This window comes from Microcoleus sp. T2B6, assembly GCF_036700475.1.
Lineage (GTDB): Bacteria > Cyanobacteriota > Cyanobacteriia > Cyanobacteriales > Microcoleaceae > Microcoleus.
In genome coordinates this window covers 118,907-165,663 of sequence record NZ_JAUBOZ010000002.1, presented here as the reverse complement: position 1 = coordinate 165,663, position 46,757 = coordinate 118,907, and the positions used below count along the sequence as shown (strand labels likewise).

42 protein-coding genes are annotated in these 46,757 nt (G+C 46.6%); 29 read left to right on the top strand and 13 right to left on the bottom strand.

Annotated elements, in window-relative coordinates; all coding sequences use genetic code 11:
* Positions 1 to 194 precede the first annotated feature (194 nt).
* Together QUA00_RS01775 and QUA00_RS01770 are read right to left on the bottom strand one after the other, a co-directional pair.
* Positions 195 to 1,235, bottom strand: a complete 1,041-nt coding sequence (locus QUA00_RS01775) for a glucokinase (protein ID WP_333408497.1) — start codon at positions 1,233 to 1,235, stop codon at positions 195 to 197.
* Positions 1,236 to 1,270: 35 nt separating this feature from the next.
* Complete coding sequence (locus tag QUA00_RS01770; RefSeq protein ID WP_333408510.1) at positions 1,271 to 3,337, bottom strand: amylo-alpha-1,6-glucosidase; 2,067 nt, start codon at positions 3,335 to 3,337, stop codon at positions 1,271 to 1,273.
* A gap of 316 nt (positions 3,338 to 3,653) precedes the next feature.
* Between QUA00_RS01770 and treZ the strand changes: the two genes are divergently transcribed.
* The 4 genes from treZ to QUA00_RS01750 all read left to right on the top strand — a co-directional run bounded on the left by treZ (position 3,654) and on the right by QUA00_RS01750 (position 9,373).
* Positions 3,654 to 5,477, top strand: coding sequence for a malto-oligosyltrehalose trehalohydrolase (treZ, locus tag QUA00_RS01765; RefSeq protein WP_333408496.1), 1,824 nt, complete (start codon positions 3,654 to 3,656; stop codon positions 5,475 to 5,477).
* Positions 5,478 to 5,654: 177 nt separating this feature from the next.
* Positions 5,655 to 8,450, top strand: coding sequence for a malto-oligosyltrehalose synthase (gene treY / locus QUA00_RS01760; protein ID WP_333408509.1), 2,796 nt, complete (start codon positions 5,655 to 5,657; stop codon positions 8,448 to 8,450).
* Between the two features lie 143 nt (positions 8,451 to 8,593).
* Positions 8,594 to 8,842 (top strand): type II toxin -antitoxin system TacA 1-like antitoxin, encoded by a 249-nt coding sequence (locus tag QUA00_RS01755; protein ID WP_333204115.1) that lies wholly within the window; start codon positions 8,594 to 8,596, stop codon positions 8,840 to 8,842.
* A gap of 6 nt (positions 8,843 to 8,848) precedes the next feature.
* A complete protein-coding gene (locus QUA00_RS01750) occupies positions 8,849 to 9,373 on the top strand; it encodes a GNAT family N-acetyltransferase (protein WP_333204113.1) in 525 nt (174 codons plus the stop codon).
* A gap of 79 nt (positions 9,374 to 9,452) precedes the next feature.
* Here QUA00_RS01750 and QUA00_RS01745 read toward each other — a convergent pair whose 3' ends face one another.
* Positions 9,453 to 9,671, bottom strand: coding sequence for a hypothetical protein (locus tag QUA00_RS01745; RefSeq protein ID WP_333408495.1), 219 nt, complete (start codon positions 9,669 to 9,671; stop codon positions 9,453 to 9,455).
* A 167-nt stretch (positions 9,672 to 9,838) separates the two neighbouring features.
* On the opposite strand from QUA00_RS01745, the gene dnaK reads away from it, so the two are divergent.
* Positions 9,839 to 11,755, top strand: a complete 1,917-nt coding sequence (gene dnaK, locus QUA00_RS01740) for a molecular chaperone DnaK (protein WP_333320271.1) — start codon at positions 9,839 to 9,841, stop codon at positions 11,753 to 11,755.
* Between the two features lie 71 nt (positions 11,756 to 11,826).
* Here dnaK and QUA00_RS01735 read toward each other — a convergent pair whose 3' ends face one another.
* The gene (locus QUA00_RS01735; protein ID WP_333408494.1) at positions 11,827 to 13,104 is read right to left on the bottom strand and encodes a transposase; all 1,278 of its coding nucleotides are present in this window, start codon (positions 13,102 to 13,104) and stop codon (positions 11,827 to 11,829) included.
* 401 nt (positions 13,105 to 13,505) lie between these two features.
* On the opposite strand from QUA00_RS01735, the gene QUA00_RS01730 reads away from it, so the two are divergent.
* From QUA00_RS01730 to QUA00_RS01715, 4 genes are all read left to right on the top strand, one after another.
* Entirely contained in the window at positions 13,506 to 14,018 is a 513-nt protein-coding gene (locus tag QUA00_RS01730) for a DUF4112 domain-containing protein (protein WP_333408493.1), read from the top strand.
* A gap of 762 nt (positions 14,019 to 14,780) precedes the next feature.
* Positions 14,781 to 15,389: a PadR family transcriptional regulator gene (locus QUA00_RS01725; RefSeq protein WP_333408492.1), complete on the top strand. Its 609-nt coding sequence runs from the start codon at positions 14,781 to 14,783 to the stop codon at positions 15,387 to 15,389.
* A gap of 267 nt (positions 15,390 to 15,656) precedes the next feature.
* Positions 15,657 to 17,438 carry an efflux RND transporter periplasmic adaptor subunit gene (locus QUA00_RS01720; protein WP_333408491.1) on the top strand — a complete coding sequence of 594 codons (1,782 nt, stop codon included), beginning with the start codon at positions 15,657 to 15,659 and terminating at the stop codon, positions 17,436 to 17,438.
* Positions 17,439 to 17,754: 316 nt separating this feature from the next.
* A complete protein-coding gene (locus QUA00_RS01715; RefSeq protein ID WP_333408490.1) occupies positions 17,755 to 20,958 on the top strand; it encodes an efflux RND transporter permease subunit in 3,204 nt (1,067 codons plus the stop codon).
* Between the two features lie 194 nt (positions 20,959 to 21,152).
* On the opposite strand, the gene QUA00_RS01710 is transcribed toward QUA00_RS01715, so the two are convergent.
* Positions 21,153 to 21,308, bottom strand: coding sequence for a hypothetical protein (locus tag QUA00_RS01710; protein ID WP_333109569.1), 156 nt, complete (start codon positions 21,306 to 21,308; stop codon positions 21,153 to 21,155).
* 88 nt (positions 21,309 to 21,396) lie between these two features.
* On the opposite strand from QUA00_RS01710, the gene QUA00_RS01705 reads away from it, so the two are divergent.
* A complete protein-coding gene (locus QUA00_RS01705; protein WP_333138746.1) occupies positions 21,397 to 21,687 on the top strand; it encodes a hypothetical protein in 291 nt (96 codons plus the stop codon).
* 138 nt (positions 21,688 to 21,825) lie between these two features.
* On the opposite strand, the gene QUA00_RS01700 is transcribed toward QUA00_RS01705, so the two are convergent.
* Both QUA00_RS01700 and QUA00_RS01695 read right to left on the bottom strand, forming a co-directional pair.
* Positions 21,826 to 22,035 (bottom strand): hypothetical protein, encoded by a 210-nt coding sequence (locus tag QUA00_RS01700; protein ID WP_333138743.1) that lies wholly within the window; start codon positions 22,033 to 22,035, stop codon positions 21,826 to 21,828.
* Between the two features lie 111 nt (positions 22,036 to 22,146).
* Complete coding sequence (locus tag QUA00_RS01695) at positions 22,147 to 22,272, bottom strand: hypothetical protein (protein WP_333138741.1); 126 nt, start codon at positions 22,270 to 22,272, stop codon at positions 22,147 to 22,149.
* A 51-nt stretch (positions 22,273 to 22,323) separates the two neighbouring features.
* Here QUA00_RS01695 and QUA00_RS01690 point away from each other — a divergent pair, with 51 nt between their 5' ends.
* A complete protein-coding gene (locus tag QUA00_RS01690; RefSeq protein ID WP_333408489.1) occupies positions 22,324 to 23,715 on the top strand; it encodes an ATP-binding protein in 1,392 nt (463 codons plus the stop codon).
* 20 nt (positions 23,716 to 23,735) lie between these two features.
* Positions 23,736 to 25,406: a tetratricopeptide repeat protein gene (locus QUA00_RS01685; protein WP_333138737.1), complete on the top strand. Its 1,671-nt coding sequence runs from the start codon at positions 23,736 to 23,738 to the stop codon at positions 25,404 to 25,406.
* Positions 25,407 to 25,491: 85 nt separating this feature from the next.
* On the opposite strand, the gene QUA00_RS01680 is transcribed toward QUA00_RS01685, so the two are convergent.
* Together QUA00_RS01680 and QUA00_RS01675 are read right to left on the bottom strand one after the other, a co-directional pair.
* Complete coding sequence (locus tag QUA00_RS01680) at positions 25,492 to 25,821, bottom strand: XisI protein (protein WP_333138735.1); 330 nt, start codon at positions 25,819 to 25,821, stop codon at positions 25,492 to 25,494.
* The gene (locus QUA00_RS01675) at positions 25,809 to 26,225 is read right to left on the bottom strand and encodes a XisH family protein (protein ID WP_333408488.1); all 417 of its coding nucleotides are present in this window, start codon (positions 26,223 to 26,225) and stop codon (positions 25,809 to 25,811) included. Before QUA00_RS01675 ends, QUA00_RS01680 begins: the two co-directional genes overlap by 13 nt.
* Positions 26,226 to 26,573: 348 nt before the next feature.
* On the opposite strand from QUA00_RS01675, the gene QUA00_RS01670 reads away from it, so the two are divergent.
* Entirely contained in the window at positions 26,574 to 27,602 is a 1,029-nt protein-coding gene (locus QUA00_RS01670; protein WP_333308107.1) for a hypothetical protein, read from the top strand.
* A 99-nt stretch (positions 27,603 to 27,701) separates the two neighbouring features.
* Here QUA00_RS01670 and QUA00_RS01665 read toward each other — a convergent pair whose 3' ends face one another.
* The 3 genes from QUA00_RS01665 to QUA00_RS01655 all read right to left on the bottom strand — a co-directional run bounded on the left by QUA00_RS01665 (position 27,702) and on the right by QUA00_RS01655 (position 29,351).
* Positions 27,702 to 27,995, bottom strand: coding sequence for a transporter suffix domain-containing protein (locus tag QUA00_RS01665; protein ID WP_333408487.1), 294 nt, complete (start codon positions 27,993 to 27,995; stop codon positions 27,702 to 27,704).
* A gap of 107 nt (positions 27,996 to 28,102) precedes the next feature.
* Positions 28,103 to 28,921, bottom strand: a complete 819-nt coding sequence (locus QUA00_RS01660; RefSeq protein WP_333408486.1) for a carbohydrate ABC transporter permease — start codon at positions 28,919 to 28,921, stop codon at positions 28,103 to 28,105.
* 232 nt (positions 28,922 to 29,153) lie between these two features.
* Entirely contained in the window at positions 29,154 to 29,351 is a 198-nt protein-coding gene (locus QUA00_RS01655; protein ID WP_333308105.1) for a hypothetical protein, read from the bottom strand.
* A gap of 64 nt (positions 29,352 to 29,415) precedes the next feature.
* On the opposite strand from QUA00_RS01655, the gene QUA00_RS01650 reads away from it, so the two are divergent.
* From QUA00_RS01650 to rdgB, 8 genes are all read left to right on the top strand, one after another.
* Complete coding sequence (locus QUA00_RS01650; RefSeq protein WP_333045307.1) at positions 29,416 to 30,108, top strand: aldehyde oxygenase (deformylating); 693 nt, start codon at positions 29,416 to 29,418, stop codon at positions 30,106 to 30,108.
* Between the two features lie 149 nt (positions 30,109 to 30,257).
* Positions 30,258 to 31,283, top strand: a complete 1,026-nt coding sequence (locus QUA00_RS01645; RefSeq protein ID WP_333138722.1) for a long-chain acyl-[acyl-carrier-protein] reductase — start codon at positions 30,258 to 30,260, stop codon at positions 31,281 to 31,283.
* Positions 31,284 to 31,613: 330 nt separating this feature from the next.
* Positions 31,614 to 32,594, top strand: a complete 981-nt coding sequence (gene accA, locus QUA00_RS01640; RefSeq protein WP_333408485.1) for an acetyl-CoA carboxylase carboxyl transferase subunit alpha — start codon at positions 31,614 to 31,616, stop codon at positions 32,592 to 32,594.
* A gap of 241 nt (positions 32,595 to 32,835) precedes the next feature.
* Entirely contained in the window at positions 32,836 to 33,561 is a 726-nt protein-coding gene (locus tag QUA00_RS01635) for an SDR family oxidoreductase (protein WP_333408484.1), read from the top strand.
* A gap of 110 nt (positions 33,562 to 33,671) precedes the next feature.
* Positions 33,672 to 34,406, top strand: coding sequence for a GTP cyclohydrolase I FolE (gene folE / locus QUA00_RS01630; RefSeq protein ID WP_333138715.1), 735 nt, complete (start codon positions 33,672 to 33,674; stop codon positions 34,404 to 34,406).
* 453 nt (positions 34,407 to 34,859) lie between these two features.
* Positions 34,860 to 36,284: a phosphoglucomutase/phosphomannomutase family protein gene (locus tag QUA00_RS01625; protein WP_333408483.1), complete on the top strand. Its 1,425-nt coding sequence runs from the start codon at positions 34,860 to 34,862 to the stop codon at positions 36,282 to 36,284.
* Between the two features lie 155 nt (positions 36,285 to 36,439).
* Positions 36,440 to 37,060, top strand: coding sequence for a hypothetical protein (locus tag QUA00_RS01620; protein ID WP_333408482.1), 621 nt, complete (start codon positions 36,440 to 36,442; stop codon positions 37,058 to 37,060).
* A 15-nt stretch (positions 37,061 to 37,075) separates the two neighbouring features.
* Positions 37,076 to 37,666, top strand: a complete 591-nt coding sequence (rdgB, locus tag QUA00_RS01615; RefSeq protein ID WP_333408481.1) for an RdgB/HAM1 family non-canonical purine NTP pyrophosphatase — start codon at positions 37,076 to 37,078, stop codon at positions 37,664 to 37,666.
* A gap of 153 nt (positions 37,667 to 37,819) precedes the next feature.
* On the opposite strand, the gene QUA00_RS01610 is transcribed toward rdgB, so the two are convergent.
* Complete coding sequence (locus QUA00_RS01610) at positions 37,820 to 38,158, bottom strand: P-II family nitrogen regulator (protein WP_006633346.1); 339 nt, start codon at positions 38,156 to 38,158, stop codon at positions 37,820 to 37,822.
* A 353-nt stretch (positions 38,159 to 38,511) separates the two neighbouring features.
* Here QUA00_RS01610 and QUA00_RS01605 point away from each other — a divergent pair, with 353 nt between their 5' ends.
* The 8 genes from QUA00_RS01605 to QUA00_RS01570 all read left to right on the top strand — a co-directional run bounded on the left by QUA00_RS01605 (position 38,512) and on the right by QUA00_RS01570 (position 46,582).
* Positions 38,512 to 39,810 carry an MFS transporter gene (locus tag QUA00_RS01605; RefSeq protein ID WP_333408480.1) on the top strand — a complete coding sequence of 433 codons (1,299 nt, stop codon included), beginning with the start codon at positions 38,512 to 38,514 and terminating at the stop codon, positions 39,808 to 39,810.
* Complete coding sequence (locus QUA00_RS01600) at positions 39,807 to 40,016, top strand: hypothetical protein (RefSeq protein WP_333408479.1); 210 nt, start codon at positions 39,807 to 39,809, stop codon at positions 40,014 to 40,016. Before QUA00_RS01605 ends, QUA00_RS01600 begins: the two co-directional genes overlap by 4 nt.
* Positions 40,017 to 40,438: 422 nt before the next feature.
* Positions 40,439 to 42,274, top strand: a complete 1,836-nt coding sequence (gene ilvB / locus QUA00_RS01595) for a biosynthetic-type acetolactate synthase large subunit (RefSeq protein ID WP_333408478.1) — start codon at positions 40,439 to 40,441, stop codon at positions 42,272 to 42,274.
* A 399-nt stretch (positions 42,275 to 42,673) separates the two neighbouring features.
* On the top strand, positions 42,674 to 44,080 hold the full coding sequence (locus tag QUA00_RS01590) for a serine/threonine-protein kinase (RefSeq protein ID WP_333138699.1): 1,407 nt from the start codon (positions 42,674 to 42,676) through the stop codon (positions 44,078 to 44,080).
* 215 nt (positions 44,081 to 44,295) lie between these two features.
* Positions 44,296 to 44,505, top strand: coding sequence for a type II toxin-antitoxin system HicB family antitoxin (locus QUA00_RS01585; RefSeq protein WP_333138697.1), 210 nt, complete (start codon positions 44,296 to 44,298; stop codon positions 44,503 to 44,505).
* Positions 44,506 to 44,561: 56 nt separating this feature from the next.
* The gene (locus QUA00_RS01580) at positions 44,562 to 45,935 is read left to right on the top strand and encodes an FGGY-family carbohydrate kinase (RefSeq protein WP_333408477.1); all 1,374 of its coding nucleotides are present in this window, start codon (positions 44,562 to 44,564) and stop codon (positions 45,933 to 45,935) included.
* A 105-nt stretch (positions 45,936 to 46,040) separates the two neighbouring features.
* Complete coding sequence (locus QUA00_RS01575) at positions 46,041 to 46,385, top strand: hypothetical protein (RefSeq protein ID WP_333107528.1); 345 nt, start codon at positions 46,041 to 46,043, stop codon at positions 46,383 to 46,385.
* Positions 46,382 to 46,582: a hypothetical protein gene (locus QUA00_RS01570; protein ID WP_333051533.1), complete on the top strand. Its 201-nt coding sequence runs from the start codon at positions 46,382 to 46,384 to the stop codon at positions 46,580 to 46,582. Before QUA00_RS01575 ends, QUA00_RS01570 begins: the two co-directional genes overlap by 4 nt.
* Positions 46,583 to 46,757 lie beyond the last annotated feature (175 nt).

The window sequence follows — 46,757 nt, the reverse complement described above, 5'->3', positions numbered from 1 at the left end:
CTGTGCCACAAGGATTCTTGTGGGGTGGGCATCTTGCCCGCCCAAACTCTTTGCACAGGCAAGATGCCTGTGCCACAAAAATTCTTGTGGGGTGGGCATCTTGCCCGCCCAAACTCTTTTCACAGGCAAGATGCCTGTGCCACAAAAATTCTTGTGGGGTGGGTATCTTGCCCGCCCCAAATATTTGCAATCTCCTAAAGACCGGCCGCACAAACAGCCGCTCCAATTAACCCTACATTGGGATTCAAAACAAGACGAACTGGCATCATTTCTAACAGCGAATCCATCCGGCCTTTGTGGGTAAAAGCTCGCATAAAACCCCCTTCTAGAATCAGCGGCAAAATCTTAGCAGCAATGCCGCCAGCTACGTACAAACCGCCGTAAGGTAACAGTGTCACAGCCAGATTTCCCGCCACGGCACCGTAAGCTTCTACAAACATTTGCATTGTTTGTTCGGAAAGCCGATCGCACTTTTTGAGTGCCGCCTGTGCAATTGTCGCCCCCGGATCGACACTCTTCTCGCTTTTACCGATTTCTGACTCCCATTTTTTGATAACTTCCCCTACCTCCGACGATTCAGGAGCAAACTTTCTGTCCCGCAAAAACTGGTAAATTGAAACAATCCCTAGTCCCGAAACTACACGCTCGATCGATATTCTTTGAATGTCGTGTTTTGCTAACAAATATTTCAGCAATTCAAACTCCAACTCGGAACGAGGAGCAAAGTCACCGTGTCCCCCTTCCGAAGAAAAAACCTTGATGCCATTTGCCTCGGGAACTGCAAAACAATTTCCCAAACCAGTCCCCGCACCAATAACAGCAATTGGATCGTGTTGGCGGGGTTTTCCGACTTGCAAAATGTGCAAATCTTTAGCATCCAAACCCCACACGCCGTAGCCAACCGCAACAAAATCATTAATTAAACTGACGCGGGATATTCCTAATTCTTGTTCCAGACGCTTCGCATCCAGCCTCCAAGGCAAATTAGTCAGTTTTGCAGTGTTGTTAACCACCGGGCCTGCGATCGCAAAACACGCTTTTTCAGGCACTGGCGCAAAATCCAACTTAATAGCAGCTTCCGTCAAAAACTGCTGCACCATCGGTACTAAATCGGGAAACTCCCCGCTGGGATAGCGAAACTCGTAAAGAGCGTTCATTTCACCGTTAACAGTCCTTTCCACTAATCGCAAAATTGTCTTAGTTCCGCCAATATCGCCCGCTAATAATAATGCCATAAATCTCTTTTTCCACCAAAGATAACATTCCCCATTTAAACACCCACAGTATTAATTGCCAACCAAGCCCGCAGCACCTCAGCCACAGTCCAAGCTTGAGCCGTGCAGCCCCGCGGCGAGTGGGGGGCGTCGCCCTCAAAAATTTCGCCCAGACTGCCAACTCCGCCGGCTCTTATATGATGTGCCATCGGTTCTAGGAATTCGCGAGCTTGTGCTGGATCTTTGTATACGTGCAAGTGCGCCAAGACAAACGGGCCAATCAGCCAGCCCCAAGCTGTGCCCTGGTGGTAGGCGCTGTCGCGCTGGAATTGGTCGCCTCCGTATGCGCCGCGATACTGGGGGTGCTGCGGCGAGAGGCTGCGGAGGCCGACCGAAGTGAGAAGTTGCTGGGCGCAGGCGTCCACCACGCCGCGCTGCTGGATGGGTGTCAGTAACGGTGTATAGCGGTGGGTTTCCTTTGCCCGCAGTCCCCTTGCGGATAAAGAGTTCGGAGGCGGATACCCAGTTAATAGGGGCAAGGATACGGCGAATATTTGGTTGGGCCGCAGGGAGGTATCGTGTCCGTCGGAGCCGTCCAGAACGTCGTAACAGTAACCGGTTGAGGCGTTCCAGAAGCGAGGGAATCCGGCGGCTGTTCGATCGCCCAATTGCTGGTATTCATTGTGAGGCTTGCCCAATTTTCGAGCAAAACTTGCCATAGCTTGTATAGCATTGTACCAAAGAGCGCTGAGCTCGATCGGCTTACCAATCCGAGGCGTCACCACCCAATCGCCGATTTTCGCATCCATCCAAGTCAGTTGCACGCCGGTTTCGCCCGCGTAGATTAAACCGTCATCGGGATCGACGCGGATATTATACCGAGTTCCCTGCAAGTGCCAGTCAACTATCTCACATAACACCGGCCAGAGTTCGCTCAAAAGTTCGTCGTCCCCCGTGGCATCGATATAAGCGCGAATTGCCTCAAAGTACCACAGAGTGGCATCTGCGGTGTTGTATTCCGGTGCGCCGCCCGCATCCGGGAAGCGGTTCGGCAGCATCCCCCGATCGACATACCGCGCAAATGTCCGCAAAATCGATCGCGCAATTTCCCATCGCCCGGTACAGATTGTGAGGCCGGGTAGGGCGATCGTCGTGTCGCGCCCCCAGTCGCTGAACCAAGGATATCCGGCGATGATCGTTTTGCCTTGGGATTCCTCCGGTAGCGGGCGGCTGACGATAAATTGGTCAGCGGCGAGCACTAAGTGATTGATCCAGTCGGGAGATTTGCTCGCTTTTGACCAGTTTTGCAGCAGTTGTTGGTCATAAGTGCGGCGCTCTTCCAAAGCTGTACCGCCGTTGAGTTCGGTATTTTTCTCCGTGCTGGCTATCAATGTCAGAGAACTTCCCGGTGCGATAGTCATGTGAAAAGTCGCCGCGTGCAAGTGATCCTCGCAGTAGTCCAAGCCGCGCCGCTTTTCGGCTGCTAGGTCAAATCCGTAATGCCAATTGTATAAAGGCGTAGAAACTCGAAAATTCGCCTCTGGTTCGGCATCCGTCAGCAGGTACAGGGGTACAGACTTGGGAAATGCAGTCACGCAAACCCCGCTTTCCAAGGTTTGTAGGCTCATCTGCCAGTCGCCGACGCTCGTTGTGTGGTGGTAGTCGCGATAGTTGACTAGGGCTTTGACAGCGAGGGCGATCGGCTTTGAGGCGCGGTGCAAGCGGTATTGAATATATGTTGTGTTAGCACCTTGCTGCATCCAAATCCGCTTTTCCAGGATAGCGTCGGCGAGAGCAAACCTCCAAACAGGCGTCGTGCCTTCTAGGTGAAAGCTTTCGATGTATTTGTAGCCGTGGGGTTCCATCGTCGCGTCGGCCCAGCGGTTTGTATAAAGCGGATAGGCGCGATCGTGATACACCGCCGTCTCGTCCAGCTTGGCGAGCATCAAAGTGCGTCCCAGCGGGGGTTTGAGGGCGGCTACCAGCAAGCCGTGATAGCGGCGGGTGAGGAGATTTGCGATCGTCCCGCTAGCGTAACCGCCGATCCCGTTTGTGACCAACCACTCCCGAGACTCGGCTGAGTCGAGATTGCAGCAGATTTCCCGTCCAAAAGCCATAACCATAAAGTCCACACTCGCGCTGATTTTTTACCTACCTTTAGGTAGATTTTCGACATGATATCAACCAGAAATATTAACGCTTGCAGGCCGTTAATTTGGCGATCGGCCCCGTGCCGATTCCTGCTCTAATTTAAGCCTAACCAACCGCTAATTTTGCCCCTTACCCAATTTTCCCCTTTGATGCCTCTGTCTAAAGTTAGTTGTTTGTTATATTAAGTAATATTACCGTCTAAACAGGCGCTGAACGTTAAGGGCAAGCATTTGATAGCGCGTCGGGCGATCGAACTACCAACCTATTTTATAAGGAGAACAGCTCAAAGTGAAGATAGGAGCAAATTACCTCGGCAATAACCAATGTGAATTTACCGTTTGGGCGCCCACCCTCAAACAAATCGCAGTCCAAATTGTTTCCCCAAAAAAACGCCTGATACCCCTGCAACAATCCGCAGAAGGTTATTGGCAAACCACAGCTACAGACATCGAACCAGGAACCCTTTACACTTACCAAATCGAAGGAAAAACCGACCGACCAGACCCAGCCTCAAAATATCAACCCCAAGGCGTGCACGCTCCGTCGCAAGTAATAGATGAAAATATTTTTACTTGGACTGACACAAATTGGCAAGGCGTGCCGCTAGCCGAAATGATTATTTACGAACTGCACGTCGGCACCTTCACCCAAGCCGGAACATTTGAAGCAATAATTCCCCAGCTAAAACAACTTAAAGAATTGGGAATCAACGCCATCGAAATAATGCCAGTAGCCCAATTTCCGGGCGAGCGAAACTGGGGATATGACGGCGTATATCCCTACGCCGTTCAAAACTCCTACGGCGGCCCCGAAGGCTTCAAAACACTCGTCAACGCCTGCCACGAACAGGGCATTTCAGTAATTCTCGATGTAGTTTACAACCACCTCGGCCCCGAAGGAAACTATCTCAGGGACTTCGGCCCCTACTTTACATCCAAATACGGCTCAATTTGGGGAGACCCCCTCAACTTCGACGACGCCTACAGCGACGGTGTGCGTAACTACTTTCTTGAAAACGCCCTCTACTGGTTTCGAGACTATCACATCGATGCCCTGAGATTAGATGCCATTCAAGCAATATTTGAGGTAGGTGCAAGACCTTTTTTACAAGAATTATCCGATGCCACAGCCGCTATTTCCCAAGAACTAGGACGGAAACTTTACTTAATAGCCGAAAGTGACTTAAATGATGTCCGCACTGTACGTCCCAAACAACTCGGTGGCTTCGGACTAGACGCCCAATGGTGCGATGATTTTCACCACGCACTGCACGCCTTGCTCACCGGAGAAGACGACCGGTACTACCAAGATTACGGCAAGTGCGAACACTTAGAAAAAGCCTTCAAAGAAAGCTTTGTTTACTCCGGCCAGTACGCCCCCCACAGAAAGCGGAGACACGGCAATTCTGTTAAGGATGAACCGGGTCATAAATTTCTGGTGTTTGCCCAAACCCACGACCAAATCGGCAACCGCATTTTGGGAGACAGACTATCCAAAATAGTTGACTTTGAAGGGTTGAAACTTGCAGCAGGCACTGTCTTAATTTCTCCCTACATTCCCTTCTTTTTTATGGGAGAAGAATACGGAGAAGAAGCACCGTTTTTTTACTTCGTTTCCCACTCGGACGAAAACTTAATTGAAGCTATCCGCAAAGACAAACAACAAGAATTTAAAGCCTTTGAAGGCCGAGGCGAGTTTCAAGACCCTCAGAGTCCTGAGACTTTCGATAAGTGTAAGTTAAACTGGGAAAAACAAACCCAAGGCAAACACAAAATCCTTTGGGAATGGCACCAACATTTGATTCACCTACGGCGGACAATACCAGCCCTTAAAAAACTCGACAAAAACAGTCTAGAAGTGTCCAGCATTGAAGCGGAAAAAATCTTATTTCTACGTCGTTGGACAGATGACAGCCAGATATTCTGCATTCTAAACTTCAACAGGCAAGAGGTAGCTTTTACGGCTGCACTTCCCCAAGGCAACGGTCACAAAATTTTAGACTCTGCTGATGAAAAATGGATGGGTTCAGGTTCTAGCTTGCCTGAAAAGATAACTTCAGAGCAAAAATTGACCGTTAAACCGCAGAGTTTCGCACTCTACGAATTAGAATAATTAAAAGTCGAGGCAGAGCCTCAAATACAGGCGTTCCTAGGCAGAGCCTAGGAACAAGAAACGGGAGGCAGAGCCTCTCTCATTCCCAGGCTATGCCTGGGAATGCAGTTCAGGAGGCTCTGCCTCATATATTCTTAAAAAAGAAAACCCTAAACAAGCAGGAGTAAAATTAACATGATGAGAATTCCCACAACAACTTATCGGATTCAATTTCATGGAGGTTTTAACTTTGAAGCCGCCAAACAAATCCTTAGCTATCTGGAAGATTTAGGAATTACCGACGTTTACGCTTCACCCATATTTAAAGCCAGAAAAGGCAGCTCTCACGGATACGATGTCGTTGACTCAAATCAGATCAATCCAGATTTGGGAACATCAGAAAATTTTGAAGCCCTCACATACGAAATCAAGAAACGGAACATGGGATGGCTGCAAGATATTGTTCCGAATCACATGGCTTACGATACTCAAAATTTGCTGCTGTTAGACGTATTGGAACACGGGCCAGATTCTGACTATTTTGATTACTTCGATATTGAATGGAATCACGCTTACGAACATCTCAGGGGTCGAGTGCTGGCTCCGCTGCTGGGCAACTTTTATGGAGAGTGTCTGGAAAATAGCGAGATTCAACTCAAATACAGCGAAATTGGGCTGACTATCAATTATTATAGCTTACAATTGCCAGTAAGAATTGAATCTTATGCTAAATTTATCAGTCATAATTTGGGGCATTTAGCCAGGGAATTAGGCAGACGCCATCCAGATTTTATCAAGTTTTTAGGAATTCTTTATTTAATTAAAAACACACCTTCAGAAACTAAAGGTAAAACCCGATACGATCAGATAGCTTTTGTCAAAGGACTGCTGTGGGAACTCTACAATCAAAATCCGCTTGTACAGGAATTCATCGATGAAAATATCAAAGTTTTTAACGGAGAAAAGGGAAATCCCGAAAGCTTTAATTTGCTAGACGATTTGCTTTCCGAGCAGTTTTACCGTCTGGCTTTCTGGAAAGTGGGAGCCGAAGAAATTAACTACCGAAGGTTTTTTACGGTCAACGAACTTATTTCGGTAAAAGTTGAAGAGATTAAAGTTTTTCACAAAAACCATGCTCTGATATTCGACATGGTTGATGAGGAAAAGTTTACCGGATTGAGAATCGACCACATCGACGGACTGTACGATCCCACAGAATATTTGAAACGACTCCGGGAGAAAGTGGGAGATACTTATATTACTGTTGAAAAGATTCTGGAACACGAAGAAGATTTGCCGTCATATTGGCCGATTGAGGGAACTAGCGGCTACGACTTTTTGAATTACGTAAACGGCGTTTTTTGTCGGTGCGATCGCGAGCAGCAATTCACCGAAATATATCAGAGATTTACTCGCTTGAACGTTCCCTACGAACAGTTATTTTTAGATAAAAAAGGACTGATTGTTGAGAAAAATTTGGCGGGAGACGTAGACAATCTAGCTCAACTTTTGAAGAATATCTCTGGTCAATCGAGACAGGGAAATGACTTTACTCGTCCCGGTTTGGAAAAAGCATTGGCGGCTGTTTTGACGATTTTTCCTGTCTACCGCACTTACATCAATCAAGACGGTTTGAGAGAGTCCGATCGCACTTACGTAAAATATGCGATCGCCCATGCCAAACAACAAGTACCGCGACTCCTCAAGGAACTTAAATTTATCGAAACGGTGCTGTTACTCGAAGAAGAAGAAACTCTAACATCAGAACAAAAAGAGCAGCGCCGGCACTTTGTAATGAAACTCCAGCAGTTGACAGGCCCATTAATGGCAAAAGGCGTTGAAGACACCCTTTTATACGTCTACTATCGGCTTTTATCCCTCAACGAAGTGGGAGGAAATCCCAGTCAGTTCGGCGTGTCGCTGGTAGATTTTCACGAGTTCAACCAACAGCAGCAAGTAGCTTGGCCGCACAAAATGAATGCTACAGCTACCCACGATACCAAACGCGGCGAAGATGTGCGAGCCAGACTTAACGTTTTGTCAGAAATTCCCGATGAATGGGAACAGCAAGTCAGGTCTTGGAGAGAGGTAAACTCTTCTAAGAAAGTCAACTTTGTGAATCGAATGGTTCCAGATACTAATGACGAATACTTCCTGTACCAAACTCTGCTAGGCAGTTTTCCCTTTGAGGGAATTGAAAACACTGATTATGTCCAGCGCCTGAAAGATTATGTGATTAAAGCAGTCCGTGAAGCCAAAGTTTATACGGCTTGGCTGAGACCGGATAACGACTACGAAGCTGGTTTTATGACCTTTGTCGATAGCGTTCTCGAACCTTCGGAACAAAATCCCTTTCTCAACAAATTTATACCTTTCTGTAAAAAGGTAGCTAATTACGGAATTTTCAATTCTTTATCTCAAACGCTGCTGAAAATCACGGCTCCTGGCGTTCCAGACATTTATCAAGGGACGGAATTCTGGGATTTAAGTCACGTCGATCCCGATAACCGCCGTCCCGTTGATTTTGAGCGCCGAATCGAGGTTTTGCGGGAAATTAAAGAGCAAGCTCAGACGGATATTTTGCAACTGCTTGAAGATTTGATTGCGACGCGAGAAGACGCGAGAATTAAGTTGTTTTTGACGGCAAGAGCGCTAGAAGCGAGAAAAAAATACTTGCAAGTTTTTCAATCTGGCGATTATCTGCCCCTGGAAGCAGTTGGCACGTTTAAAGATAATGTTGTTGCCTTTGCCAGAAGCTTTGGAGAGACTACCGTTCTTATCATTGCTCCCCGGTTTTTGACGGGAATTGTCAAACCTGAAGAAATGCCGATCGGCAAACAAGTCTGGAAAGATACTAATTTGAAATTATCCGAGCAAATGCCGTCGGTTTGGAAAGATGCAATTACAAATCAGGCGGTAGAAAGTAACGGTACGTTGGCAATTGGTGAAGCTCTGAGTTACTTTCCTGCCGCTCTGCTGATCGGTAAAAAATAGAAACTAAAGTTGTAGGGTGCGTCAGGAATTGATTATTGGGAGTCCACAATGTTTTTTGGCTCTGACGCACCATACCCTGTGCTGGGCTTTTTGAGTTAAAATAGTAGCAGGAAAGCAATCTTAGTAGCGGGAGGAATAGCAAAATGCGATCGCTCGTCAAAACCGAAACCAGTACCGAAACCAGACTCTCTTGGTGGGCTTACCTATTTGTCCTAGACGAATTCATTGCCGAAGCAGATGCTACTATCAACGGCCCAGCAGCCTTTGGCAACCCTGTTTTGAAGCTGTCCGAGCGCGACTGGGATTTTTTGTTAGATATGATGTTAGATCCGCCAGAACCTTCTGAAGGTTTAATTGCATTAATCAAAGAATGTAGGAGTTCTCAAGAGTAAATCATTGTGAATTGGATTATCTCTCCTATAGATTCCATAGAACGGAGTCTCAGCAGTCTCAGAAAAGACCCTTTTCAATCGGGAAATCCTGAATTAGATCGATATCTGAAACAGTATGCTCTGAAAAACGATAAAAACGGGATTTCTAGAACTTTTGTTGCTGTTTCATCTGAAGACAGTCAAAGGATAGTTGGGTATTATTCTTGCTGCACAGGCGGACTATCTTTTGAAGATTTACCGGCCCAGTTGCAGGAAAGGCTGCCCAGATATCCGACTCCAATTATACTGATTGGGAAGCTAGCCGTCGATCTTTCTGTGCAAGGAAGAGGTCTAGGAAAGCGTTTGCTATTTCACGCATTAGAAAATGCAGTAAATGTATCTCAAACAGTAGGAGTATATGCTGTTAAAGTTGATGCCATAGATGAAGCAGCCAAGACGTTTTACGAAAATTCAGGATTTCGAGAAATGCCGGAGATACCTCTTTCTCTTTTACTCCGGCTTCAAACCTTTAAACAAGCACTTGATGACTAGCTCGCTCTAATTAAACCTAAAATGCGATCGCTATTAGATTCCCGACTTTTTAAAGAAGTCAGGAATCGGGGTATTCTGTTTATATTTTGAAGCCGATCGACCGATCGCCCCTACCAACCAAACAAAATTTATACCACAAAGACGGCAAATACAACACAACGTATACGGTTTGCCACAATACCCGAATCGATCGCACACCGTACATTGGGAAGAGTAAAGAAAAGCAGTCAACAACTGTAGCGGTGCAAGCCTCACGGATGCAACCGTCCCCCAACAGGTTCGGTAAATACCCCTTCATCGCAAGGTCTACCGCCCGCAGTATAGAGATCAGCACCCTATCGAAGACTGTATTAAAGCAGGACTCACTACCCGTAAACCGCGAGGTAAAATGGCAGTCCTGAATAACCAGACTATCGCACAGATAAAACACCAAAATTTTGTAGAGATTGGAGCCGGAACACCCCTATGGGAAAAGTAGTTGGAATTGACTTAGGTACGACAAACTCCTGCGTCGCAGTTATGGAAGGCGGCAAACCCACCGTCATAGCCAACGCCGAGGGGGGTCGCACCACACCTTCTGTAGTAGCATATGCTAAAAATGGGGATCAACTTGTCGGACAAATCGCCAAGCGTCAAGCCGTGATGAACGCCGAAAACACCTTTTACTCAGTAAAACGGTTTATCGGGCGTCGGGTTGATGAAGTAACCCACGAAACCACTGAAGTTTCCTACAAAGTTCTCAAAGTCGGCAACAGCCTCAAACTAGACTGTCCCGCCCGTGGCAAGCAATTTGCCCCAGAAGAAATTTCTGCACAAGTTCTCCGCAAACTCGTAGAAGACGCCAGCAAATACCTCGGCGAAACTGTTACCCAAGCGGTAATTACTGTTCCCGCTTACTTCAACGACTCCCAGCGCCAAGCTACGAAAGACGCAGGAAAAATTGCCGGTATAGAAGTGCTGCGGATTATTAACGAACCTACAGCAGCAGCTTTAGCTTACGGGTTAGATAAAAAGAGCAACGAAACCATCCTCGTATTTGACTTAGGTGGCGGTACTTTCGACGTATCTATTCTCGAAGTGGGCGACGGCGTATTTGAAGTGCTAGCAACTTCTGGAGACACTCACCTCGGCGGTGACGACTTCGACAAAAAAATCGTCGATTACATCGCTAATGAATTCCAAAGAGCCGAAGGAATTGACCTTCGCAAAGACAAACAAGCACTGCAACGCCTGACGGAAGCAGCAGAAAAAGCCAAGATTGAGCTTTCGAGCGTTACCCAAGCAGAAATCAACCTGCCGTTTATTACCGCGACTCAAGACGGGCCAAAACACTTGGACACGACTTTGACGCGGGGCAAGTTTGAAGAACTGTGCTCGGATTTGATCGATCGCTCCCGCATCCCTGTTGAAAATGCGATCCGCGACGCCAAATTAGACAAATCTGCAATTAATGAAGTCGTCTTAGTTGGTGGTTCTACGCGGATTCCTGCGGTGCAAGAACTGGTCAAAAAACTCCTTGGCAAAGACCCCAACCAAACGGTAAACCCGGACGAAGTGGTCGCAGTCGGTGCAGCAATTCAAGCCGGCGTACTCTCCGGCGAAGTCAAAGACATCCTGTTGCTCGACGTTACCCCGCTGTCTCTCGGCGTCGAAACCTTGGGTGGCGTGATGACCAAAATCATTCCCCGCAACACCACTATTCCTACCAAGAAGTCGGAAACTTTCTCGACTGCTGTAGACGGCCAAACAAACGTGGAAATTCACGTTTTGCAAGGCGAACGGGAAATGGCGAATGATAACAAGGATTTGGGAACATTCCGCTTAGATGGAGTTCCACCAGCCCCCCGTGGCGTACCTCAAATTGAAGTTACTTTCGATATCGATGCTAACGGTATTTTGAATGTAGCGGCTAAGGATAAAGGTACTGGCAAGGAGCAATCGATTAGCATTACTGGTGCTTCTACTTTGCCCAGCAATGAAGTCGAGCGCATGGTGAGGGAAGCCGAATCGAATGCTTCTGCTGACAAGGAACGTCGCGAAAGGATCGATCGCAAAAACCAAGCTGATTCTCAAGCCTATCAAATCGAGAAGCAGTTGGCAGAATTGGGCGATAAAGTTCCCGCGGATGACAAAACTAAGATTGAAGGGTTGCTTAAAGACTTGCGATCCGCGATCGAGAGTGAAGATGACGATCGCATCAAAACCTTGACAACAGAGTTGCAGCAAGCATTCTACGCTGTCAGCAGCAACCTGTACCAGCAAGCAGGCGGCCCAACTGACGGCCCTGGTGGCCCTGGTGGCCCTGGTGGCTATGGAGACGGCGGCCCCACTGGCGGCGGCGACGACGTGATTGACGCCGACTTCACAGAAGGCAACAAATAGAAGGCTAAATTAAAAGCCCCCAGCTAGAAGCAAGAAACCCGGTTTTGAACAGAAACCGGGTTTCTGTTCTTTCAAAAACAAACCAAAGCCGATCGACTAAAATTAGTGACAACTCCTACACCAACACAAGCTGTCACCATTGGTGTAGGCATCTGGGCGACTCCTGCTATTGCATAGGACATTAACTGAGCTTTAAGAACGGGTTGCCCCACCGCTCTATTTTTGATGACAAGTGCCGCATTATGATCGCGGTCAAGACTACACCCACAATGATGGCAATCATGCCAGCGAATATGCAGCTTTTTTGGTACTTTCTCTCCGCAATTAGAGCAATCTTGTGAAGTATTATGGGCGCTTACTGGGACAACCAACAAACCAGCATTTGAGGCTTTATTTGCAAGTATTGACAGAAAGCTTGACCACCCAGCGTCCAACACAGATTTAGCTAATCTTGTACGAACTAGCCCTTTGACGTTTAAATCCTCGTGCGCGATTACGTCATATTTTGACAACAGCCAATTAGCTGTCTTGAAGTGAAAATCTTTGCGTTTGTCAGCTACTTTTTTGTGACACTTCCCTAGTTGCTTGACCGATTTCTGCCTTCGCTTGCTGCCTTTCTTGCGACGTGAAACTCGCTTTTGAATTACCCGTAAGCGTTTTTGCTCTTTACGGTAATACTGGGGAATAACGACTGTTTCGCCCTCAGAGGTTGTCAAAAACTCCTTCAGTCCTACATCAATACCTGTTATCGAACGAGGATTAAAGTCTGGTTTAATCTCTGGAACTGTCTTGTCTTCCAGGGAGAGCGTAAGGTAGTAACCATCAGCTTTCTTGGTGACAGATGCGGTTTTAATTTTGAATCCATCAGGGATAGGGCGATGCAATACAACTTTAACTTTCCCAAACATTGGCAAGTTGATCGAGTTGCCCTGTAAGCAACCCTCTTTCACCTGTGGATAAGTAAAAGTGCGATAACGGTTCCGAGCCTTAAAACGAGGTTTCCCGCTACGTTTTCCGTTGCTGTCACCTTTCAAGAAACGGTCAAATGTTATCTTAACTCGCTTAACTACATCTTGAAGGACTTGCGAATATATCTCGCTATACCAAGGATGTGTTTTCTTGAGTTGAGGCAACGTTTTCTTTTGTGAGTAATAATCAGGATTGTCTCGCAGTTCAGGTAGGTAGCAAACGAGAGGGCAGGCGTTAACGGGAGAACGGTTTTGTTCGTACCAATTAAATCTATCAGCCAACAGATAATTGTACTGAGAGCATAGCATGGATAGCCATCTGTCTAGCTCAATGACCTGTTGTTTTGTTGGACGTAACTTGTACTGATAAGCTGTTCTCATATCTACCCTCCTTGAAAGTTATGTTAACATGATCGTGTTCGCATTGACAACACGACATGAAAGACAAGAATTTGCACATCCGGTTATCTGAGAAGCGTCTCAATAAACTGAGAACAGTCGCGGAGGCAAGAGAGAAAACTATCACCCAGATGGTAGAGGCGTGGATTGATCGACTGTCCCTTACATTTACTGACTGACTACGTACCTACGTCAGTCGCGCATTCATCCCACACTGATTTATTGGGGGTACTCGGCTACGCCTCGATAAATCCCCCTCTAAATTCAGTGTGGGGCTTCTGCTGTTTCGGCTAAAAATCTTGCTTGAGGCATAGAGACAAAACTAGAATATGCTTCAACAAATATCATAAACTAGCAGTAATATCGCAATCGAGAGCAATTAAATGTCACGTTCTCCTATACAAAATTCCTCCCCAAATACTCCCAGCCCCTCTCATGTTGCATCCTTGCGCCGACTCCGCCGCATCAGCCATTTACTCGACAATGCAATTCCGATTCCCGGCACAAAATACCGCATCGGACTCGATCCGATACTGGGACTTATACCGGGCGGCGGCGATTTAATCAGTTCAATTTTTGCAGGATATGTTGTCTTCAAATCCGCTCAAATGGGAGTGCCACAAGAGACTTTAGTCAAAATGGCCACTAACATCGTATTTGATACAGTTGCCGGTACTGTACCCGTTGCCGGAGACTTGTTAGATGTTGCTTGGAAAGCTAATGTCAAGAATATAGAATTGCTGGACGCTCATTTAGGTTCCCCTGAACCTGGGAAAAAAGCCGACTGGTTATTTGTGGCGGCTTTGCTGTTGGGTTTGGTGTTAATTGTCGGAGGCGTGATTTTCTTGAGTGTCATGCTTTTTGGGTGGCTATTCCAAGTAATTACAGGGCGTTAATCTTGGGTGGGATGGGCAAGATAAATCCCTCTCTTTATGTCATTCATAGTGATAGCATATAATCGGGAAAGTTCTCCTTAAAAATCCCATTTGAGGATGATTTGGAACCGACAAAAAAAAACATCTGGGTTTAAGTATCCATAGGTGCGTTGCTTTTTTTGACGCCTCAAAAAAGAGCTAATATCTCACCTATCCGTAGATTAAAAACAGGGCGGTTGGAAACAAAACCAACAGTTTTTTTTCGCAGCAATACTTAATAAAAATAAGAGGAGTATTAGCTACAAAAAAACAGTGGCTGCAATCAATGTTCAATAAATAAATACTAAAGTGTGTCTGGGTTGAAAAAATCAACCAACCCCTACCAATAAAAGTTCTGATCCTCTTACCAAGAAGAGATATGTGGCAGAAATCTGAGATATTGCACCACTCTCAACAACAGGCAAGATGCCTGTTCCACAAGAAAATTCACTCTGGATATTAAAAACTATATCTTAAGGGGATTGACAAAATTTATTAAATATGTATTTAAGTATCAATTTTCTTTGAAACTAGGTAGAGACCAGGAATTTCAAAGGTGGTACCCGCCACGTGATTTATCCGTGGAATCAATCCCAAATCTAAAATCGAAAATCCTCAAGCCCCCGCATTTATCCGTGGGGTCGCCTCTAAAATCTCAAATCTAAAATCTAAAATCGATTGACCCGATCGCCCTTGAGTTCGATATAGTGATATAATCCAGACTATAATATCAACTTGATATAAATGCTTGAATTATCCGCACTTGGACTGCTACAGTTGCAACCTCTGCACGGCTACCGGCTAAAGCAAAAACTGGAGCTGTTTATGAGCAGTTGCATCAGCGTCAACTACGGAGCGATTTACCCGCTGCTGAAGCGCTTGGAAGAGCGAGGGGAGATTTCGGTAATAGCCGAAGAAGCCGGAGATGCGGGCTGTCCGCGCAAAATCTACGGAATTACCGACAAAGGGCGCGAACTCTGGCGGCAAAAAATGCTCGAACACCCTCAAGAAAGCTGGGTTAACAGTGGTTCCCGGTTCCAAATCAAGTTTTTCTTTTTTGGCGACTTAGAACCGGCAGAACGGCTGAAGCTATTGGAACACCGCTTGCGAGCCTGTTACACCAGGCAAGACTACATCGAAAGCCTCAAGAGCGAATATCCACTAACCGATGACTATCAATTCGCCTCTCGCGATCGCTGCAAGTCAGTGCTGGCGTCAGAGATAGAGTGGTTAACCGAGCAACTAGCCAAGGAAAAAAGTGCGATCGCCGGAGTGCGTGACTCCCCAACCTTCGCTAAATCCGCCGACTCCAAGGGAAAATCCTTCCAACTCACCCACTCATGTGAGTCATAAGAAGGATGTGTAATCATTCCTGCCATCGTAACTTTTGAGAAATAACACAAAGCTTTCCTAAAAATAATCACCCCCAGGCTTGGCTAACTGTGATGAGACTAAAGCCCTGCACATACCCCAATCCTATTAAAAAGCGACTTTCCAGATTCCATGCTGTTTAAAAGCGCTGTCCAAATACCCCATCTTTGAGGGGGACGCCGGAGAATCAAAGATTCCGCCCAAGTCTCAGTAAGTCAGAAGTTAAAAAAAATCTAAGTGGTGCTGCCAATGAGTTATTCTAAATCTCCAGAATCCGTCGTTGAAGCTGAAGAGCAAAAATCTCCCACACCCGAACTGCACCCAACCGATGCAGACAGCGATCGACCGGATGATTTTCCGCCTATTGCCGATCGCCCTGAATCTGTTGCTAAGCCCCGATCGCGCTGGCCTCTAATTGCCGTGATCGCGATCGCCACAGGCGCAGCAGGTTTCGGCTGGTACTCGTGGCAATCGGGCCAGAATCGCGCACAGCAACCGGCAGCAGCAGCCCAGCCCCCAGCCATACCAGTCAAACTCGCAGCCGTAGAAACCAGCTCCGTCGAAGATGCTTCCGAATTTGTTAGCAGCTTAGAAGCCAAGCGTTCAGTAGAAATCAAACCCGAAGCAGAAGGGCTAGTCACGGAGATTTTTGTCAAATCCGGGGACTTCATAAATAAAGGGCAAGCCATCGCCCGCATGAAAAGCGACAGCGCCCAAGCTGACTTGAGGCAATCCCAAGCCAACCTGATCCGCGCTCAATCCCACTTAGCCGAATTGCAAGCAGGAGCCAGGCCCGAAGAAATCGCCCAAGCTCAAGCCCAAGTCGCCCAAGCCCAAGCCAACCTCGCTCAACTGCGATCGGGCTCTCGGCCAGAAGAAATTGGTCAAGCCCAAGCCCGCGTTAGCCAAGCTGAAGCCGACCTCGCCGATGCCGAAACAGGTAGCCTCTTAGAAGAAATCGCCCAAGCAAGAGCGCAAATAGAAGCAAGCACAGCCGAAGCCAAGTTAGCCACCCAGCAGCTTGCTAGATATCAGGCATTGGCAAAAGAAGGCGCAGAATCCGCGAACACCCTTGAGCAATACACCCAAAAAGCAGGCACCGCCAAAGCCAACCTCCGAGAAGCTCAAAGGCGGTTCGAGCAGCGGCAAAAGAACAGACAAGCCGAGATCGAGCGCCGGACAGCAGCCTTGCAACAGCAGCGGCAAGCTTTGCGGCAATTGCAAAACGGTTCGCGCCCAGAGGAAATAGCCAAAGCCGAAGCAGAAGTCGCACAAGCCAAGAGCAGATTAGCGCAGTTAGCAAATGGTACGCGCCAAGAACAACTCGATCAAGCTGAAGCGCAAGTTGCCGAGGCCGCCGCTCAAGTGCGCGGCTTTGAAGTACAACTACAAGAAACTGCGGTCATCGCGCCCTTCGCAGGAGTCATCGGCGACATACCAGTGAAAGTAGGTGATTTCTTGCAAAAAGGTGATGCCATTGCCACCCTGACTGAGAACCAATTGCTAGACTTGCGGTTATCAATTCCTTTGGAACGGCAGCCTCAATTACGCTTAGGGCTGCCAGTACAAATGCTCGACGCTCAAGGCAAGGCGATCGCCCAAGGTCAAATCAGTTTTATCTCCCCCAACGTCAGTGCCAATTCCCAAACAATTTTAGCTAAAGCCACCTTTCCCAACCCCAGCGGCGAACTGCTTAATCTCCAGTTTGTAAAAGCTAAAGTCATCTGGAAACAGAGCCCCGGAATTTTAGTTCCAGTAACAGCAGTCACTCGCTTAGGTGGAGAAACTTTTGTCTTCACAGCTCAAAAGCCACAACAGCCAAAACCTGGAATGCCACCTTTAGTAGCGCGGCAAAAGTCCGTGAAATTGGGAACCATTGAGGGGAATAATTATCAAGTTATCGAAGGTTTGCAAGCCGGGGAAAAAATTGTTACCGCAGGCATCCTTAATCTGACAGACGGTGTTCCCATTATGGCTCAAGAGGAAGGGGAAGGAGCAGGGAAAAATTTACCAGTAGGGGGCAAAAAATAAGGTATGTTGTTGCGCTTGGGCGCTCTTAATTCACCTCTTAAGAGCGCTAAAGCGCAACTACGTACTTTATGTGAAACTACTTGATTGCTCAGCTCTTAACAAGGGGGCAATTTAAATTTTTGACTCATATCATGTCCGGTCGAGCAACCGTGATTTTTGTAGGGGCGGGTTCACCAACAATACCTGCTAATAATTGACAATCTCAAAAACCCGCCCCGACCGGGATATTATGCTTAATCGCTCGGACATGATATCAAGTGCAATTAGCAATTAGGAATTAGGAATAATCAACTAACAACTACCCATTACCCAAATAATGTTTGCAGATTTCTTTATTAAACGACCTGTCTTTGCTAGCGTCTGCGCCTTAATTATTGTTTTGGTAGGCGCAATCAGCATTCCCAGCCTGCCTATCGAGCGCTTCCCCGACATCAGCCCTACCCAAATCAACGTCACAGCCAACTATAGCGGTGCGAATGCTGAAGTTGTCGAAAATGCGGTAACAAACATCCTAGAAAGGCAAATTAACGGCATTGAAGGACTGAAATATCTAACTTCCAGTAGCACTAACAGTGGAACTAGCACCATTACAGCCACCTTTGATACTTCCCGCGACAAAGATATCGCCGCCGTCGATGTGCAAAATCGAGTTGCAGTTGCTCAACCACAACTGCCAGATGTCGTACAACGCACAGGAGTTACAGTTACAAAACAATCTAACAGCCTGCTGCTGGCTATAGGATTATTTACCGAAAATAAAGAATACGATACCATATTTTTAAGCAACTATGCCGACCTCTATTTAGCCGATACTTTAAAGAGAGTAAAAGGCGTGGGCGACGTGCGAATTTTTGGGGAAAGACGCTATGCTATGCGCCTGTGGATCGACCCCAATAAATTAGCTGCTCGTAATCTAACAATGCAAGATGTAACAAGAGCAATTAATGAACAAAACTTGCAAGTTGGTGTAGGAAGAATTGGTCAAGAACCCGCCCCAGAGGGGCAAATGTATCAGATTGATTTGACTGCAGAAAGTCGTCTAAAAAGCCCCACAGAATTTGAAGACATCGTTATTAAAAGCGAAGCCAATGGAACTTTAGTTAAGTTAAAAGATGTTGGTAGAGCAGAATTAGGAGCAGAAAATTATAACTCTTTCCTGCGGTTCCGAGGTAATGACGCGGTGGGCTTAGGGATTTACCAATTACCAGGAAGTAATGCTCTAAATGTTGCCCAGGCCGTCAAAGCAGAAATGGAGAAATTAGCGAAAAACTTCCCTCCGGGGGTGATACATAGAACCGCACTAGATACGACTCAATTTGTCCAAGAGTCAATGGCAGAAGTAGTCAAAACTCTGTTTGAAGCAGTCTTGCTAGTGGTGATAGTTATTTTTGTTTTCCTGCAAGATTGGCGCACTACGATTATTCCCACCATCACAATTCCCATTTCCTTGATTGGGACATTTGCCTTTATCAAAGCATTCGGCTTTACGATTAATAGTTTGTCTCTATTTGGTCTTACCTTAGCAACAGGTTTAGTGGTTGATGACGCTATCATCGTAGTCGAAAATATTGACCGTCTAGTCCGCCAAGGTATGAATGCCCGCCAAGCAGCTTCCGAGTCAATGCGGGAACTTTTTAGTGCTGTAATTGCCACTTCCTTAGTATTGATGGCCGTGTTCGTACCAGTGGCATTTTTCCCTGGGACAACGGGAGCACTCTATAAACAATTTGCCCTAACAATTGCTTTTTCCGTACTGCTTTCTACCTTTATGGCAGTTACTCTTACTCCCTCACTTGCCGCTATATTACTGCGCCCAGGTAAGAAGTTTGGCGGCCCGTTGGGTTGGGTGTTTAACCGCATTAATATTTTTCTGGATTGGACGCAAAAGAAATATAGAGATTCCTTAATATTCTTAACACGATTTAAAACCATTGTTACCCTGTTGTTTATTGCTTCTCTGGGATTCACCGCTTGGCTTTATTTAGCAGTACCGACAGCATTTATCCCAGAGGAAGACCAGGGTTATTTTCTGACAATTATTCAAGGGCCTCAAGGTGTTTCGCTGCAATACACCCAGCAGGTGATGGACGGAGTTGAACAAGAAATCCTCAAAGTTCCTGAAGTTGTGGGAACTTTTTCTGTAGGTGGCTTTGGTTTTAGTGGTAACAGTTCCAACCAGGGGATTATATTTACTACACTTAAAGGCTGGGAAGAACGTCACGGAGAAGATCAAACTGTACAAGCGATTATTGGTAAGTTGCGGGGTAAGTTTTTCGCGATTCCAGAAGCTAGAATTTTCCCTGTGAATCCGCCTGCAATTCAAGGTTTAGGTCAATTTGGGGGTTTCCAATTTCAATTGCAAGACCGCAAAGGTAACAGCGGTTTAGATGGCTTAGTCCAGACTATGGGCGGGATTTTGAAGCAGGCAAATCAGACACCGGGATTGCAAGCAGTATTTAGTACGTTTGCTGCGAATACGCCTCAGTTAATTGTGGAGGTTGACCGCAATCGAGCTAAGGCTCTAGATATTCCCATTAATGATGTTTTCAGTACGTTACAAACGGCTCTAGGTGCTCAGTATGTGAACGATTTTAACCTCCAGCAGCGCAATTACCGGGTTTATGTCCAGGCGGATAAACAGTTTCGTGATAACCCTGAAGATATTGGAAAGTTGTATGTGCGTTCTGGAAAGAATGAAATGATTTCTTTGAGCAATTTGGTGAAGATAACTCCGGTGGTGGGGGCACAAACTGTTAACCACTACAATTTATATAGGTCAATTGAAATTACTGGCTCTCCGGCTCCGGGAGCGAGTTCTGGACAGGCGCTAAAATCGATGGAAAATGTGGCGGCTCAAGTTTTGCCGTCGGGTTTTGGCTATGAATGGTCGGGGAGTTCTTTAGAAGAAATTGAGTCGGGGGGTCAAGCACCAATTATTTTTGGTTTGGGGCTGATTTTTGTGTTCTTGGTGTTGGCGGCGCAGTACGAAAATTATGTCGATCCTTTCATTATTTTGCTATCGGTGCCTCTGGCGATTTTAGGTGCGCTTTTAGCTCAGTCGTTGCGGGGTTTGGCGAATGATGTTTATTGCCAGATTGGTTTGGTGATGTTGATTGGATTGGCTAGTAAAAATGCAATTTTAATTGTGGAGTTTGCGAACCAGTTACGGGAGCAGGGATATTCAATTGCTAAGGCGGCAGTAGAGGCTTCTCAAGAGCGTTTACGACCGATTTTGATGACTTCTCTGGCTTTCGTTTTGGGTATTTCTCCTCTGATTAACCCAGAAGGTGCGGGGGCGGCGAGTCGCCGATCGCTAGGGAATGCGATCGCCGGGGGGATGGTTGTTTCTACTGTCTTGAGTTTGTTTATGGTGCCGGTTCTGTATGTGGTGGTTGTCTCGGCTCGCGATCGCTTTAAGAAGCGCGATCGATTAGAAAATATGCCCGATGATGGCACAGTTTTGAACGGGAAAACGGCTCCCCACGAGGAGATTGAACGCGATAAAGTATCGCCGTTGTAGTTGGTAAGTTGAAAAGGCGATCGTTTTGTGAGTGGAATTGGTGCGATCGCCCAAAACCCGCCAATCCCGCATCAAAACCCCCAAAGTCCCCAGATTACTCCGGGGTTCAATTCTTCAATCCCAAATCCCAAATCCCAAATCTAAAATCTAAAATCTAAAATCTAAAATCGATTGACGGCGGCCCCCATCTGCGGCTACGCTTGGAAGTGAGAGGTTGCTTGCTTGTAGAGGAGGCAGCCCGCGTCGCCCAAAAATCTAGTTGCACTGCCCAAAGCTGTTGGTAGCAGCAATGGACAGCTAACCGCCAAACTGATACCAGCAGTCTGGAGGCTAACGGAGTATCTTAACATCCTCTGTAGCCGCCCTGCTATGTGTTGAACTGCGGGGCGGCTGGGTTTTTGGGTTTTCCTAGAAAACCCAAAACCAGGAGAACATATTATGTCACAGGAATTCGTGCCTGACGACAACAAATCCGTTAGCGAAGCCCTCGAAGAGGATCGCCCAAATGACGACTCAGCAGCAGTATGCGAACAGGAAGTTGTGCTGTTAACCGTTGTCGGTTCGCCCAAGGGTGTCAGGGAAACCATACTCACTTTGTACCGACTAGGATTTGCCCAAGTCGGCGATTGGAGCCCCGTACAACGTGCAGCTAATCCGAAGCAGGTGATGAGCGTGCTGATCCGTCGTTCGCGGGCTAACGGTACACCGCCGAGAAAATCTGGACGGTAAGCTGCGCTGTCATTCTGAGTGAGTAGCTTAGGATTTACGCACGGGTGGTCAGAAACCGGGTTTTTACCAAATCTGCGCGCTGTAACGTGTCTTCTCGCAAAAACCCGGTTTCTTTGGTCGCAGTGCGTAAGTCCTGTATTATTTCTTCTTGTCTTTCCCTCGTAAGACTCGAACTAACTCAGTCATTGCACGGGTCAGAGTAGCGCTTGCACCAGTTAGAGTAGCAACAGCCAAAATTAATTCAGGTAGTGTTACCCAATATTGCGAAAATTGCGGTGTTTCAACTCGCCCAGGCGTTGTTGCAGGTTGCTCACTGTGGGTGATAGGTTGTTGATTTTGAGATTCCATCTTTTGACTACTCCGATATGTGTGATTGCTGGAGAAGTTCAATTGGCGCCAATTTGCTCTCACATCTCTAGAATCTCTGATGTACAAAGGTTTGAGCGTTCTAGTTTTGGCTCATATCTGTCGCTGCCGATCGAACTGAGCCAAAAATGAACCGCCCAAAAGCCATGTTTTGAGTAAAGCTGGTAAAAATCCTGAAATTATCAGGTATGAATCGAATATTTGTGCGGAATGCTTCATTTTAGATAGGTAATAATTTAGATTATTCTGTTAAATTAAATTTATTGAAGCATGGCTGTTTCTCTAAAAGCATCGAAAGAAGGACTAGAAATTGTCGATCGCGAAAGAAGAAAGAAAGGCTGGCAAGCAACAGCAGTTGCTTGGTATAGCGCGGCGAAAACTTCAGAAGCAACCTTGAAGCGATTTAGACGTAAAATACCTATTCAGCAAGATGTATTTGTTGCCATTTGTCAAGCAGTTGGCATAGAAAACTGGGAAGAAATTGTTGATAACACCCCAACTATGCAAACTGCATCATATATGGACTTTAGCGTCTATGACGATGCGTGGGTTGGGCGAGAAAGTCTGATTCAACAGTTGAGCGATCGCGTCACTTCTTCCTGTCGTGTCTTGCTATTGGTTGGCATTACAGGTATCGGTAAAACTGCTTTGGCTGAAAAGTTAGTAGAGGAATTGCGAGGAGATGGGACGGAACTCAGGGATAATTTTGAAGATGATAAAAAAGCTTCAGATTTTGCCAGTGTGGCGCTGGAATGGCTGGAAAAGTGGGGAGAAACTGTCCCAAAGGAGGAGCGTAAACCAGAGCAATTGTTACGGCGGTTAGTCAAACGCTTGCGGGAAAATCGGTATTTAATTCTCATAGATTCTCTTGAGTACCTATTGACAGGAAATGAAGAAGAGGGCTGGGGTGATTTTGCCGATGAGTGGTGGGGTAAGTTTTTTGTGAGTTTGTTGGCAGAATCATCTTGTCAAAGTCGGTTCATTCTTACATCTCAGGATTTGCCAACTAAGTTTGAAGCAGAGTGCGAACGCTACAGAAATCTCTGGTCTTGCCAACTTTTGAAAGGATTAGAAATCCCCGAACAGGTAGCGTTATTTCAAAAAGCTGAACTAGATGGCGATTTGGAATTACCGCATAGTCCCCTGCGAGTAATTGGGGAAGTTTATGATGGACATCCTTTAGCCTTGCGGACAATTGCTGGAGAAATTAAGGGTTCTTATGGAGGGAAAGTCAGGGCTTATTGGAAAGATAACAGTCGTTATATTGAAGAGGTAAAAGAGGCTATTGATGAAGCGCGTAACGAAGGAATAGTTCAAGGAGATGAGGATAGGTGGCAGTTAGCCTCATACACGAAGGTCTTGCGAAGGAAGATCAAAGAACGGATTGAGAAGACATTTGAAAGGCTCAAAAATGACGTTTATGATGCTTATGTTTTGTTTTGTATGGCTTCAATTTATCGATGCGAAGTCAAAGAAAAGTGGTGGGTGATTAATTTAGAAGACGAGGGTTACAGTGAGGAGCGGCAAAAAGCTGCAATGCAAACTTTGCGCGAGCGGTATTTAGTTGAATATGGCGGAATTGACGATGAGGATAATCGGCTGGTGGGACAACATAATTTAATTCGCAGTGTGGCGATAGACCATCGATTAATACTACCATAAGTTAAAAATATAAATTCACAATGACAAATAATGTAACACCATCTGGTGAGTTGGTTTTGAAAAAGTTAGGAATCAATCCTCATAATCTCCGTGCCGATTTTCTTACTCGGGAGCAGAGGCTTCAGTACAGAGCAGTTGTAAACTGGATCACGGATTACAAACCGAAGTCAGATGCTACTAATTTGGAGAAGGTGCGGGGGTATTTGGAAGCCTTTCATCATCTGGGTAAGGTAGAAGATTGGATGCGAAATAGCAAAATTATATCAATTCGACTAGATACACCTACCAAAGAGGAATTGCACCATCAATTATCACTGTGGGGCTACTACAAGGAATTGATTGAGCTTTATAAGCAAATTGTGGGCAAATTAAGCTCTAATCTGGATGCTGTTTTTCTCGCAAATCTGGGCAATGCTTACGATGCGCTAGGAAATTATACCCAAGCTATTGACTATTACCAACATGGTTTAACCATTTTTCGGAAAATTGCAGATCGTAAAGGTGAGGGCCGCGCACTGGGCAATCTGGGAGGCTCTTACCGTTCGCTAGGAAAGTATCTCGCAGCAATTGACTATCATCAACAGAGTTTAACCATTGCACGGGAGATTGGAAATCGCGAAGGGGAGGGAAACGCGCTAGTAAATCTAGGCAATGCTTATAATTCGCTAGGAAATTATCTCCAAGCTATCGACTATTACCAACAGGGTTTAACTATTTTCCAGGAAATTGCAGATCGCAAAGGTGAGGGAAACGCACTGGGCAATTTGGGTAATGCTTGCGATGGGCTAGGAAAATATCTCGCAGCAATTGACTATCATCAACAGAGTTTAACCATTGCACGGGAGATGGGAAATCGCGAAGGGGAGGAAATCGCACTGGGAAATCTGGGTAATGCTTACAATTCGCTAGGAAATTATCTGCAAGCAATTGACTATCACCAACAGAGTTTAACTATTGCACGGGAAATCGGCGATCGCAACGGTGAGGGACGCGCATTGGGAAATCTGGGAGTTGCTTACGATTCGCTAGGAAATTATCCTCAAGCCATCGACTTTCACCAGCAGCATTTAACCATAGCACGGGAGCTCGGAAATCGCAGCGGTGAGGGAAACGCACTGGGAAATTTGGGCAATGCTCACCGTTCGCTAGGAGATTATCCCCAAGCCATCGACTATCTCCAGCAGAGTTTAACCATTATCCAGGAAATTTGCGATCGCAACGGTGAGGGAATTATCCTGGGAAATCTAGGAATTGCTTACGGTCTGTTAGGAGATTATTCCCAAGCCATCCACTATCTCCAACAAAGTTTAACCATTGCAAGAGAAATCGGCGATCGTAACTGTGAGGGGAAGGCACTGACAAATCTGGGAAATACTTACCTTTCGTTAGGAGATTATTCCCCAGCCATCCACTACCTCCAACAAAGTTTAACCATTGCAAGAGAAATCGGCGATCGCAACGGTGAGGGAACCGCACTGTTAAATCTGGGAGTTGCTTACTATTCGCTAGGAAAATATCCTCAATCCATCAACTATTACCAACACAGTTTAACTATTGTACGGGAAATCGGACAACGCTCGGCTCAAGAGCGAACGTTACTTAATTTATGTAAAGCTTTCTCTGCTTTAGGAGACTATAACAAAGCAATAGAGTACAATAAGCAGCACTTAGCTCTCGTACAATCAACATAATAGTAACTGAAACTATTGATTTCTGATGAGAAAGCAAAACGCGATCGCCCCTTATATTCTCTGTTAGCCGATCGCACTTATAGCATCAACCAACAGCAAACTCCGTAAATTTCCGTCTATATGGGGCTTTAAAAGCCAAAACTATATCTTGCTTTGGAATTCCAGCTTCAACCAATTCATTAGCAACTCCGATTTCCGTGCCATCCCGTTCGATCCAAATTTTACCATCTTTAATTTCCACGTAGATGATACAACCGAATACTCGGCTCAAATCTTCCCAACCGATATGCAATAATTGATAGCGAGATCGTTCCGTATCAAATATCAAATGCACTTCTGTCTTACTATTTAAGCGATTTTCTACGTGGTGTTTAAGAATCCTTTGTACCACTTCACTGTAATTCAATCCCTCCATTGCACAATCTCCTCTTGAGTTGGGTTGAAAATTAATAATTTTAGTTGATGTTCTACTATCACTCTTTGAATAAACCTACGACTAAAAAATTCATTGTAAACATCTTCAGGAACAGCCAAATACAAAGTCCGCTCTGGTTCGGTCAATCTCAATGCTGAACGGTAGTTGAGACATTGACCGAGTGCACTGTGAAACTCAGTCACGTCGGAGGCTCCTAGAAAAGATTTTACCTCTACTGCAATCTTTTTACCAGTTTTTTCAGCTACGAGGATTTTTTCTGCCGTTAAGTCTATGTAAAAATCAACATCCTCAACTTCAATGAATAGATTTTCGTCAGTGATGATCCACCCATCTTTTTCGAGAGATGTTTTAACAGTATTGTGAAAAAAATCTTTAGCTGGCATAAATTAACTTGAGTTTTCAGCTACTTAAATTATAGTCAGGCTGACAAGCATATTCCCAAACTTGGCGATCGAGTACAGTAGGTAATCCCATCCTATAATATCCTAATTCACTTTAATTCAATCCCCCCACAGCCAGCACTCGCCTCAAGTCCCATCAGGGGCGTACCCGGAGTCATTTTGGGTATCTTTTCGCCGATCGCACCTCATCGTGCAATAATGATATGACTTGCACAAAAACTCTATTAGTAGGTAAATCTTGCCTACCTTACCGCTACATATAGCGTCTCAACTGTCAACCCGTGCAAGTTACCAATTAAACCGGCTGTTGCACTACACAAATTTTTCCTAATGGCTGAAGTCCCCCTAAATCCCGCAGAACTTGCAGAAGCCCTCAACGGCTTTACCGATATCAATTTCCAATTGCCAGACCCCGAAGACGAACAAATACCCGACTTTGATTTTGAAAATCAGGTTGACAATGCCTGGAAAGTGTGCGATCGCTTCGACTTGCAAACCGACATTTGGCGGGGACGCATTCTCCGAACAGTCCGAGACAGAGAAAAAAAAGGCGGCGAAGGACGCGGCACAGGGTTTTTGAACTGGCTCAAAGAAAGAGAAATTGGCAAAAGTCAAGCCTATTCTTTGATAGAATTAGCTAATAGTGCTGATACTCTGATCCAGCAAGGAGATTTAGACCCAAATTCCATTAGAAACTTCAGCAAAAGAGCCTTTGTAGAAACCGCCAAAGCATCTCCCGAAGTCCAGCAAATGGTAACAGATGCAGCAGCAAATGGCGATCGCATCACCCGCCGCGAAGTCAAACAACTATCCGACGAATGGATGGCAATGAACTCAGAATTATTGCCCGAAGAAGTCAAAGAAAAAGCATCTACCGGTTCTCTACCTTCCCGCTACCTCGCTCCTTTAGTCAAAGAAATGGAGAAACTGTCCCCATCTCACCAAAGCGAAATTCAAAAAGAAGTAGCAGAAAATCCCGACGTAGATACTGTCAAACAGCTAACATCCGACGCCAAGAACTTATCAAAATATCTCGACGCCGCTGCCCAAGTGCAAGCTCTCAATCAGTCTCACTTAGACATGGAAATGGCCTTAGAAGAATCTTTGCGAGTAGGCTGTTTGGGAACCACCGCCGACGTTGTAAAACAAGCCGCACAGCTAGAACAAACAGTAGTCAAACTCTACACAATTTGGAAGCGTTTAGGCAGTTTGGCAGATAGATTATACGTGGATACAGGAGCAAGCACACCGAATTTGCGGTTGCTTTTGGGATGCTTGGACAGTCTTTCGGGAGAAAAGATTGAAGTGGATTTCGGAGACGGAGAACGCTCTATTCGCTTGCAAATTTTCAGCGAATAGCTCAACCTTGACCGCAGATAAAAGCCAACATCCAGGCTCATTATCTGCGTCGAACCCTGTTCATCTGCGGTTAAAATTTCTAAGTTTTTTCCAAAGATATCAGGGATGCAAATAACGCCGATATTTGGTAACTATTTCTTTCCCCAACAGCACTACGCTAATCCAAAAACAAACTTCCGCCCCAACAGCCAGAACGAAAGATAAAGTAGTTTTTTGGGTAATGTCCAGCGGCAGGAATGGCACAACAAAAAAGACTGCCAACCACGGTAGAAAAGATACGATAAATAAAAACAAACCGAGCTTTTGCATAGATTCACATAATACAGCTTTGATATCCCCTTTATCTGTTAGTCCGCTTGGAGTTGACTTCACACCAATGTCAGCAACAGGCAAGATGCCTGTTCCACAAGAACATTTAGTATTTGTGGAACAGGCATCTTGCCTGTTCTGGAGAATGGTTCAACAAATGACTACAAACTTAATTGCCAAGCATCTCAAACTCAATTCTTAATCCCCGTCGCCGCAATCCCCCGAATAAACTGCCGCTGACCGGCCAAAAACAGCAACACCACCGGTACAGTTCCAATTACCACCGCCGCCATCAACAACTGCCAACTGCTAGTAAACTGTTCCTGAAACTCAGCCAGAACCAACTGCACAGTCCGCAACTCCGGCCGCGTCGTAAACACCAGCGGCTTAAACAAATCGTTCCACTCCCCGATAAAGGTAAACAAAAACAGCGTCACCAAAGCAGGGCGGGCCAAAGGTAGCATCACCTGCCACAAAACCTGCCAGCGGTTAGCCCCATCCAGCATTGCCGCCTCCTCCAACTCCACGGGAACAGTCATAAAATACTGCCGCAGCAGAAAAATCCCAAAACCGTTAGCAGCCGTCGGCAAAATCAGCGCCCCGTAAGTATTCAGCAGATGGCCCCACTTCAAAACCAAGAAAATCGGAATCACCAAAAGCTGAAACGGAATTACCAGCGTCGCCAAAACCCCCAAAACTACGGCCTGTCGCCCCCGAAACTTCAGTCTGGCCAAAGCATAACCGGCCAAAGCAGAAGTCACAACCTGAAAACCCGTCACTGCGATCGCCACTAGAGTAGAATTAAGGAATGCCAACAAAAAATTGCCCCGTCGCCAAGCCTCCTGATAGTTCGCAAAAGTCAAGCCTGTGGCCTTGACACCAACACCAGATGGTGATAAAGAAACCAAAAATACAGCAGCCAGTGGCAGCAGCACCAGCGCAGCCCCCGCCAGCAACAAAATAAAACTCAGCAGTTCCAGCGCTTGAGACCTGTCAAAGGATTTACCCATAAATTTGTGAATTAACCTAAAATAATAAGCCTGTGAGGTTCTCCAACCCGATCGCCTCCCAGAGGATTCCCATACAACATAATATGTGGTAGAGGGAAAGAAGGAGTACCCAGCGAGGAAGTTGTGGTTAGGATATAATGTTAGAGATAGATTTGGTACTGTAAAACCTTTAAAGGTGGAGACATAGACCGTATTTCTATCATCTATTTCCGGGCAAAAGATCGACTAACGACTAATTCCAGTAATTAGTAAATAGATAGCATTCTAGCGATAGTCTTTCTGGAGTGTTCGAGGGCAAAAGTCCGGCCAACACGCTGAGGACGCCAGTTTTTCCCGGATAGTCAAAGAAAAGTTCTTTGTCGAAAGAATCCTCAGCTATAATCTGTGATTTAGATGGGGTGCGTTCAAAATAGGTAAAGTGTACTGTCACTGACCCCCCATTTTAAAGGGGTTTCCAAACATCCCACAAGCTTATATAAGGAGACTAGATATCTATGCCCCAGCTTGAGGCCAGCCCAACAATTGACTTTCAAACCGAAACTTACAAAGATGCTTACAGCCGCATCAACGCCATTGTGATTGAAGGCGAACAAGAAGCTCACGACAATTACCTGACACTGGCCGAACTGTTGGCTGACAAAAAAGCAGAGTTAATTGGCTTGTCCAAGATGGAGAACCGCCACATGAAAGGCTTCCAAGCTTGTGGCCGGAATCTTAAAGTCACGCCCGACATGGCATTTGCGAAGCAGTTCTTTTCGGAATTGCACAAAAACTTCCAGACGGCAGCGGCCCAAGGTCAGATTGTAACTTGCTTGTTGATTCAATCGCTAATTATCGAGTGTTTTGCGATCGCAGCTTACAACATCTACATCCCCGTCGCCGATGACTTTGCTCGCAAAATCACCGAAGGCGTCGTCAAAGAAGAATACAGCCACCTCAACTTTGGGGAAGTCTGGCTGCAAGCTCACTTTGAGGAATCCAAAGCGGAACTAGAAGCCGCCAACCGCCAAAACCTCCCCATCATCTGGAAGCTGCTAAACGCTGTCGCAGACGATGCCCGCGTCTTGGGAATGGAAAAAGACGCTTTAATCGAAGACTTTATGATTGCCTACGGCGAAGCTCTAGGCAACATAGGCTTTAACAACCGCGATATCATGCGGATGTCAGCACAAGGCCTCGCAGCCTAGTTAATTGGGAAATAAGGAATGGGAAAAAAATTAAAAATTAAAAATTAAAAATGGGATAACTCATTTTAAAATATAAATTTTTAATCTTCCCATCTTCCATCTTCCATCTTCCATCTTCCACCTTCCATCTTCCTTCATTTGACAACTTAATGTTTGGTCTAATCGGTCACTTAACCAGCTTAGAACACGCCCAATCAGTAGCTAACGAGCTGGGCTATCCAGAATATGCCGATCAAGGTCTCGATTTTTGGTGCAGCGCACCGCCTCAAATAGTTGATCAGATCACGGTAACAAGCATCACTGGACAAAAAATAGAAGGGCGCTATGTCGAGTCCTGTTTTCTGCCAGAAATGCTAGCCACTCGCCGGATTAAAGCAGCCACTCGCAAAATCCTTAATGCGATGGCACACGCTCAAAAAAACGGGATTAACATCACTGCTTTAGGCGGCTTTTCTTCGATCATTTTTGAGACTTTCAACTTGCAGCAAATTAAGCAAATTCGCAATCTCAAGTTGGAGTTTGAACGCTTCACCACTGGTAACACTCACACGGCTTACATCCTGTGTCGCCAAGTAGAAGAAGCAGCCCCTAAATTGGGGATTGAACTTTCAAAAGCCACGGTAGCCGTTTGTGGTGCTACTGGCGATATTGGCAGTGCTGTGTGTCGCTGGCTCAATGTTAAAACAAATGTAGCAGAATTGTTGCTCATTGCCCGCGACAAAGAACGATTACAAGATTTGCAATCGGAATTGGGCCGAGGCAAAATTATGGACTTGGAAGAAGCCCTCCCCCAAGCCGATATTGTAGTCTGGGTAGCCAGTATGCCCAAGGGAGTAGAAATTGACCCTAAGACATTGAAGCAACCATGTTTATTGATTGACGGTGGCTATCCGAAAAATCTGGCAACTCAGGTTCAGCATCCCGAAATTTACGTACTCAATGGCGGGATTGTGGAGCATTCCCTCGATATTGAGTGGAAAATTATGAAGATTGTCAATATGGATGTACCGGGCCGACAGTTGTTTGCCTGTTTTGCCGAATCAATGCTGCTGGAATTTGAAAAATTGTATACCAATTTTTCTTGGGGACGGAACCAAATTACTGTGGAGAAGATGGAGCAAATTGGTCTGATTTCTGTCAAACACGGTTTCCGACCTTTATTAATGTCAGTTTGATGTTGACAGTTGACAGTTGACAGTTGACAGTTGACAGTTGACAGTTGACAGTTGACAGTTGACAGTTGACAGTTGACAGTTGATTGTTGGCTGTTGACAGTTGACTGTTGACTGTTGGGGGAATTCAGACGGAAGGGATGCGGATTAACCTATTATATTTAAAATTGAAAGGAAGCTCCAGCTCCTGGTTTTCCAGCGCGGTATGAAGCCAAGCAAAATTCATAATTCAAAACTTCCAAATTTCCCCTATTTTACAGCATACCCTGACACGGTAGGATCTCGAAAGAGTCGATCGACAAAACCTGACAAAACCTTATAGAAATTATCCGCGTGCCAAACCCAGACCGTAAACCCTTACTCTTAGATTTTGAAAAGCCCCTGGCCGAACTCGAAACCCGAATTCACCAGATTCGCGAACTCGCCGCAGAAAACAGCGTCGATGTCACCGACGAAATTCGCAAACTAGAAGCTCGCTCAGCCCAACTGCGACAAGAAATTTTCAGCAGCTTGTCCCCCATGCAGCGGCTGCAACTCGCCCGTCACCCGCGCCGCCCCAGCACCCTCGATTACATTCAGGCAATTAGCGACGAGTGGATCGAGCTTCACGGCGATCGGCGCGGCGGAGACGACCCGGCCCTCGTCGGCGGAATTGCCCGCATAGACGGGCGTCCCACAGTCATCATCGGCCATCAAAAAGGGCGCGACACAAAAGACAATATCGCCCGCAACTTCGGCATGGCTGCTCCCGGCGGCTACCGCAAAGCCCTGCGGTTGATGGAACACGCCGATCGCTTCGGAATGCCAATTTTCACATTTATCGACACTCCGGGGGCTTGGGCGGGCTTAGAAGCAGAACAGCTCGGACAGGGAGAGGCGATCGCCTGTAACCTCCGAGAAATGTTTCGCCTCGACGTTCCCATTATTTGCACCGTCATTGGCGAAGGTGGTTCCGGCGGCGCATTGGGTATCGGTGTCGGCGAGCGACTGTTGATGCTGGAACATTCCGTCTACACCGTCGCCACCCCCGAAGCTTGCGCGGCCATTCTCTGGAAAGACTCTGGTAAAGCTAACTTGGCCGCAGAAGCTCTCAAAATCACTTCCTGGGATTTGAAAAACCTCGGCATTCTCGATCAAATAGTACCAGAGCCGATCGGCGGCGCTCACTCGAATCCCCTCAAAGCTGCGTCCATACTCAAACAAGCTTTGTTAGAAAACTTAGCAGAACTAACCCAGCTTACGAGTCAGCAGCGACGCGAGCTCCGGTATCAAAAGTTTCGCCACATCGGTGTATTCACTGAAATTTCTGCTTGAGCCGATCGATTCAGAGCTGTGAGTTATGAGTTAAAAATCTCTTACTTTAAACTCATAACTCACAGCTCATTATTCTGTGGCTCTGTCAGCAGTGTTATAATTTCTCAGGTGACACGGCTTAACAGTTCTTAATGTTCATCTCATAATTAACTGTTATCACCCGCAGCAGACAGTTGTCTAATTTGCCTCAGAAGGCTGCAACGCTGTAGGGAGTTGCCGAGCGAAAGTATTAGGACACTGAATGAACCATCCCACAACAAAGCAGGCTCTGATTACCGGAGCCAGCAGCGGTATTGGCAAAGCGACGGCTCTAGCGTTCGCCGCCGAGGGCATAAATCTGGCCTTAGTTAGCCGAGAGTCAGAAAACTTAGAAGCCGTTGCCGCAGCAGCCCGAGAAGTCGGAGTGAAAGCAGAAGCTTATCCCTTAGACTTGGCAAAAATTGAGCAAGTGCAAAGCAGCATCAGCGCGATCGCAGCTCAATTGGGTTCCGTAGATATCCTGGTCAACAGCGCTGGGATGGGCTACACCGGCTCCTTGACGGAAACGTCCCTAGCCGACTGGCAGAACGTTCTAGACCTCAATCTGACTAGCGTTTGGCAGTGCATTCTAGGAGTTTTGCCCTCCATGCGCGATCGCCGATCGGGAATCATCATCAACGTTTCCTCGATCGCAGGCAGCCAAACCTTCCCCAACTGGGGAGCCTACTGCGTCAGCAAATTCGGTCTCATGGCTTTGTCTAAAACCTTAGCCGCCGAAGAACGGGCTCACGGAATTCGCGTAACAGCAATCTGTCCGGGTTCTGTCAACACTCCCATGTGGGACACAGACACCGTGGACGCCGACTTCGATCGCACCGCCATGTTAACCCCAGAAATCGTCGCCCAATCAATTCTGCACGCAGTTCAGTTGCCAGCAAGTGCAGTAATTGAAGAAATCACGCTCATGTCCAACGCAGGAGTTTTGTGAACTTGAGATTTTAGACTGCTGGATTTTTCTCGAATTCAACAATCTTTGAATCTCTAGCTATATCCCCCAATCAAAAATCGAAAATCGATTCACCCTCACACCAACTTGTTATGACAATTGCATCTTCCGCCGATTCCAATGGCTCGATTTCAATCTCGACTGACAGCATGAAACTGTTACAAACCGCAGAGAACAACTCCCCGCGCATCCCCACTCGACCCGATCGCAATTCCTCCCACGGCCAAGAATCCAGCGTGCCCATAGCTTCAGAAGTAGGCCTGGAAGAAATGATGGAGGCCGTTCGGACAATGCTGCTGGGAGTAGGAGAAGACCCCGAACGCGAAGGATTGCTCAAAACCCCAAAACGGGTAGCAGAAGCAATGCGGTTTCTCACCAGTGGTTACAGTCAATCCCTCGAAGAACTCCTCAACGGCGCTATCTTTGACGAAGGTCACAACGAAATGGTACTGGTGCGAGACATCAGCGTATTCAGTATGTGCGAACACCATATGCTGCCGTTTATGGGCCGAGTTCACATTGCTTACATTCCCAACCAAAAAGTAGTGGGATTGAGCAAATTAGCCCGAATTGCCGAGATGTACAGCCGCCGATTGCAGGTGCAAGAACGTTTGACGCGCCAAATTGCCGAAGCAGTTCAGACAATATTGGAACCGAAGGGAGTAGCTGTAGTCATGGAAGCCAGTCATATGTGCATGACGATGCGGGGTGTGCAAAAACCCGGTGCTTGGACGGTTACGAGTGCCATGTTGGGCGTGTTTCAAGAGGAACAGAAAACTCGCGAAGAATTCCTGAATTTGATCCGCCACCAACCGGCATTCTTTTAGTCAGTTGACAGTTGACAGTTGGCATTTGGCATTTGGCAGTTAACAGTAATTAGTAGGTTGGGTTGAGAGACGAACCTTCCGTTTCACGCCGCCCAACATAATCTATCAAGCAAGGCTAACGACAGCCAACAGTCAGCAGCCAACTGTCAACAGTCAATCGATTTTAGATTTTAGATTTTAGATTTTAGATTAAAGATTTGAGAATTGAAGCATTGACCCCACGGATAAATTCGGGGGGCAAGTTTCATCGGATACAGGTTTTTTATTTCTGGATCCTGAGTCTGCTTTCGGAATGAATCCGGGGGCTTGTATCCTGGATGCTTTCGGTCAATAGCCAGAGTAAAGGCTGTGGAAGCAATTCCAAAATCTAAAATCTAAAATCTAAAATCTAAAATCGGATGACGATCGACTGATAAACCCATAAAATAGACGGGTGACTCATGACTTGTGACTATGAATCCTATCAAATTCGGTACAGATGGCTGGCGCGGCATCATTGCTGACGATTTTACATTCGATCGCGTAGCGTTAGTCGCTCCCTTAGCGGCACAAGTTCTTGCACAAACCGGCGGCAGCGATGGCAGCAGCGGTACCGTAATTGTCGGTTACGACCGCCGATTTCTGGCTGAAGAATTTGCCTTCACAGCGGCTGTTGCCGTCCAAAACGCAGGATTTGACGTGCTGCTGAGCGAATCCTACGCCCCCACTCCAGCTTTCAGTTTAGCTGCCAAACAATTAAATGCTTTGGGTGCGATCGTCCTGACCGCCAGCCATAATCCCGGTGCATATTTAGGGTTAAAAGTCAAGGGCGGATTTGGCGGTTCAGTTTCCCCCGAAGTTACTCAACAGATAGAAGCAAAACTCGAAAATCCCGCGGCACTTTCAGCAACTCCCGGCAAATTGGATAATTTCAATCCTTGGCCAGCTTACTGCAAAACCTTGCGGGAAATGGTAGATATTGAGGCGATTAAAGAAGCGATCGCCAGCGGTAAAATTACAGTATTTGTAGATGTAATGCACGGTGCCGCCGCCGGAGGACTAGCTCAAATTTTAGAAGAAACAGTGCACGAAGTCAACAGCGATCGAGATCCGCTGTTTGGCGGCGGTGCACCGGAACCTTTGCCGCGCTACCTGTCGCAGTTATTTCGGGTGATGCGTACTCACCAGCGAAAAAGCTCTGGTTTGTCCATCGGATTTGTATTTGACGGAGATAGCGATCGAATTGCAGCCGTTGACTCTAGCGGCAACTTCCTCAGTTCACAAATCCTAGTTCCCATATTAATCGAACATTTAGCTTCACGCCGCGGCTTGACCGGAGAAGTCATCAAAACAGTCAGCGGTTCAGACATAATTCCCAAAATTGCCAAGCTGTACGACTTGCCATTATTTGAAACGCCGATCGGTTACAAGTATATAGCCGATCGAATGTTAACCACCCAAGTCTTAGTCGGCGGCGAAGAATCGGGAGGAATTGGCTACGGTACACACATTCCCGAACGAGATGCTTTGCTGTCAGCGCTGTACTTGTTAGAAGCAGTTGTCAAATCCGGGGAAGACTTAAGCGAAATTTACAGCCGGCTGCAACAAGAAACAAGCTTTACCTCAGCTTATGACAGAATCGACTTGCACCTAGCAAACATGGAAGAAAGGTCGCGTTTGCTGTCGTTGCTGCAAAATCAACCCTTAACAGAAATCGCCGGCAAAGCAGTTGTAGATTGCAACAAAGTTGACGGATATAAATTCCGTTTATCCGACGGAAGTTGGCTGTTAATTCGGTTTAGCGGAACCGAACCAGTGTTGCGGCTGTATTCAGAAGCAGCGACATTGAAAGAAGTTATGCAAAACTTAAACTGGGCGAAAAATTGGGCGCATAATTAATCGGACTTTTCCACCGCAGATAAACGCAGATGAACGCGGATGACTCGATCTCAAATCTCTCTTTCTCTGCGGCCTCTGCGGCCTCTGCGGTAAAAAAAATATTACTCACAATGAAATACTATTCCTAGATGAGATTAATTTTAGGATAAAAGCAAATGGCTTACAGCGATTTCAGCCTTGCGAGAGTCAAAAAAGACTTTGGATTAACCTTAGATGAAAGCCGCAATTTATTTGCCGACACAAAACCAGTTTCACCTTCAGAAATTTTAACCACAATCCTGATTGATTATGTACCGCTAGCAACTTTTATTTCCACAGAAAAAGCGCGATCAGAATTTTTGATTGCCCCGATATTAGCAGAAGTTAGGCGATTGTTAAACAAACGAGTTTCTCTTTTTTCCGGTAAGGATTTTACTGTAGATCCAGAAAGAGGCTTGCAAGGATTTTGCGACTATATTATTAGCGGTTCTTCAGAACAATTGTTCATCAGTGCTCCGGTTATAACAATTTTTGAGGCAAAAAAGGAAGATATCATTGGCGGTTTGGGTCAATGCGTCGCCGCAATGGTAGCGGCCCAATGTTTCAATCACAACCAAGACACTGAGGTCGATCGCATTTACGGCGCGGTGACGACGGGTACGAACTGGAAATTCTTGATTTTGGAGGAAACTACTGTTTATATCGATCCGATTGAATACTATATTCAAGATGTTGATAAGATTTTGGGAATTTTGTTGCAACCATTTTCCCAATCTTTTGTTAATATGGAGCCGTAAGTTTTAAGAGAAATAATGACCGATCGCAAATTGCTAGTTGTAGCTACGGGCAATCCGGGTAAACTAAAGGAAATGCAAGTTTATCTTCAGGATTTGGGATGGGAATTGGAGCTCAAACCGGAAGAGTTGGAAATCGAGGAAACAGGCGAAACTTTTATTGCTAATGCTTGCTTGAAGGCGTCTGAAGTGGCGAAAGCAACGGGCAAATGGTCGATCGCCGATGATTCTGGTTTAATGGTAGATGCACTCGACGGCCAACCTGGGATTTACTCGGCGCGCTACGGCAAAACCGATGCTGACAGGATATCTCGACTTCTCAAAGAATTGGGAAGCGAACAAAACCGGGAAGCACAATTTGTTTGCGCGATCGCGATCGCCCGTCCCGACGGTACAATTGCCTTGCAAGTAGAAGGAATTTGCCGAGGCGAAATCCTCCACACTCCTCGCGGTACGGGAGGTTTCGGATATGACCCCATTTTCTACGTACCCGCACAGCAACAGACTTTTGCCGAAATGACACCGGATATCAAGCGATCGCACTCTCACCGCGGCCGAGCCTTCCACGCTCTTATACCACAAATGGCGAACTTTGTCAACCCCTACTGAAGAAAAAAGCCAAAACATGGGGTAACTGTGGCATTGGATATTGACACTTAGGTATCAAAAGTAAACAGGAAAGAGGTTTTTCGTTGGCAATGATTAGTTACCGATGACCAATTACCAATGCCCTGTTTGGCCAATGCCCAATGCCCCAGTATCTTAGATTGCCTCCAAGTTCTTTTCCCCAGTCCGAATCCGAATAATTTGTTCTACAGGAGAGATGAAAATCTTGCCGTCGCCAATCTCGCCCGTGCGGGAAGCCGCGATAATTTTATCAACCACCATGTCAACCTGATCGTTTTCCACAACAATCTCGACCTTGAGCTTTTGCAAGAACTCAACGGTGTACTCAGAACCGCGATAGCGTTCTGTCATGCCCTTCTGACGGCCAAAACCTCTAACTTCAGAAACAGTCATCCCCACAATACCAGCATTGACGAGTGCGATTTTCACTTCGTCTAGTTTAAAGGGGCGAATAATAGCTTCAACCTTTTTCAAGTTTCTCACTCCTAACAGTTAGTACCTTCGTTATATTACTTAATCGGCGTGACATCTTTTAATATCACGGCCAACAGCAAGTATTTTGTCAAGTATATTACCCTATCTTGTACTCGCGATGAAATGCACGCCAACCTTTAACAATATTCTCCGATTTTCCGGGGGCGCGGGTTCTCGGTTCCGGCCGATCGCGGTAGAGTTAAGAAGACAGCAGCAGCCGTCCCCCGCCGATCTGCTAAAACAGAAAAAGAACCTAGGAGACAGGAGTTTTCCGAGTTTCCGCTTTGCTATGTGAGATTTGCACGTATTGCTGAAAACTATAATTGCCAGAGGCGGTCAGTTAAACTATTCCTATGCACCCAGCTAGCCCTCCCCCTGACCGCAGCGGGCTTGATGCCCTACTGAGAAATCGCCCCTTCCTCGCCTTGTGGACGGGCCAGTTATTGGCCCAAGTGGCGGATAAAATCTTTTACGTATTGCTGATTATTCTGCTGAAAACAGGCGACTACCGACCCTGGCCTGTTTCTTGGCAACATTCGGAAAATTCTATGCTGTCAGCGGTGATGATTGCCTACACCGTGCCGGCGATCGTCTTTGGTTCCGCCGCCGGTATCGTCGTAGACCGCTTTTCTAAAAAGCAAATGCTGATTGCCTGCAACGTGATTCGAGCCGCGTTGATTGTAGCTTTGCCGTTTTTGCCCAAAGCTTTTGTGGTTTTATTGACGATGACGTTTTTAATCTCTACCGTAACGCAATTTTTTGCTCCGGCAGAGCAGGCTGCAATCCCCCTGACCGTAGGGCGAGAGGGACTGATGTCGGCAAATGCTCTGTTCGCCTCCTCCACAATGGGCGGGATTATTGTCGGGATGACGATCGGCGAACCGCTGTTTAGTTGGGTCAAACACAGCTTCGGAGCAGCTTCTCAAGAGTTTTTGCTGGGCGGGTTGTACCTGATCTCAGCAGGTTTGATCTATGCCATGCAGATCAAAGAAGGTCATGCCGGCAGCAGTGGCAAAAACGTCCATCCTTGGCAAGACCTCAAAGAAGGTTTGCGCTATTTGAAACACAATCACCTTGTCAGCAACGCGATGGTGCAGTTGACAATTTTGTATTCCGTGTTTGCCGCGCTTCAGGTGCTGGCGATTGCGCTTTCAGGCAAAATAGGTCTCAAAGAAACTCAATTTGGCTTTTTGCTGGCGGCAGCGGGAGTCGGAATGGTCTTCGGCGCAGCCTTTTTGGGACACTGGGGTCATCGAATGCACCACAAACCTCTGCCTTTAATCGGTTTCTTGATGATGGGTTTTGTATTAGCAATGTTTGCCTTTACTCGACAGTTGTGGGTGGGATTCGGATTGAGTGCTCTGTTTGGTTTTGGTGCTTCCTTAATTAACGGCCCGATGCAGGCTCTGATTCAAGAAAAAACTCCCGAATCTATGCGGGGCAAAGTCTTTGGATTGGAAAACAATGCGATTAATATTGCTCTGAGCCTGCCTTTAGCGATTACTGGCCCGGTGACTGATGCTGTCAGCCAAGCCGTCGGCTCGAATGACAAGGGCTTGCGGATCGTGTTGCTGAGTTTGGGCTTTTTGGTCTCGGTGATGGGCATGGCAGCTTGGAAACATACTCGGAAAGTATTGCAGGACGCACTGTGAACTCTGGCAAGAAGGAAGAAGGCAGAAGGCAGAAGGCAGAAGGCAGAAGGCAGAAGGCAGAAGGCAGAAGGCAGAAGGCAGATAGAAGAGGGGATGGGTGTCAACTTAACGTCAAATGTAGTACCGATCTACTGTTTGACGATGATTGTCCAGATCCCCGGATAGTCGGGGGAAACCGGAGCATTCTGTTTAGTTTCCCTTCTTAACGGGAATGGGAGCGGGATCGACACTCGCGTCTAAACAAGATTTATCAAGGGTTTTAGGCTAGTGTTGACACCAATGGTAAGAGGGAAGAGGGCTTTCTTTCGGCGATCGATCCATAACATAGCAACCGCCCTGATGATTAGGACGTTCTTAATTGCTCAAACGATTAGTTTTTCTTGTCGAATGCCGAATCACGAATGCTATACAAGCGTCATATAACGGTAAACCGGCATAGAAACCGCGATTTCCTGTGTTTATTTTCTTCCTCTGCTGTTCCACAATGTCTCGATCGGGCGAACCCTCTCCGAGCGCGAAATCTTTCGTAAAATCTCACCACTTAAATTTTCATAGTTTCATTAATTAAGATTAAAGTAGTAGAAAAGCTTTCATTAAAAATCATAATTAGTTTAAGGAAGGAAATTCTGTGCAACTAAAAACTAAAGTGACCATCAGACGTGCAACTGGTGGATTTGCTCTGATTGACAGCTTGATCCGCCACGGCGTCAAGCATATTTTTGGTTATCCCGGCGGTGCAATTCTGCCGCTTTACGACGAACTCTACCGCGCCGAAGAAACTGGCGCCATCAAACATATTCTAGTGCGCCACGAGCAAGGTGCTGCTCACGCGGCTGACGGATACGCCCGCGCTACCGGAAAAGTTGGGGTGTGTTTCGCTACTTCCGGGCCCGGCGCAACTAATCTGGTGACGGGGATTGCGACGGCCCACATGGATTCGATCCCGATGGTTATTATTACCGGTCAGGTGCCCCGTCCGGCGATCGGCACTGATGCGTTTCAGGAAACAGATATTTACGGGATTACCCTGCCAATAGTCAAGCATTCCTATGTAGTGCGCGATCCGAGAGATATGGCGCGAATTGTGGCAGAAGCTTTCCACATCGCGAGTACAGGGCGGCCGGGGCCTGTTTTGGTTGATGTACCCAAGGATGTGGGTTTAGAAGAATTTGACTATCTGCCCGTGGAACCCGGATCGGTGAGAATTCCGGGCTATAGGCCCACGGTGAAGGGAAATCCTCGGCAGATTAATCAAGCAATTTATTTGCTGCAGGAAGCAAAGCGTCCTTTGCTTTATGTGGGGGGCGGGGCGATCGCAGCGGCGGCCCACGAAGAAATTAAGGAACTGGCCGAACTTTTCCAATTGCCGGTCACGACAACGCTGATGGGCAAAGGTTCCTTTGACGAAAACCATCCTTTGTCGGTGAAAATGCTGGGGATGCACGGGACTGCTTACGCTAATTTTGCCGTTACCGAGTGCGATTTGCTGATTGCTGTGGGGGCGAGGTTTGACGATCGCGTGACGGGCAAATTAGACGAGTTTGCCGCGCGCGCTAAGGTGATTCACATCGATATCGACCCGGCGGAAGTAGGCAAAAATCGCGGCCCGGATGTGCCGATTGTCGGAGATGTCCGCCAAGTTTTGCTCGATTTGCTGCGCCGCTGTCGGGAAACTGGAGTTTCGGGAAAGACCGGACAGACTGCGGAATGGCTGCACAGGATCGATCGGTGGAAACAGGACTATCCGTTAGTTGTGCCTCATTACCCAGACATTTTGTCTCCGCAAGAGGTGATTTCGGAGTTGGCTACTCAAGCGCCGGATGCTTACTACACAACGGATGTCGGTCAACATCAAATGTGGTCGGCTCAATTCTTGAACAACGGGCCGCGCCGCTGGATTTCGAGCGCTGGTTTGGGCACGATGGGTTTCGGGGTGCCGGCTGCTATGGGCGCGAAAATGGCGCTACCCAATGAGCAAGTGATTTGTATTGCTGGCGATGCTAGCGTGCAAATGAATATTCAAGAATTGGGAACACTAGCACAATACGGCATTAATGTCAAGATTGTGATTGTAAATAACGGCTGGCAGGGAATGGTGCGGCAGTGGCAGCAGGCGTTCTACGGGGAGCGTTATTCCTCGTCGAATATGACTGTGGGGATGCCGGATTTTGTGATGCTGGCTGAAGCTTATGGCGTGAAGGGGATGCTGGTTTCGCAACCGGAGGAACTCAAAGATGCGATCGGTCAAATGCTCGCTCACGACGGCCCGGTGCTGATGAACGTCAAGGTGACGAGGGATGAAAACTGCTATCCGATGGTAGTTCCAGGTAAGAGCAACGCTCAAATGGTTGGTTTGCCCGATCGTAGCAAGTTGCAATCTGCGGAGTTGGTTTATTGTCCGAGTTGCGGCGCTAAGAATGTTTCGACGAATAACTTTTGTCCTGAGTGCGGGACAAAAGTTTAACGAGTTTTGAGTGGGGACTTAGGCAGTGCCTATTAGTCTCAACTTAAGGTCAAACGTAGTCATGGACTGCTGTTTATCGTCGAGGCTAGATCCCCCCTAGCCCCCCTTAAGAAGGGGGGGACAAGAGTCCGATCAAAGTCCCCCTTCTTAAGGGGGATTTAGGGGGATCTGGCCTCGGATAAAAGCGAGAGATACAAGCGATCTCAAAGTCCCCCTTCTTAAGGGGGATTTAGGGGGATCTGGCCTCGGATAAAAGCGAGAGATACAAAGGTTTCAGACTTAAGTTGACACGATGAAAGGCAATGGGATGTCCTTACCAGGCTCTGCTTTTTCACATTTAACACCATCTCCGCTGGCATCGCATCGAGAGCTTTAATGTGTAATCTCTAAGCATATTTTATGAGCCAGTGTCTAAACCCTGATTGCCTATTCCAAAACCCGTCTGGCTATACAAAATTCTGTCAAAAATGTGGGAATAAACTGCTATTGGGCGATCGCTACGGAGCCCAAAAAATTATTGGACAAGGGGGATTTGGGCGCACTTTTCTAGCTATTGACGAGTATAAACCCTCAAAACCTCCCTGCGTTATTAAACAATTCTACCCCCAATTTCAAGACCCTTCTAGTATCCAGAAAGCTGCTGAGTTATTTGAGCTTGAAGCAGTACGCCTAGAACAGTTGGGTAAACATTCTCAAATTCCCGAATTATTAGCATATTTTAGTCAAGATGGACGGCAGTATTTAGTCCAAGAATTCATCGACGGTGAAAATTTAGCCGAAGCACGAGAATCTAAAGGATATTTTAGCGAAACGCAGATTCGCGACTTGCTTAATAATTTATTGCCAGTATTTGAGTTCATTCATTCCCGCCAAGTAATTCACCGAGATATCAAGCCAGAAAATATTATTCTTAGGCAAGATGGGCAACTGGTTTTAGTTGACTTTGGAGCCGCGAAATATGCGACACAAAGTGTTTTATCTGTAACGGGAACGGTAATAGGAACTTCTGGTTATACATCGCCGGAACAAGCAGCGGGCAAAGCCATTTATGCGAGTGATATTTATAGTTTAGGTGTCACTTGTCTGAATTTATTAACTCAGGTTGAGCCAATGGAGTTATTCGATACAAGTGAAATGGAGTGGGTGTGGCAAAAACAATTGAAAAACTCGATTAGTTCGGAACTCAGTCAGATTTTAGATAAAATGGTACAACCTGCCAGTAAAAAACGCTATCAATCTGCTACCGAAGTTTTACAAGCTATTGGCGATCGATCTCCTCAATTACCCCCTAAAACACCATTTCAACCACCACCTGAAACACCTCTACCGCCACCAGATTCGCTTAAATCAGCGCGGGGTGTTGACTATACTCGCCTGCAGGATTTATTGGCGGCCCAGAAGTGGAAAGAGGCGGATGGGGAAACAAAAAATGTGATGCTGAAAGCTGCTGGACGGGAGAATAAAGGTTGGTTAGATGTGAAGTCTATCGAGAATTTTCCTTGCGATGATTTGCGGACGATCGACCATTTGTGGGTAAAATACAGTCAGGGTTGTTTTGGCTTTAGCGTTCAGAAAGAAATCTGGTTAGAAGTGGGCGGTAAAGTTGATTTGGAGACTGAAAAAAAGCTGGGCGATCGTGTCGGTTGGCGAAAAGGAGGCATATGGTTGAACTACGATGACCTGACCTTTAATAAGCAAGTACCAGTGGGCCACCTGCCGGGGGTGGTTCGTCGGCGTTCTGGGAAGCTTTGGACGGTGGCGGGGATTTCTTCTCTCGCATCGAGAGTTGTAAGCTGTAATCTCTAACGATTTCAGCCCCTTGTCAAGTTTTTTTATCGAACCTTTTTTTACGAATTTATCGGCTTTTCGTCATTTCTTTACCTGCTACGCCGGTGAGTTTTACAAAAATAGGACTTACCCACTAAAGCCAAAGAAACCGGGTTTTTTACCTAATTTGTGGGTGACAACGAAAGATTTTCGTCCATCAAACCCGGTTTCTGACCACCCGTGGGTATCAACTAATGCGTTATGCCATTGTGATTGAAAAAACACCGAATAACTATTCAGCTTACGCGCCCGATTTACCCGGATGTGCAGCCACAGGCGCAACCCTTGCGGAAGTACAGCAGCAAATTAAAGAAGCGATCGAATTTCACTTAGAAGGATTGCGAGAGGAAGGTTTACCGATTTCCGAACCAACTACGCTTTGTGAATATGTCGAAGCACGATAATCTCAGAAACCCGGTTTCTTGCTGACACACCCTACAACAACTGTCAACTGCTATAAATGAATCTTTATTTGGGAATAGATTTCGGCACCACGGGCGCGCGATCGACTGTCATAGACTCCCAGGGTACAATACATTGTGAGACTGAATATACTTTTGCCAACAACGGGCAACAACAGCCTGAATTGCCCTCGGTGTGGCAAAATGCGCTGTGGGATTCGATCGAGCAAATTCCCCCAACAATCCGCAATCAGGTAAGGGCGATCGCCCTTGACGGCACATCTTCCACTGTCATGCTGTGCGATACCAACGGTATACCCGTATGCGAGCCGATTTTATACAATGATGCGCGCGGTGCAGCGGTGACAGAGAGGTTGCGGGCGATCGCGCCGGATAACCACACAGTATTGAGCGCTACATCCAGTCTGGCAAAACTCCTGTGGTGGCAGGAGGGCGGGCTAGAAGCCCAACCCCTACTCCCCACAAAACAATTGAGCCTTTGTGGCACAGGCATCTTGCCTGTGGTTGAGAAGCTTTATTTCCTGCATCAAGCTGACTGGCTGGCCTTTCTGCTGCACGGGAAATTAGGCATTAGCGACTATCACAATGCTTTGAAACTCGGTTTCGATGTTGATACTTTGTGCTATCCGAATTGGCTGATAGAGGGAATTGCGGGCGCTGCAACTCCTGAATTGCCACAAGTTGTCGCACCGGGTACGCCTGTGGGGGAAGTGAGAGCTCAAGTGGGCGATCGCTTTGGTTTTCCCCGTGATTGTATGGTTTATGCTGGTACAACCGATAGCATTGCAGCATTTTTAGCAAGCGGTGTCAATTTACCAGGGGAAGCAGTAACTTCTCTCGGTTCTACACTAGCAGTCAAACTCTTAAGTCATACCCGCGTAGATGATTCTAGATACGGGATTTACAGTCATCGTTTCCCCCCCTTTTGTAGGGGCGGTGCCCCCGTGCCCGCCCTGGCAGGCGATTTGTGGTTAGTTGGAGGCGCTTCTAATACCGGAGGTGCGGTGCTGCGACACTTTTTTACTGATGTTGAGTTGGAGAATTATAGCACACAAATTGATCCAGCACAAGAGAGTTTGCTGGATTATTACCCATTGTTGAAAAAGGGCGATCGCTTTCCGATTAATGACCCGAATTTGCCGCCCAGACTCGAACCGCGTCCCACTGATTCAGTGGAATTTCTGCACGGTTTGCTAGAAAGCATAGCGCGGATTGAAGCGCGGGGATATCAATTATTGCAAGAATTGGGTGCAACTCCTTTGACAAAGGTTTATACTGCTGGCGGCGGTGCAAAAAATGCGGTTTGGAGTGCGATTAGAAAGCGTTATTTAAAAGTACCTGTTGAAACGCCGATTCATACTGCTGCTGCTTATGGAAGTGCGTTATTGGCGAAGCAGGGAACGCAAATTTAAAGGTAGTAAATTGGGATTAATATCGCTCTAGATTAAAACTAAAATGAGAGGAAGCAAACATTCTGATATATTGTGTTAAGTTGTTATTCCTAAAAATTAAGGACAATGGCAAAGCTACCTGATGACATCCTGAACACAATTTTCACATTGCAGCGGCGGCTAGTGGAAATCCTCAACGAAACAACCGCTACAGAATACATTTTAATGCAGCAGTTTGGCGAGACAGAAGCGACACTCCCCGAACTAGAATCTCTGGATAATATTAAGGAAAGGTTGAGAACCTCTTACAATCGTTTGTACAGGCTTTTGCAGCAGGTGGCAGAATCTCAGCCCGCTGCGACTGCGGATACGTTAAACTTTTTGTATGGAACGATAGAAGACGGAGAGGCAATTGTCGATGCCTCAGCAGCAAGCATTCAAGAAATCAAAATGGATTGGAACTTACGATGAATCAACAACCTAGAATCCCCGACGCTGAAACCAGAAAGCGACACGTTGAAAAGATGCGTGAAGTCTGCCGACAGTTGGACGCTTTCAATTTGAAGTTAGATGAAGCGATTGCCATATTTGAAGCTGACAACCGCCGCCAGCGTCGAGAACGTTTGGCGGGTAAATACAGGCGTGTGGAATCTCAGGTAGTCGAATAAGATATGAGATGTTGCATTATTGTTAATAAGTCTTTTATGAACAGGCTTTTCGGCCTGTTCCACAAAGAGTGAATTTTCTTGTGGAACAGGCATTTTGCGATGTTGCATTATTGTTAATAAGTCTTTTATGAACAGGCTTTTCGGCCTGTTCCACAAAGAGTGAATTTTCTTGTGG

Excerpts from the sequence above, each read along its gene's own strand:
- QUA00_RS01775 (WP_333408497.1), bottom strand. The coding sequence starts at position 1,235 with ATGGCATTATTATTAGCGGGCGATATTGGCGGAACTAAGACAATTTTG.
- QUA00_RS01770 (WP_333408510.1), bottom strand. The coding sequence starts at position 3,337 with ATGGTTATGGCTTTTGGACGGGAAATCTGCTGCAATCTCGACTCAGCC.
- treY (WP_333408509.1), top strand. The coding sequence starts at position 5,655 with ATGAGAATTCCCACAACAACTTATCGGATTCAATTTCATGGAGGTTTT.
- QUA00_RS01755 (WP_333204115.1), top strand. The coding sequence starts at position 8,594 with ATGCGATCGCTCGTCAAAACCGAAACCAGTACCGAAACCAGACTCTCT.
- QUA00_RS01745 (WP_333408495.1), bottom strand. The coding sequence starts at position 9,671 with ATGAAGGGGTATTTACCGAACCTGTTGGGGGACGGTTGCATCCGTGAG.
- dnaK (WP_333320271.1), top strand. The coding sequence starts at position 9,839 with ATGGGAAAAGTAGTTGGAATTGACTTAGGTACGACAAACTCCTGCGTC.
- QUA00_RS01735 (WP_333408494.1), bottom strand. The coding sequence starts at position 13,104 with ATGAGAACAGCTTATCAGTACAAGTTACGTCCAACAAAACAACAGGTC.
- QUA00_RS01730 (WP_333408493.1), top strand. The coding sequence starts at position 13,506 with ATGTCACGTTCTCCTATACAAAATTCCTCCCCAAATACTCCCAGCCCC.
- QUA00_RS01725 (WP_333408492.1), top strand. The coding sequence starts at position 14,781 with ATGCTTGAATTATCCGCACTTGGACTGCTACAGTTGCAACCTCTGCAC.
- QUA00_RS01720 (WP_333408491.1), top strand. The coding sequence starts at position 15,657 with ATGAGTTATTCTAAATCTCCAGAATCCGTCGTTGAAGCTGAAGAGCAA.
- QUA00_RS01715 (WP_333408490.1), top strand. The coding sequence starts at position 17,755 with ATGTTTGCAGATTTCTTTATTAAACGACCTGTCTTTGCTAGCGTCTGC.
- QUA00_RS01710 (WP_333109569.1), bottom strand. The coding sequence starts at position 21,308 with ATGTTAAGATACTCCGTTAGCCTCCAGACTGCTGGTATCAGTTTGGCG.
- QUA00_RS01705 (WP_333138746.1), top strand. The coding sequence starts at position 21,397 with ATGTCACAGGAATTCGTGCCTGACGACAACAAATCCGTTAGCGAAGCC.
- QUA00_RS01700 (WP_333138743.1), bottom strand. The coding sequence starts at position 22,035 with ATGGAATCTCAAAATCAACAACCTATCACCCACAGTGAGCAACCTGCA.
- QUA00_RS01695 (WP_333138741.1), bottom strand. The coding sequence starts at position 22,272 with ATGAAGCATTCCGCACAAATATTCGATTCATACCTGATAATTTCAGGA.
- QUA00_RS01690 (WP_333408489.1), top strand. The coding sequence starts at position 22,324 with ATGGCTGTTTCTCTAAAAGCATCGAAAGAAGGACTAGAAATTGTCGAT.
- QUA00_RS01685 (WP_333138737.1), top strand. The coding sequence starts at position 23,736 with ATGACAAATAATGTAACACCATCTGGTGAGTTGGTTTTGAAAAAGTTA.
- QUA00_RS01680 (WP_333138735.1), bottom strand. The coding sequence starts at position 25,821 with ATGGAGGGATTGAATTACAGTGAAGTGGTACAAAGGATTCTTAAACAC.
- QUA00_RS01675 (WP_333408488.1), bottom strand. The coding sequence starts at position 26,225 with ATGCCAGCTAAAGATTTTTTTCACAATACTGTTAAAACATCTCTCGAA.
- QUA00_RS01670 (WP_333308107.1), top strand. The coding sequence starts at position 26,574 with ATGGCTGAAGTCCCCCTAAATCCCGCAGAACTTGCAGAAGCCCTCAAC.
- QUA00_RS01660 (WP_333408486.1), bottom strand. The coding sequence starts at position 28,921 with ATGGGTAAATCCTTTGACAGGTCTCAAGCGCTGGAACTGCTGAGTTTT.
- QUA00_RS01650 (WP_333045307.1), top strand. The coding sequence starts at position 29,416 with ATGCCCCAGCTTGAGGCCAGCCCAACAATTGACTTTCAAACCGAAACT.
- QUA00_RS01645 (WP_333138722.1), top strand. The coding sequence starts at position 30,258 with ATGTTTGGTCTAATCGGTCACTTAACCAGCTTAGAACACGCCCAATCA.
- QUA00_RS01635 (WP_333408484.1), top strand. The coding sequence starts at position 32,836 with ATGAACCATCCCACAACAAAGCAGGCTCTGATTACCGGAGCCAGCAGC.
- folE (WP_333138715.1), top strand. The coding sequence starts at position 33,672 with ATGACAATTGCATCTTCCGCCGATTCCAATGGCTCGATTTCAATCTCG.
- QUA00_RS01625 (WP_333408483.1), top strand. The coding sequence starts at position 34,860 with ATGAATCCTATCAAATTCGGTACAGATGGCTGGCGCGGCATCATTGCT.
- QUA00_RS01620 (WP_333408482.1), top strand. The coding sequence starts at position 36,440 with ATGGCTTACAGCGATTTCAGCCTTGCGAGAGTCAAAAAAGACTTTGGA.
- rdgB (WP_333408481.1), top strand. The coding sequence starts at position 37,076 with ATGACCGATCGCAAATTGCTAGTTGTAGCTACGGGCAATCCGGGTAAA.
- QUA00_RS01605 (WP_333408480.1), top strand. The coding sequence starts at position 38,512 with ATGCACCCAGCTAGCCCTCCCCCTGACCGCAGCGGGCTTGATGCCCTA.
- QUA00_RS01590 (WP_333138699.1), top strand. The coding sequence starts at position 42,674 with ATGAGCCAGTGTCTAAACCCTGATTGCCTATTCCAAAACCCGTCTGGC.
- QUA00_RS01585 (WP_333138697.1), top strand. The coding sequence starts at position 44,296 with ATGCGTTATGCCATTGTGATTGAAAAAACACCGAATAACTATTCAGCT.
- QUA00_RS01580 (WP_333408477.1), top strand. The coding sequence starts at position 44,562 with ATGAATCTTTATTTGGGAATAGATTTCGGCACCACGGGCGCGCGATCG.
- QUA00_RS01575 (WP_333107528.1), top strand. The coding sequence starts at position 46,041 with ATGGCAAAGCTACCTGATGACATCCTGAACACAATTTTCACATTGCAG.
- QUA00_RS01570 (WP_333051533.1), top strand. The coding sequence starts at position 46,382 with ATGAATCAACAACCTAGAATCCCCGACGCTGAAACCAGAAAGCGACAC.